This window comes from Rhizobium phaseoli, assembly GCF_001664385.1.
GTDB classification, from domain to species: domain Bacteria; phylum Pseudomonadota; class Alphaproteobacteria; order Rhizobiales; family Rhizobiaceae; genus Rhizobium; species Rhizobium phaseoli.
Genome location: NZ_CP013532.1, coordinates 857430 through 914361, shown reverse-complemented (window position 1 = coordinate 914361; position 56932 = coordinate 857430). Strand labels below are relative to the sequence as shown.

The following is a 56932-nucleotide window of genomic DNA, read 5'->3' as shown; positions in this document are numbered from 1 at the left end:
CCGTTCGGCGTCTGAAGCGAATAGAGTTGGATGATGTCGGAATTTTTCGCCGGCCAGCGAGTCGTGATCGGAAATGCGGACAAATCTGCCATCGGAGTCTCCAAGTTCGGCGCCGAACCATAAGAGACCGGGCTCGACAAAGGCAAGCCAGGATATCGTTCCATATTATTGAACGAACTGTCCGCTTCTGTTTATCTTTCCATGACGACGAAAAAAAGCGACATAGGAGGCACCAGAGATCACAGAGTGCCGGGGCACCAGATCTCCAGAACCATTCAACCGGAGACACCGTCCATGTCGAATAACGTCCTCATCCTGATAGCCCGCATTCTGCTTTCCTTCATGTTCATCTTCGCCGGCTTCGGCAAGCTGACCGATCCGGCCTCGACCGCCGGCATGATCGCCGGCGCCGGCCTGCCGGCTGCCACCGCGCTCACCTATCTCGCCGGCCTGTTCGAACTGGTTGCCGGTGTTGCCGTGCTCGTCGGTTTCCAGGTCCGCATCGTCGGCTGGCTGCTCGCCGTCTTCTGTGTCTTCACCGGCTTCGTCTTCCACTTCTCGCCGATCAACGTTCCGGATTTCCCGGCTGCCGCCAACGCCTGGCTCAGTGGCCTGAACTTCGTCAACTTCCTGAAGAACATCACGCTCGCCGGCGCCTATGTCATGCTCGCCACCAATGGCGCAGGCGCCTACTCGCTCGACGCCCGCCGTGGCGCCTACGCTGCCGCCTGATAGAACAGACATCCTCCCAGACATGAAAAACCCGCCGTCATCCGACGGCGGGTTTTTGCTTGTGGCCTGATGGCCGAAATCAGAGAGCCGCGCGCACCGCCTCGATAATCGCCTGCACGACGGGTTCATCGGCATGGCTTTCCTTGCGGGCGCGCACAAGGCAGGCCTGCGAATGCAGGATGACGCCGTCCTGGAGCACCTTTAGATGGTTGGCGCGCAGCGTCGAGCCGGTGGAGGTGATATCGACGATGATATCGGCCGAGCCGGAGGCGGGCGCCCCCTCGGTGGCGCCGAGGCTCTCGACGATGCGGTAGAGCTGGATGCCGTGCTGGCTCGAAAAGAACTGCTGGGTCAGGCGCCAATATTTGGTGGCGATGGCAAGACGCCGGGAATGGCGGGCGCGGAAATCGGCGGCGACGTCACCGAGATCGGCCATGGTCTCTACATCCAGCCAGATCTCCGGCACGGCGACGACGACATCGGCATGGCCGAAGCCGAGGCGGGCGCAGAATTCGACACGCTTGTCGACCTCGGCAAAACCTTCCCGCATCAGATCCTCGCCGGTGACGCCGAAATCGACAGTGCCGTTGCCGAGTTCGCGGGAAATCTCGGAAGCCGAAAGGAAGGCCACCTCGACATCGTCCCAGCCTTCGACGCGGCCGCGATAGGAGCGGTCGTTGCCGACGGCCGTTATCGGCATGCCGGCGCGCTCGAAGATCGCCGAAGCGTCGTCCTTCATCCGGCCCTTGGAGGGAAGCGCGATTGTGATGGTCATGCGGCTGCCCTTTCGGTTTCGATGCGGTCGAGCCAGAAGGAGAAGCCGACGGCCGGAATGCGGTCGGTTGCGCCGAGGAAAGTCAGGAGCCTATCGAAGCGGCCGCCGCCGGCCAGAACCGCGCTCGAGCCTTCCGCCGTCACCTCGAAGACGAGACCGGTGTAATAATCGAGCGGCCGTCCGAAGGCGGCGCGATAATCCAGGCAGGAGAGATCGACGCCGGCATCGGCAAGGGCGCCGACGCGACCGTTGAAACGGGACAGTGCATTGCCGAGCTTCAAGCCGGCGGCATCGGCAAAACCGGCGAGCGCCGCCGACGCGTTGACGAGCGGCACGTGCAGCGACAGGAACTCTTCCAGCACATGGAAGGCCGCGTCGTCGAGACGCGTCTCGGACAGGACGAGCTTTTCCTTGAGCCGCCGGGCAATCTCCGGCGGCGAACGGCTGGCATTGGTCGAATAGCCCGTTGCCTGCATTTCCTGCTCGATATGGGCGATCAGCGCCTGTTCGTCGCCGGCAGCGATAAGCCTGGCGATATCGTCATCCAGCCCGGTGACGAATTGCGGGCTGACGAGACCGGCCAGCAGCGCCTCCAGTTGTGTCATGTTGCCGAAGGCATGGATCAGCCGCTTCTGCCAGCCGAGCGGCAGGCCGAGCGCCTGAACGACCGCCTCGAACACCGCCTGGTCGCCCAGCGTCACCGACAGGCGCCGGCCCGGCAGCAGGCGGGCGAGAATGCCGGTGGCATCGCCGATGGCGCGGGCATCGGCGCTCGGTATGTTGATATCGCCGAGATCCTCGATGCCAGCCTGGTAGAATTCATTGGCGCCGTCACGGCGCTGGCGGAAGACCTCGCCGAGATAGGCGTAACGCTTCGGCGTGCCGGTCGCCGTCTCGATGTGGCGCAGACAGACGGGGATGGTGAACTCAGGACGCAGGCAAAGGCTGGCGCCGGTTTCGCTCTCGGTCATGAAGATGCGCCGGCGCAGATCCTCGCCGGCGATGTCGAGGAACGGCTCGGCCGGCTGAATGACGGGCGTATCGATGCGCTCGGCCTTGCGGGCGTCGAATTCGGAGAGCAGCTCGGCGGAAAATTCGGGGAGGTTGATCAGGGGCATGGTGTAGCTCCCAGGAAAAGTCCCCTCCCCAACCCCTCCCCACAAGGGGGAGGGACTAACCCGCGGCGATCGTCGAACCAAATCGAGAGGACCTCCGATGAAGCAAATGTTGAGTTGGGCACAGCGGCGCCTGTTAAAGCCCCTCCCCAGTGTGGGGAGGGGTTGGGGAGGGGTTTACTGCGCATCACTCGCCCTCTTCCGATCCTCCGCCTGCACCGCAAGGATCTCCCTCACCTTGGCGACGAGGTCGGCTTCCGGCACCGTCTCCTGTGCCACGCGCGCTTCGCGCCAGCTGGCATTGTCCTCGATCTCGCCGGAGAGCCGCTTGCCCTCGATCAGATCCTTGATCTGCACGACGCCGGTTGCGCGTTCGTCGCCGCCCTGGATGATCGCGACGGGGCAGCCGCGGCGGTCGGCATATTTCAGCTGGTTGCCGAACTTCTTCCAGTTGCCCTGGAACATCTCGGCGCGGATGCCGGCGGCGCGCAGCGCCTGCGTCATCTTCTGATAACGGCCCATCGCCTCGACATCGCCGTCCATGACGGTCACCAGCACCGGCTCGGTCACTTCGCTGGCGCCGAGCTTGCCGAGATTCTTCAGCGCCGTCATCAATCGGGAGACGCCGATCGAAAAGCCCGTCGCCGGAACCGGCTGGCCCATGAAACGCGAGACGAGACCATCATAACGACCACCGCCGCCGACCGAACCGAAGACGACCTTTTCGCCCTTCTCGTTGGTGACGTCGAAGCTCAATTCGGCCTCATAAACCGGGCCGGTATAATATTCGAGGCCGCGCACGACGGAGGGATCGATCTTGATGCGATCGGACTGGTAGCCGGCGCTCGCAACAAGCGCGCCGATGAAGTTCAGTTCCTCGACGCCTTCGCCGCCCTTCGACGTTCCGGCAACCAGTTCGGCGAGCTGGCCAGCACTTTCGGCATAATCCGCGATGCCGACGAAGAACAGCACCTTGTCGATCTGCGCCTGGTCGAGGCCGGCGCCCTTGGTGAAGTCGCCGGACTCATCCTTGCGGCCGGGACCGAGCAGCAGGGCCACGCCTTCCGGGCCGAACTTGTCGAGCTTGTCGATGGCGCGCAGCACGTTGAGCCGCTGACCGGCCTTGTCGTCGCCGCCGAGGCCGATAGCCTCCAGCACACCGTCCAGGACCTTGCGGTTGTTGACGCGGATGACATAGTCGCCGCGCTTGATGCCGAGGGCTTCAAGCGTATCGGCCATCATCATGCACATCTCAGCGTCGGCCTGGACGCCCGGCGCGCCGACCGTATCGGCATCGAACTGCATGAACTGGCGGAAACGGCCGGGGCCCGGCTTCTCGTTGCGAAAGACGTAGCCGGCGCGATAGGTGCGGTAAGGCAGCTGGATCTCGTTGAAATTCTCGGCGACATGGCGGGCGAGCGGCGCCGTCAGGTCGTAACGCAGCGACATCCACTGCTCGTCGTCATCCTGCAGCGAGAAGACGCCCTCGTTCGGCCGGTCGCTGTCGGGCAGGAACTTGCCGAGCGCATCGGTATATTCGAACAGCGGCGTTTCCACAGGATCGAAACCATAATGCTCATAGACTTCGCGGATCTTTGCCGTCATCTCGTTGACGGCGCGGATATCGCCGGCCGCCCGGTCGACGAAGCCGCGCGGCAGGCGGGCCTTGAGCTTTTGCGGTTTCTTCTGCTTGTCGTTCATTTCCGGGAATTCCGCTGACTGTGACAGTGGCGGTTTCCTAACCGATCGGGCGGGGAGCGGCAAGGGCGAAGGGTCTTGATGTCGCTGCCAGAATCGATTGAACGGGGTATCCATCCGAAACGCGGGATATGCATCATGATCGCTGAAGCGCTTCTCTATGCCGCGTCATGGCCGCTGACCGGCAAGGCGCATCGAAAGTTCATCCGTTATTCCGTCAATCTCTGGTCACGGGCCGGGCGCTGCGCCCGGGATTGGGCCGAACATGAGACGATGAGTGGGAACGCGATCCGCGCGGCAGCGGCCGGTCTCAGGCAGAAGCGCACCGCCGTCGTGCTCGGCTCCGGTCTGCTGCGCGACGTGCCGATCGAGGCACTGGCTCACGAGTTCGACACCGTCGTGCTGGTCGATCTCGTCCATCTCGCCTCGGTGCGCCTATGGCTTGCGGCCAAGGGTTATCGCAATATCAGGCTGATCGAGCGCGATCTCTCCGGCTATGACGATCTTGCCGCCGGCAGAGCGCCGGAACCGCTCGGCTTCCTGCGCACCGTGCCCTATCTCGATTTCGTGGTTTCGGCCAATCTCCTGTCGCAAATCGGCCGCGGCGTGAAACGGCGCTACGACGCCGAGGCCGGACGCATGCCTGAAGATACGGTGGAAAGGCTGATTGCCGCGCACTTGGCCGGGCTTTCGGGGCTCTCCTGCCGCCATTGCCTGGTGACCGATATCGCCTATGCCGTCATCGACCGCAACGGCAAGACGCATGAGGAGGCCGACCTGCTGCACGGCGTTTCACCGCCGCCGGCAAAAGCCAGCTGGACATGGCCGGTCGCGCCGCTCGGCGAGGAAAGCCGGGATTACCGGATCGAACATAAGGTCATGGCCGCCTGGTGAGACACCAGACCGCGACTGACGGCTTGGATTGCCGCCGGCCTTCCCCTATATGAAACGACATGCGCACGCTCGCCCTCATCACGATGGTTCTCGGCTGGTTGGTCTACAGCGCCATGTCCGCTTGGGCAGGCTGTCCGACCTGCGTGTCGATGAATGCGCCCGTTGCTGGCGAAGCCGGCGCCATGCACCATCAGATGGCCGGTATGCATAGGCCTGATGCGGCGGGCAAGGCCGATCCCTTGAAAGACCCCTGCTCTACCGGCAACGCCGCGCATATGCCGCTTTGCAGCGCCTGTCTGCTGCTGCCGCCGGCCATCATGGTCGTCGACAGCGCAAAGCCTGGTTTCGCCTATCCCATCCCGGCGCTCGCCCGGGCCCTGGACGACGATCGGCCCGCTCCGCAGGCTCCCCCTCCCCGACTGTCCTGACGTCACGCTTCATTCACGCAGAAACGAGCGGCCTTAGCCGGCCGCAAACCTATTGTCAGACAGAGGAAGGAACTCTCATGTCTTTGAAAATTATCGCCCTCACCGCAATGTTGGCAGTCGTTGCCGTCCCCACTCTTGCCGAAGACATGCCCATGGACATGAGCAAACCGATGGCCGGCCATGACGCCTCCAGCAAGGCGTTCAAGAAGGCGAACGACAAGATGCACAAGGATATGATGATCAAATATAGCGGCGACGCCGATAAGGATTTCGTTCGCGGCATGATCCCACACCATCAGGGCGCGATCGACATGGCCAAGATCGAGCTTCAATATGGCAAGGATCCCGATCTGCGAAAGCTCGCAGAAGCCATCATCAAGGCACAGGAAAGCGAAATCGCCGAAATGGACACTTGGCTGAAGGCTCATGGGAAGTGAGCGGCCGTTCTTGACAGCCAATAGACTCGGCCACTCCTCTTTCGTCATGCTCGGGCTTGCCCCGAGCATCTGCAACGAGCCCAGCAGATCCTCGGCACAAGGCCGAGGATGACGCCGAGTAAAGAGCGAGGCTTGCAAAAACTGTGAACGCCGGAATATCCGGCGTTCCGCAAGAGTTTTACAATGATCTCAGCCTTTCGGCTCGAAGTCCGCCGGCCGGCGACCGGCGCCCTGCCGCGACAGCATCCAGCCCGGATATTCGGGAGCAAGCGCGCTTACCTCGTCGAGCCTCGTCATATCGTCCTCGTCGAGCTTCAGCTTGACGGCGGCGAGGTTCTGGTCGAGCTGGTCGACACGCTTGGCGCCGATGATGACCGATGTGACGAAAGGCTTGGCGAGGATATAGGCGAGCGCGACGGTGGCGACGCTGGCGCCGCGCTTTTCGGCGATCTCGCGCATGACGGCGACGCAGGCCCAGGCCCTGTCCCTGTCGACCGGCGGAAAATCGAAGCTGGCGCGACGGCCTTCGCCATTGCCGGGCGCACCGGGGCCATATTTGCCGGACAAGAGCCCGCCGGCGAGCGGCGACCAGACCATCAGCCCGAGCTTTTCCTCCTGCATCATCGGCACGATGTCACGTTCGAGATCGCGGCCGGCGATGGAATAATAGGCCTGCACCGTCTCGAAGCGGGCAAAGCCGCGGCGTTCGGAAAGGCCGAGCGCCTTGGCAATGCGCCAGGCCTGCCAGTTGGAGACGCCGATATAGCGCACGAGGCCACGGGAAACGAGATCGTCGAAGGCGCGCAGCGTCTCCTCGATCGGCGTCACCGTATCGGTCGCGTGGATCTGGTAGAGGTCGATATGATCCGTCTGCAGCCGCTTCAGGCTCGCCTCTACGGAATCCATGATATGGCCGCGCGAGGCGCCGCGGTCGTTCGGCTTGTCGCCCATGACGCCGTAAACCTTGGTGGCGATGACGACATCCTTGCGGGGAACGTCGAGGTTCTTCAGCGCCTGGCCGAGCAGCCTTTCGGATTCGCCGGAGGAATAGACGTCAGCCGTATCGATGAAATTGACGCCCGCCGCCAGCGAGCGCTCGACGATCCGGTCGGCCGCATTCTGGTCGACATCGGCGATGGCGCCCCACATGCTGCCTTGCTGGGCTTCGCCGAAGGTCATCGTGCCCAGGCAGATTTCCGAGACGAAAAGTCCCGTATTTCCAAGTTGATTGTAACGCATGGTCGAAAAAATCCTTTGTGTCTGCCGCAAGGGGGCTTGCGAACTTCAGAACTTCATTTTTGATTATTGGCCTGCGCGCGACAGGCACAGCCGTGGCTGGCTGCAGGGTGAGGCCAATTCGATGTAGGGCGACGGCGGCGCTTTTCAACGTCGGGACTTGGCGCCCCGCGGGCCCGGCGCCCTTGTCTCGACACAGGCGGCCGATAGATTGCCGGCCATAATTCAAGAGGTGCGCATGTGACGACGCGAGCACTGACAACGATCGGCTTCGATGCCGACGATACGCTTTGGCAGAACGAACAATATTACCGGCTGACCGAAGCGCATTTTACCAAGCTCCTTGCCGATTTCGCCGAAGGACCGAAGATTTCCGAGCGGCTGCTGGAAGCCGAGAAACGCAACCTTCGCCATTACGGCTTCGGCATCAAGGGTTTCACGCTGTCGATGATCGAGACGGCGATCGAGATCACCGAGGGCAAGGTTCCCTCGAGCGTCATCGCCAAAATCCTCGACACCGGCCGTGATCTGCTGTCCCACCCGGTCGAGACCATGCCGCATGCGCGCGACACGCTGGAGGCGCTTGCCGGCAAATATCTGCTCGTGATGATCACCAAGGGCGATCTGTTCGACCAGGAGCGCAAGCTTGCCCAATCCGGGCTCGGTGATTTCTTCGATGCCGTCGAGATCGTTTCCGACAAGACCGCCATCACCTATCGCCGCATCTTCGCCAAGGTCGGCGACGGACCGGAGCGGGCGATGATGGTCGGCAATTCACTGAAATCGGATATCGTGCCTGCAATCGCGGCCGGCAGCTACGGCGTCTTCGTGCCACACGAACTCACCTGGGTGCTGGAACATGTCGACGAGCCGACGGAAGCGCCGCGTTTCCGCAAGATCGGCCATCTCGGCGAATTGCGCGAGCTGATCGACCGGCTGGCATAGGCCGATAGATGCCGTCCGATCGGTCTTTGTTTTACGCGTGTCTTTAACGCAAAACCGCCGCACACTTTTGCGAGACATGCTCTATTGTGGCTTGGGCGGCGCCTTTGGAAACAGCGACGGCTGCTCCGGCTCGGCCGGCTGCTGCGGTTGCGGCGGAGCGGCCGCCAGCGGCTCGATCAGGATGCTGAAGGGCGCGCCGAGGCCGCGGCGCGGCGAGACCTTGGAATAATAGGGGCGCAGCAGCCAGGTGGTGTTTTCCTTCGCCGTCGTCTGAAAATTCATGCCGTCCTCGTCGGTGCCGAAGAAAGCCTCGTCGTCGGGCTTCGACAGGTCGAAGATCGCCAGGAAGGCGAACTTGCTCTTGGTGGCAAAGCTGATCTTGATGTGCTGGCCGGCGCGCACCGGCAGCGTGTAGACATGGCTGTTGCCGAATTTCGTCCAGCCCTTGAGCTGCATGGTGACGGCGGGGAATTGCAGCTTCTCCAGCTTCTCGCCGGGATCGAGCTGCGGCGTCTGCGCCATCGCTGAGATCGGCAGCAAGAACAGGACAAGGGCAGCAATCGATATTTTCACGGACAGACCTTTCATGGTCGAACCAGGACGGCGCGCATTGCCTCCACCTCGGGGCGGCAGAAGCAGCCCTCCAGATGATCGTTGACGAGACCCATCGCCTGCATGAAAGCATAAACTGTGGTGGGGCCGACAAAGGTCCAGCCGCGCTTCTTCAGATCTTTCGAAATGACCACCGAGGTGGGCGTCGTCGGATTGGCGACGATATGGTCACGGTCGACCACGGCCGGCCGCTCGTTGTGGCCGGGCTCGTAACCCCAGAAATAATGGGCAAGCGAGCCGAATTCGTCCCGCAGCGCGATGGCGCGCCTGGCATTGTTGATGGTTGAGACGATCTTGCCGCGATGGCGGATGATCCCGGCATCGCCAAGGCAGCGATCGACATCCGCCTCGCCGAAGAGAGCGACCTTGTCGAAGTCGAAGCCGGCAAAGGCGGCACGGAAATTCTCCCGCTTGCGCAGGATGGTCAGCCAGGAAAGGCCGGACTGGAAGCCTTCGAGGCAGATCTTCTCGAAGAGGCGAATGTCGTTGATGACAGGACGGCCCCATTCCTCGTCATGATATTTAAGATAATCGGGCAGATTGGCGTGCCAGTGGCACCGGCTCCTGCCGTCTTCGCCGATGATGATGCCAGTCGCGCTCATGATCCTTCATTCCGCCGGGGCGGTTTCGTTTTCCGGTCGTGATTCCGGCTTTACCATTTGCAAACCGTCTTTCCAAACCGAACGGTAACCCTGACGAAAAGTTTATCCGCCCGGCCGGCTTCTCAGGAATCGATCTTTACCATTCGCTGGCGGATCAGGTGGCAGCGTCTTTGCGGGCGGAACATCTCCGCCCGGGCGGACCTGTCCCGCCAAACCATTTTCGGCCATTTGTAGAGAGTCCGTCCGATGATGAAACAGCTTGTTCTTGCCGCAGCCCTCTTCGGCGCCTTCTCCACGAGCACCCTTGCCGACGACCGCTATGCCACCCGCCCGCCTGTCGTGCTCAGCCCCGATCTGACGGCGCCGTGGATCAACCAGCTCGGCGGCGGCACGGTTCGTCCCGTCGTCTATCAACGGCCGGTCGTTCAGCCGCAGCAGCGCGGGCTTTTCCAGCGCCGCATCATTCGCCAGGCGCCGCAGCCGGCACCGCAGACCGTCTCGGCTATCAATCCCGGCATCCCTTCGATCCGCCATCCGATCGAGCCGCAATTCCTGCCGCAGATGGTCGACTACGACACCCAGGAAAAGCCCGGCACGATCGTCATCGATACCAACAACCGCTTTCTCTACCTGGTGATGGACGGCGGCAAGGCGCGCCGTTACGGCGTCGGCGTCGGCAAGCCCGGCTTCGAATGGGCCGGCGCCCACAAGATTACCCGCAAGCAGGAATGGCCGGACTGGACGCCGCCTTCGGAGATGATCAGCCGCGAAGCCGCCAAGGGTCATTACCTGCCGGCGCGCATGGATGGCGGCCCCGAAAACCCTCTCGGCGCCCGCGCCATGTATCTCGGCTCGACGCTCTACCGCATCCACGGCACCAATGCGCCCTGGTCGATCGGCAGCGCCGTTTCCTCCGGCTGCATCCGGCTGCGCAACGAAGACGTCGTCGACCTCTATGACCGCGTCAGCGTCGGAACCCGCGTCATCGTCATGTAATGGCACACACGAGATCTTGGAAGCCGCAAGAACAGGCGGCTTCCTTTGCCGAAATTGCTTAATCCAGCCGGGCCGATCTTGAATCGGGCAGAAGTTCATGTAGCTTCGGGCGAATTTGCTTGAGGGGAATCAATCATGATCAAATTGATGCCAGGTCTGGCCGCGGCCGGACTTGTTCTGTCCTTGATGTCTGCATCCGCCTTCGCAGCGCCGGCCGGCTCCGACAATACGCAGCGCCCGGCCCAGATCGTGCGCGTGGCGCAGATGCCGAAATATGTGAAGCCGCAGTTCAAGCGCAAGAAAGTCCATCTGATGACGACGGAAGCGGCCGGCACCGTCATCATCGATACCAACAACAAATATCTCTACCTCGTCGAGGGCAACAACCGGGCCACCCGCTACGGCATCGGCGTCGGCCGCGACGGCTTCGGCTGGTCGGGCATCGTCAAGATCGGCCGCAAGGCCGAATGGCCGGCATGGACGCCGCCCGCTGAAATGCGCCGCCGCGAAGCCGCCAAGGGTCACATCATCCCTGCCTACCAGGAAGGCGGCGAGGACAATCCGCTCGGTGCGCGGGCCATGTATCTCTATCAGGGCGGCCGCGACACCATCTTCCGCATCCACGGCACAAATCAGCCCTGGACGATCGGCCTGAACATGTCCTCCGGCTGCATCCGCATGATGAACGAGGACGTGACGCATCTTTACGATCGCGCGCCCGTCGGCACCAAGGTGATCGTCATCGGCCCCGGCAACAAGCAGGGCAAGGTCGCCTTCGAGGACAGGGGCATCGACGTGCTGCGCACCATGTTCGGCGGCTGAGCAACACCTCTCAAAAAACGAAGGCGCTTTTTAGAGGCGCCTTTTATTTCTCTTGGACTTTGCGGCGGAAAGCTGGCAGACGTGCCTAGGAGTCGACATATTTGCAATATCGGGGCTATTCAATGACATATGCGCTGCGTTCTTCCGCCTCCCTGCTTGCGGGCATCGCGTTTTTCACATTCTGTTCGGCAGCCTCCGCCTCGGCGGAAGACCTGCAATTCTCCATCTACGGCGGCTATCAGACGGCACCGCACAGCGGCGTCGATCTTTCCGACGGCACGCACTTCACCGCCGGCTGGGAAGGCAAATCCTTTGGCGCGCCGCCCTACTACGGCGGCCGTGTCACCTGGTGGCTCGAAAATTTCAACAAGCCGAACTGGGGTATCTCGCTGGATTACACCCATGACAAGGTCTATGCCGACGACGACACGCTCGCGAAGACCGGCTGGTCGCATTTCGAATTCACCGACGGTCTGAACCTGCTGACGGTGAACGGGCTCTATCGATTCCAGGATCCGAGCCGCCGCTGGACGCCTTATCTCGGCGCCGGCATCGGCGTGAACATTCCGCATGTCGAGGTGATTCGCCCCGAGGGTAAGACCTGGGCCTACGAATTCGGCGGCGTGACGCTGCAGGCCCAGGCCGGCGTCGATTTCAAGGTGACCGACCGCTGGTCGACCTTCGTCGAATATAAGGGCACCTATTCGCGCGTCGACGTTCCGATCGACAGCGGCGTGGACCTGAAGACCAACATCTTCACCAACGCCGTCAATGTCGGCGTCTCGTTCCACTGGTAATGAATTGAATTTCAGCTGCGGCGTTAGAGCGGTTCAGCTTTTCATGAAAGCAGGACCGCTCTAACCTTTTGTTTGGCGCAATTTCGGACGGAAAACCGCTTCACACTTTTCCTGAAATTGCTCTACTTCGTGCCGCAACTGACCTTGCCCTCGACAGCATAAGGCTTGCTGCCACCCTCGATCGTCAGGGAATAGGTGCCGCTGAAATTTGCCGACGGCTTGCCGCGCACGCCGGCGACCACCACCAGATCCAGTGTTGCGCCGCCCGTATCGTCACCGCCTTCGTCAAAGACTTCCAACAGCAGTTCGCCATCGCGCGCCCAGTGGTTGCTCAGATGCTGCGATTCGAACACGCGTTTCGAAAAGGCCGGCGCTTGCGCGGGATCCTTGACAATAAGGGCGCCGCGGAAATGGTTGAGCCTGTGGCCGGCGTCGCTTGCAAAACCGCTTTCGAGGGTAAAGCGCGCCTGCGCGTCATCGGCGGAACAGAATAAGCGGCTGTCGGCATGGGCCGCGCCGGCCGTGAGCAGTCCCGCAAGTAAAATCATTCCCCGCCACATCGCCCAATCTCCCCAGGAGCGGCCCGAATGGGCCTGCTGCATTCCCTTCAGCCTAAGGGCAAACCTGTTAATTTTTCCGGCATAGCGCCGCCATAGGCCCAATCGAGCAGCTCGACCGTATGCAGGATCGGGATAGCGGTGCCGGTGGCGATCTGGGTGATGCAGCCGATATTGCCGGTGGCGATGATGTCGGCCTTGGTCGCTTCGATATTCCTGACCTTGCGTGCCTTCAGCGCCGCCGAGATCTCCGGCTGCATGATGTTGTAGGTGCCGGCCGAGCCGCAGCAGAGATGGCCTTCGGCCGGATCGCGCACCGTAAAGCCTGCCGCTTTCAGCAGTGACTTCGGCGCCAGAGTGATGCGCTGGCCGTGCTGCATCGAACAGGCGGAATGATAGGCGACCGTAATGCCCCTTGGCATATGCGCCGGCAGCTCGAGGGTCGCCAGATATTCGGTGATGTCCTTTGCCAGCGCCGAGACGCTGGCCGCCTTGGCCGCATAGGCGGGGTCGAGGCGCAGCATGTGGCCGTAATCCTTGATCGTCGTGCCGCAGCCCGAAGCGGTGATGATGATCGCATCGAGCCCCTGCGTCTCGATCTCGCGTGTCCAGACATCGACATTGGCTCGGGCGCTTTGAAGCGCCTGATCGGCGCGGCCCATGTGATGGACGAGCGAGCCGCAGCAGACCTCGCCTTCCGGCGCCACGACCTCGATACCGAGCCGCGTCAACAGCCGGATCGCCGCGGCGTTGATGCCGGGATCAAGCACCGGCTGGGCGCAGCCTGACAGGATCGCCACCCGGCCGCGCCGCTCCGCCTCGGGCCGGTAGGTGCCGGGTTTTGAAAGATCCGAGGCAGCCGGCAGGCGCCGCGGCGCAAGCGCCAGCATGGCGGCAAAGGGTTTGAGTGCCGCCCCGCGCATCAGGCCGGCGAAAGGCCGGCCAAGGCGGGCGAGATGAAGCGCCAGGCGAAACCGGCCGGGATAGGGCAGCACCGCGGCCAGGAGATCGCGCGTCAGCCTGTTCATGAAGGGACGCTTGTAGGTCTTTTCGATATGGGCGCGGGCGTGATCGACCAGATGCATATAGTCGACGCCGGAGGGACAGGTGGTGACGCAGGCAAGGCAGGAGAGACAGCGGTCAATATGGGTGACGACCTCGGCATCGGCGGGCCGGCCGTTTTCCAGCATGTCCTTGATCAGGTATATGCGCCCGCGCGGGCTGTCGAGTTCGTTGCCGAGCGTCACATAGGTGGGACAGGTGGCGGTGCAGAAGCCGCAATGGACGCATTTGCGCAGGATTTTTTCCGATTCGGCGACATCGGGGTCCGCGAGCTGGGCGGGGGTGAAGTTGGTTTGCATTTACGCGGCCTCCCGTGCAAGAGGCACCCTCGAGCAATCCATCGAGCGTGGGCAGTCGGCAACGAGCATCTTCACCACCCCATTTTCCCCGGATTCAATATCCCCGCCGGATCGAACTTCTCCTTCACCCGCCGCGACAACATCGCCACCGCCTCGGGCTCCGGATGAAAGGCGGCGGTCGCCGCCCTTGCCGCAACGGAGGCGCGGATCAGCGTCGCGTGACCACCGCCGAGCCCTTTAACGAAGCGGCGGATCAGTTCGGCCTCCGGCTCCGCTTCCATGCGCATCCAGACGAGGCCGCCTTGCCAATCATAAAAGGCATCGACGCCGGCTTCGAGACGGAGCGTTGCGACGAGCTGATGGCCGGTGCCGGGGGCGACCGAGACGCGCCAGACCGGCCGACCCGTGCCGTCGGCATAAGGCAGCACATCGCGGATTTCCCGCCAAAGCCTCTGGCTTTCCCTCTCATCCAGCTGCGTGACCGTGGCGAAGGCGGACATTGCCGCCGCAAGCTTTTCGACACGCACCTCGACAGAGCCAGCCAAGCCCTCGATGCGCAGAACCGTCGCCTCGCCCTCCGGCAATTTGCCGGCGAGGAATTTCCACGTCACCGTCAAAGGCAGATGGGCCGCACCCGAGACTTCGACCGGCAGCGCCATCGCCGTCGCCATGGCGCTGGCCGCTTCGGCATCGTTGAGGCCTGAGAGAACCACCGTCCGTTCCGTCTTCGGGCGCGGAGGCACGCGAAAGGTGACTTCAGTCAGAAAACCCAGCGTGCCGTGCGATCCGGCGATCAGCTTGACGAGATCGAGGCCGGTGACATTCTTCATCACCCGGCCGCCGGCCTTGATGATCTCGCCGCTGCCGTTGACGAAGCGCACCCCGAGCAAACTGTCGCGGGCAGCGCCCGCGATGAGGCGGCGCGGGCCAGAGACATTGGCGGCAAAGACGCCGCCGATGGTCGGCTCGCCCGACCTTGCCATAATGGGGCGATGATCCATCGGCTCGAAGGCAAGCATCTGGCTATTTTCGGACAGCGCCGCCTCGACCTCGGCAAGCGGCGTACCCGAACGGGCTGTCATGACCATCTCGCCGGGATTGTAGGCGACGATGCCGGAAAGCCTGGTCGATCGCAGCCGGTCTTCGGCTGCAACGGCATTGCCGAAACCCGAACGCGTATCGCCGCCGCAGATCGCGAGTGGCCGGTTCATCTGCGCATGGGTGCGGACGATCGCCGCCGCCTGTTCCTCGCTCGTCGGCATCAGATCGATCATGCGGCGGGGCGTCCTTCGAGCGGAAAGACCTTCGACGGGTTGAGCAGCCAGCCCGGATCGAAGGCAGCACGCACCGCCATCTGCTGGGCGAGATCGGCCTCCGAATACTGATGCCGCATCAGGTCACGCTTTTCGATGCCCACGCCATGCTCGCCGGTGAGGCAGCCGCCGGCGTCGACGCACAGCTTCAGGATATCGTTGCCGGCGGCTTCGGCACGGGCGGCATCGTCGGGATCGTTGGCGTTGAAGAGGATCAGCGGATGCATGTTGCCATCGCCGGCATGGAAGACGTTGGCGACGCGTAGCCCATAGTGATCGACGATCTCGGCGGTCTTCTTCAGCACGTGCGACAGCTGGCTGAGCGGCACGGTGCCGTCCATGCAGATATAATCGGCGATGCGGCCGGTGGCGCCGAAGGCGGACTTGCGGCCCTTCCAGATCAGCGCCGCTTCGGTGGCGGACTGGCATTCGCGCACGGTCTTCACGCCGCGCCTGCGGGCGATGTCGACCACGTCCTTCAGCATGGCGTCCATTTCCGCCTCCGATCCCTCGACCTCGACGATCAGCAGCGCGCCGACATCGAGGGGGTAGCCGGCATGGGCGAAAGCCTCGCAGATCTCGATCGCCGGCTTGTCCATGAATTCGATCGCAACGGGGATGATGCCGGCGGCAATGACATCGGCGACGCAGGCGCCGGCCTCTTCCGAGCTCTCGAAGCCGAAGAGCACCGGGCGCGCGCCTTCGGGCTTGGCGATCAGCCGCACCGTCGCCTCGGTGACGATGCCGAGCTGGCCTTCATGGCCGCAGACGAGGCCAAGCAGGTCATAGCCGCCCGCATCCAGCGCCTTGCCGCCGAGCTCGATTACCGTGCCGTCGACCAGCACCATCCGTACGCCGAGCAGATTGTTGGTTGTCACACCGTATTTCAGACAGTGGGCGCCGCCGGAATTCATGCCGATATTGCCGCCGATGGTGCAGGCAAGCTGCGAACTCGGGTCGGGCGCATAGAAAAACCCGTCCGCCGACACCGACTCGGAGATATTGAGATTGGTCACGCCGGCCTGCACCACGGCGACGCGGTTGGGCAGATCGATCTCGAGGATCCGGTTCATCTTCGACAGGCCGAGCACGACGGCATCCTCCTGCGGAATGGCGCCGCCGGACAGCGATGTGCCGGCGCCGCGCGGCACGACGGGAACGCCATAGCGATGGCAATAACGCATGACGGCAGAAACCTCGGCCGTGGTGCGCGGCAGGGCAACGGCGAGCGGCAGGCGGCGATAGGAAACGAAGGCGTCGGTCTCGAAGGGGACCAGCTCGCGCGCCTCATGCACCAGGCATTCCGGCGGCAGCAGATCGGTAAGATCGGCGACGATCTGAGAGCGCCGGGCCAGGACATCGGTGCGGGGTGCAAGAAACGGAATGGCGTCGGACATGGCCTTCTCCCTGGCCTCCCGGAAGATGACGACGGGAGATGGCGGCTGGAACGGGTGTCGGATCCTTCCTGCCGCCGCAAGCCCGGCTTAGCACTTTCCCAATAGTGGCGCAAATGCTAAGCACTTATGCCGAAAGGGGAAAAAGTAACAAGAGCTTATGACCAATCTGGGTGATCTCGAAATCTTTGCCAAGGTCGTCTCGACGGGAAGCATGTCGCTCGCCGGGCGCATGCTCGGCTTTTCCCCTGCGGTCGTTTCCAAACGGATCAAGCGGCTGGAGGATCGGCTCGGTACCCGGCTTTTACAGCGCACGACGCGGCAGATTTCGCTGACGGAGGCCGGCCAGGGTTTCTACGACCGCGTTCTCGGCATTCTCGCCGGTCTGGAGGAGGCCGAATTTTACATTTCCGGCCGCTCGGCGCAAATGCACGGGACGCTCAAGGTTTCGGCGCCGACCTCCTTCGGCCGCATGCATATCGCGCCGCACCTGAAAGCGTTCATGCAGGCCCATCCGGACCTTGCGATCAACCTGGTGCTGACCGACGAATTCAGCGACATCATCGGCGGCGGCTTCGATCTGGCAATCCGCATCGCCGAACTGACCGATTCCAGCCTCGTCGCCCGGCGGCTGGCGCCGGTGCGCCGGCTGCTCTGTGCTTCGCCGGATTATCTGGCGGCGCATGGTGAGCCGAGGGATATCGACGATCTGAAACACCATCGCTGCCTGCCGGCGCATAATGGCGACGCATGGCGGCTGACCGGGCCGGAAGGGGCGCTCAGCCTGCGGCCGGAAGGCATGCTGATCACGAACTCCAGCGAAGTGATCCGCGAGGCTGTCATATCAGGCCTCGGAATCGCGCTGCGCTCCACCTGGGATATCGGCGAAGAGCTCAAGGCCGGCCGCCTTGTGCAGGTGCTGCCGGCCTATGAGGGCTCGCACAATGTCACGCTGTCGGCCGTTTATCCCAGCCGGCAGTTCCTGCCCGCTAAGGTGCGGCTGTTCATCGACTATCTCACCGAGCTTTACGGCCCGGTTCCCTATTGGGAACGTTAACTGCGCGAAGGCGGCCTCCGCGCGAAGGCGAGGCATAGTTGCCACATTTACAAAAATCCTGTTGGAACAATTGGCGCCGCCATTGCTTAGGGGGCATGACGGGCTCATATTGTACACCTGTGCAACATGACGCATTCGAGACAGGACGTGACGGTTTTTCGAGCCAGCCCCAGCTCGACTTCCCCTATGAACAGCGATCACACCGCGTTTCGGCCGTCCTCGCGACTTTTGGATTGCGTAAGCTTTCCATGATACATGTAACGTATATGAGTGATTCCTAACAACCACTGTAAAGGTGACCCGACAATTGACTCTTCTCGCCCGATTGGCATCCGATGTGCAACTGATGTTCCGGCGGCCGCCGCGACAGCAATATGGTGCAATCTGCTATCGGGTGAAAAAGAAGAGCGGTGAGGTCGAGGTGCTCCTGATGACGAGCCGCGACACCGGCCGCTGGGTCATTCCCAAGGGCTGGCCGATGACCGGAAAATGCGCGCATGAGGTCGCCGCGCAGGAAGCCTTGGAAGAAGCCGGTGTCCGCGGCGTCGCCGAAACGGAGACGCTCGGCGCCTACACCTATCCGAAGGTGCTGCGCGACGGAGTGCAGGTGGTTTGCAAGGTGCAGGTCTATGCGCTCGAAGTCACCGAGATGGCGAAGAACTTCAAGGAAAAGGGCGAGCGCCGCATCGAATGGGTCTCGCTCGACGAAGCAGCCGGGCGTGTGCGCGAGCCGGAGCTGCGCGGCCTTCTCCTCGCCTTCAAGCGAAAGATGAGCGACAGGCTTTCGCCCAAAGGGGCAAAGCAACAGGCTCCAGCGGCAAAGCAAATCGCGGCGGAATGAATCCTGCCATCTTGCGCTGCTAGAAAGGCAGCGTAAAAGCAGATTCATACTTGGAAAAAAGAATGCCGCCCCGTCCCGCCGTCCTCACCAAACGCACGCTCGACAAGGACCTCGCCAAGATTACCCATGCCGAGGATGTGGCAAAGCACGTCTTGCGGCGGCTGGTGGCGCCTGGGCTCGGGCTGATCTTCGTCGGCCTGACGATGATCTTTGCCGGTGTCTACGTGTTCGACCGCCCGGGAGCGGTGCTTGCGGTGGCGGCCGCCGCCCTTGCCGGCTACATGGCGATGAATATCGGCGCCAACGACGTGACCAACAACGTCGGTGCGGCCGTCGGTGCACGCGCCATGACGATGGGCCAGGCGCTCGTCATCGCCGCGATTTTCGAGGTCCTCGGCGCCACGATCGGCGGCGGCGAGGTCGTCAAGACGATTTCCTCCAACATCGTCGACGCCGTCCAGGTGCCGCAGGCGATGCTCGGCTGGATCATGATGGCGGCGCTGATGGCAGCGGCCCTCTGGATCAATCTCGCCACCTGGATGAACGCGCCGGTTTCCACCACCCATGCGATCGTCGGCGCAGTGATCGGCGCCGGTATTTCAGCCGTCGGCACGGAGCCGGTGAATTGGCGGGTGATGCTGGAGATCACCTCGAGCTGGATCACCTCGCCGCTGATCGGAGGGCTGATCGCGGCCGGCCTGCTCTACCTCATCAAGACCCTCATCATCTATCGCGACGACAAGGTCGCGGCGGCCCGGCGCTGGGTGCCGGTGCTGGTCGCGGTGATGGCCGGCGGCTTCATGGCCTATATGGTGCTGCAGCTGTCACCCGTCGGCCGGTTTCCGTCTTTGACCATCATCCTTATCGGCATCGGCCTCGGGCTGGTCACGTGGCTTGCCGCCCGGCCGCTCGTTTTCGCCCAGGCGCGGGATCTCGAAAACCGCAACAGCTCGCTGCGGGTGCTGTTTCGGCTGCCGCTGATCGGCTCGGCGGCGCTGCTGTCCTTCGCACATGGCGCAAACGATGTTTCGAACGCGGTCGGGCCGCTTTCGGCGATCGTCCATTCGGTCGGCATCGGCTTCGGCAGCGACGGCAGCGTCGGGCATCCGCCGCTCTGGGTGATGCTGATCGGCGCCCTCGGCATCTCCGTCGGCCTGCTGCTGTTCGGGCCGCGGCTGATCCGCCTGGTCGGCGAGGAGATTACCAAGCTCAATCCGATGCGGGCCTATTGCGTCGCATTGTCGACCGCTTTCACCGTGATCGTCGCCTCCTGGCTCGGCCTGCCGGTCAGCACCACGCATATCGCCGTCGGCGCCGTCTTCGGCGTCGGCTTCTTCCGCGAATGGTATACGCGCCGTTCGAAGCGCCGCATCGCCTATATCAGGCGCAAGGCGGAGAGCTTCGATATCGACGAGCCGGAGGAGCCGAACATCCACGAGAGACGCCGGCGTTATCTCGTGCGCCGCTCGCATTTCATGACGATCGTCGCCGCCTGGATCGTCACCGTGCCGGTCTCCGCAACGCTTGCGGCCGCAATTTATTGGGCTATGTTCGCGCTCTTCGTCTAGAACAGGATGTCGTCCGAAAACCGCTCACGCTTTTCGGCATCATGCTCTGAACCCCGTGAGTTTTTCAATGCGCGCCAATTTCCGCATGCAACGGCTTTTCGTCGACGCGCCGCTTTCTGCCGGCGCCGCCATCGAGGCGAATGCCGAACAGTTCAACTATCTCGCCAATGTGCTGAGGATGGAGGCCGATGCCGAGATTCTGCTTTTCAACGGCCGCGACGGCGAGTGGAAAGCCAGCCTCAGCTTCCCCACGCGCAAACGCATCCTGCTGACGGCCATCGAACAGATGCGGCCGCAGCCCGCTCCCTGCGACCTGCATTATCTCTTTGCGCCGCTCAAGGTCGGCCGCATGGATTACCTGGTGCAGAAGGCGGTGGAAATGGGCGCCGGGCTGCTGCAGCCGGTTATGACCCAGCACGTGCAGGGCAAGATCACCAATCTCGACAAGCTGCGCGCCAATGTCGTCGAGGCGGCCGAGCAATGCGGCGTTCTCGGCATACCTGACGTCGCCGAGCCGGTGAAGCTTTCCGACCTGCTCGACCGCTGGCCGAAGGAGCGTCGCATCATCTATTGCGACGAGGGCGACGCCGGGCAGAACCCGCTGCCGGTGCTGTCGGCGATCCGGGAAAAACATCTCGCGCTGCTCGTCGGGCCGGAAGGCGGCTTTTCGGAAGAGGAACGGGCGCGGCTTCGAAGCCTCGATTTCGTCACCGCCATTCCGCTCGGACCGCGCATCCTGCGGGCCGATACGGCGGCCGTTGCGGCGCTCGCCGTGGTGCAGGCGGCGATCGGCGACTGGAGCTGACGGCGAAAACGGGTGGACATGGAAATTGCTGCTATTTTTTTGATGCGTCGTTGAAACAATTTCACTTGCAACAGACGTGACTTGGGTCCTAATCAGCCTTCCAGCTGCCCTGCCCCCTGGGCACTTTTTTCGAATACAGGTACCCGCATGGCCCGCGACACTACCGACCAGACACCGCTCTCTTCGGTTCAGGATCTGACCGATTACATCGCCGCGGGCAACAAGCCGCGGGAGCGCTTCCGGATCGGCACCGAACACGAGAAATTCGCCTTCTTCCGCGCCGACAACAGCCCGGTCCCCTATTTCGGCGATGCCAGCATTTCGGCCCTGCTTACAGGCCTCCAGGAAAAGAGCGGCTGGGAGCCGATCATGGACGGCGGCAACATCATTGGCCTCGCCGAGCGGAGCGGCATGGGGGCGATCTCGATCGAGCCCGGCGGCCAGTTCGAACTCTCCGGCGCGCCGCTGGAGACGCTCCACGAAACCTGCAGGGAATCGAACCAGCACCTGGCGACGCTGCGCGAAATCGCCGAGCCGATGGGCATCCGCTTCCTCGGCATCGGCGGCAGTCCGAAATGGACCTATGCGCAAACGCCGCAAATGCCGAAATCGCGCTACGAGATCATGACCCGCTACATGCCGAAGGTCGGCAGCAAGGGTCTCGACATGATGTACCGCACCTGCACGATCCAGGTGAATCTCGATTTCTCCTCGGAAGCCGACATGCGCCAGAAGATGCGCGTTTCGATGAAGCTGCAATCCTTGGCGACCGCGCTCTTTGCATCCTCGCCCTTCACCGAGGGCAAGCCGAACGGGTTGCTCTCCTGGCGCGGCGATATCTGGCGCGATGTCGACAATAAGCGCTCGGGCCTGCTCGATTTCACCTTCCGCGACGATTTCGGCTTCCGCGACTATGCCGAATGGGCGCTCGACGTGCCGATGTATTTCATTGTCCGCGACGGCCGCTATCATGATTGCACCCATGTCACCTTCCGCCAGTTCATGAACGGGGCGCTGAAGGGCGAGGTCGCCGACCCGGCACCGACAATGGGCGACTGGACGAACCATCTATCGACGCTCTTCCCCGACGTCAGGCTGAAGCGTTTCCTCGAAATGCGCGGCGCCGACGGCGGCCCGTGGCGGCGCATCTGCGCGTTGCCGGCCTTCTGGGTCGGCCTGCTCTACGATGATGCGGCTCTTCAGGCTGCCGACGAACTGACCAAGGATTGGAGCTTTGGCGAGGTCGCTGCCCTGCGCGACGCCGTGCCCGCCGAAGGGCTGAAGGCTCAGTTTCGCGGGCATGCACTGCTCGACGTGGCGCGCGAGGTGGTCGGCATATCGAGGACCGGCCTCAAGGCGCGCGGCAAGCTCAACCGCGAAGGCCAGGACGAAAGCATCTTCCTGGCGCCGCTCGACGAGGTGCTCGCCAAAAAGGCGACGCTCGCCGAGGATCTGCTGTCGCTCTATCGCGGCCGCTGGAACGGCTCCGTCGAGCCGGTCTTCGAGGACTATCAGTACTGAGCCTTCCCAGGTTTTTATCGGGTTCGGAAAAACGCCCCACAGGTTTGCCGGAACGGCTTTAAGTTCTTATAGCAAAAAGCCGTTTGCACAGTACCTTTTCCGGATATAGTGGCATCACACGCGTCACGACTCGGGGAAAGGGACCTCCATGCTGCCACTCTTCGACATGATGATGCAGGCGCAGAACGGCGCCGCGATGGAAGCGGTTGCGCGGCAGTTCAACCTGGCGCAGGAACAGGCGGCCAAGGCGATGGCGGCGCTGATGCCGGCCTTTTCCGCCGGCCTGAAGCGCAGCACCAGCAATCCTTATGATTTCGTCGGGCTGATGCAGGCCGTCGCCTCCGGCAATTATGCGCGCTATTTCGAGGATATGAGCCGGGCTTTCACGCCGGAGGGCATTTCCGACGGCAACAACATCCTCGCCCAACTCTTCGGCTCGAAAGAGGTTTCGCGGGCGGTCGCCGCCCAGGCAGCGCAGATGACCGGCATCGGCCAGGATATCTACAAGCAGATGCTGCCGGTGCTGGCCGACACGCTGATGGGCGGCCTGTTCAAGCAGTCGACCGGCCAGATGGCCTCGCCGGTCAACCCCTTTGTCAACACGGCCATGGGCGAGACCATTCAGAAATGGCTCGAGAGCACCGGCTTTGCGCCGAAACCGAAGGCGGCCCCGGAACCGAGCATCTTCGACAATCCCTTCACACAGGCGATGCAGCTGATGTTCTCGATGCCGAAACAGGAACCGGCGCCTCAGCCGAACCCGTTCCTCGACAATCCCTTTGCCAAGGCTTTCCAGGAGATGATGGCCGGGCTCGGCCAGCCGGCCGCGGCCAAACAACCAGCAGCCAAACAACCGGCGGCCAAGACGCCGGAGGCGCCGAAGGAAGAGGCGAAAGCCGCTGCCGAGAGCTATACCGACATGCTGAACGCCATGTTCGACAGCGGGCTCGAAGTGCAGAAGAGCTACCAGCGAAACCTGGAAGCGATTTTCGAAACCTACCGGCCGAAGCCCTCTGAAACCAAGGCATAAAAAAACCCGGAGATGGCTTGGGAAAAGCCGATCACCGGGTCAAGCGGCAGGGCTATTGGCTATCACCCTGCGGGGAAACTCGACGCTCCTACTCCTCGTGAGGGCGGAAGAGCTGCAGGCGCCAGCGATTGCGCGCCGAGCGCGTCAAATGTTCCGACGGATCCTCGAAAAAGGTCGAGGCCAGGAACGCGGAGGTCAGATCGGCCCTGGTGAGGCCGATATCCCTCAGCTGACTGTCGTTCAGATCATGCAGCCCGTTGACCTCCATTCGATTGCGAAACCCGCGAAAGAGGGAGACCAGCGGAGCGAGGCCTGCCACCAGACGCTGGAAAAGCGTCGGGGTCAGCTTGCTGCAGTCGAGTTCTAGTGTTCGGTCTGTCGTGTGCATCGAACTCTCCTTTCTCGGGCACGCAACAACCCAGCCCCTCCCGCGAGGTCGTGCGAGAGGGGATAAGGCTGAATTTGCTTGGACAGGCAGGGTGTCTGTCCTTCACTTTGCTTGATTTGCATCCCGAAGATGCCAAAGACCTATTGATCAGTCCAACGAATGTTTCTAATGATTATCATCAGCTATCTTTATGGGTGATACCATGTCCGCGCCTCTTGATCTCGACCAGTTGCAGACTTTCATCGCCATCGTCGATTCCGGCAGCTTCACCAAGGCGGCCGACAAGGTCTACAAGACTCAATCGGCCGTCTCCATGCAGATGCGCCGCCTCGAAGAGCGTATCGGCAAGCAGCTCTTCATCAAGGACGGCCGCGGCAACCGGCTGACGGTCGAGGGCGAGAAACTGCTCAACTATGCCCGGCGCATCATCCGCCTCAACAATGAGGCGATCGCCGCCTTCGATGACAACAGGCTGGAGGGGATGCTGCGCATCGGCACGCCGGACGATTATGCCGATCGCTACATGCCGGAGATCATCGGCCGCTTTGCCAAGACGCACCCGAACGTCGAGCTCTATATCGTCTGCGAGCCGTCGATGGACCTTGCCGAGCGCATGCACAAGGGCGAGCTCGATATCGCCCTCGTCACCCACAATCCGCGCGAGCGCATGTCCGACGTGGTGAGAACCGAACCGCTCTGCTGGGTCGGCTCTGCCAACCATCCGATCCGCGACGACGCGCCGGTGCCGCTCGCCGTCGGCCGCCGTGACTGCCAATGGCGCCAACTCGCCTGCTCGGCGCTCGATGCTGTCGGGCGCGAGCACCAGATCCTGTTCACCAGTTGGTCCTGCACCGTCGTCGCCGCGGCCGTGCTTGCCGGCATGGCAGTCTCGGTGATGCCGGAATCGGCCTTGCGGACGGGCATGAAGGTGCTGAGCCAGGCAGACGGCTTTCCGGCGCTGCCGCCGGTGCAGATCGGCATCATGAAGCGGCCGGGCGTTTCGATCTCGCTGATGAACGCGATCACCGCGCATATCACGGCCTGCCTCGACAACATCACGCCTGCCGTCATCGACGACGGCCTGGATGCGGACGTCAAATCCGCGCAGGCGCGGCTTTATCCGCGGCTGAAGGCCGCCAATATGGTGCCGAGCTGGTAGAGGCTCTCAGGCGGCGCGCGGCGCGGCCTCGGTGAAAAGGGAGGCGCGGATGACGCGCTTCCATTCGGTGAGCATGTGCCGCGCAAGGCCCTCCTCGCTGACGGCGGCAAGCCGGATGACGGCGCCGATCAGGTGGCTGAAAAGGTAAGTGCGCGCGAACAGTTCCTCGTCGCAAAGGTCGGGAGCCAGCCTGCGCACGGCGTCGTGAAAGATGCCGGCGACACGGATGCTATGCTCTATATTCAACCGAAGCAGATCCTGATCGGTCTCCGTCCCCATCCAGACGCCGAGATAGACGGGATCGTCATGGTAGGAATCGTAGTACCAATCGATGATATCGCAGACGAGGTCGAGCGCCTGGTCGAGCGACTGGACATCGGAAAACATCGCCGCCGTCTTCGCCTGGATCGCCGAAGCGTGCTGATCGAACAGAGCTTTGACGATCGCCGCTTTCTCCGGGAAATACTGATAGACCGAGCCGATCGGCACTTTGGCGGCAATCGCGAGCTCGGTCATCCGCATGGCGCTGACGCCCTTCTTGGCGATAATCTTGGCAGCGGCGGCGAGGATAAGATCCAGCCTCTGGATGCTGCGCTCCTGCTTCGGCTTCCTGCGCAAGCCGATGCGGTCCATACTTTCCGCGCCCATGTCGTTCCCATTCTTATTGTTGCGCGCGGAAGCTTCTGCCACCAGCGCGTCCAGCGGATATGACATGCAGGTCTTCATCAGGCGTAAACGGAAAGACTCGCAATTTAACGACCTTCAAACGCTCATGAGAATCGGAAGTTCAGCCGATCCCAGCAGTTGCAGCCGGATAGAAAATAGTTGAAATAGTTGCGAAATTCTGTTTTGCGGGAAAAGGCCGATGTCGCGACTTTTCGTTGCGAGGAAATGGTCACCCAGAGGTTTTTAGACCTTCACACGCAGTGTCGCCTTAACCTCTTGCTGCTGCGCGTCCTCCGCGATCTGGTCAGGCGATCCCGAGCGCAGTGCCTTCGTTGAGAGCAATTCAAGGCTGGCGTCGAGAGCCCGGCGTTCTCCGCCAAGCCCGCAGATCATCCCCCTCACCACGCCCGAACGACCAGACGGCCCGTTCGTGCCTCAGCCCATCACCATCCACGCGGCGAGCCAGAGCCACATGCCGGCCAGCGTGAGGTAACCGGCGGCGAAGAGCGGGCTGCGGTAGCGCAAATCATTGCTGCTGACATGGACGGCGGCATGGGCGTAACGCAAGGCGACGAAGAGCCAGGCGAGGCCGACGGCGACGATATTGTCGGCCTCGGTCACATAAAGAAGTATACAGCAGGCGTAGAATAGCACGGGCAGTTCGAACTGATTGGCGAGGCAGTTCTTGACGGCAAGGCTCTCGGCCGGTTCGTCGCGATTTTCGCGGTAATCGGATTTCGCGATCTTGCCGGCGCGGACCATTTTTGCCCGGCGTGCGCCGAGAAGCGCATAAAGACCATAGACCAAGGCCACGTGGGCCAGGAGTGGCCAGAAGATTTCATAGCCCGTCATGATCGTCATTTTCCTTTCCCCTTTTGCATGTTGGCGGCAGCATTAGCGGAAAGGATAAGCGGATGCCAGCGGCGCGCCGCTGACATCCGCAAACCCGATATTGGCTTCACACCTGGGCGCTGCCGCCATCGACGAAGAGTTCGGCACCGGTGACGAAGCTGGAATCATCCGAGGCGAGGAAGAGTGCGGCAGCGGCAACTTCCTCGGCACGGCCAACCCTGCCCATTGGCACCTGCGCCGCCAGCGCATCGAGCAAGCCCTGCTGTTGGGCCGGGTCCTTACCCGCCAATTCAACCAGTCCGGTCGTTTCCGTCGGACCAGGACTGAGCGTGTTGATCCGAATGCCGCGATCCTTCAAGTCGAGAATCCAGTTGCGCGCAAAGCTGCGCAAGGCGGCTTTCGATGCAGCGTAAACGCTGAAGGCGGGCGTGCCGGTCGAGCCTGCCGTCGATCCCGTCAAGATGATCGATGATCCTCGCGCAAGCAGTGGCAAGGCCTTCTGAACCGTAAAGAGAACCCCCTTCACGTTTCGATCGAACGTGTCGTCATACTGCTCTTCGGTGATTTCGCCGAGGGGCAACATGGAGCCGCCACCTGCGTTGACGAAGAGCACGTCAATTCTTCCGGCCTCTGCCTTCACCTTCTCGTAGACGCGATCGAGGTCGGCAAGATTGGCTGAATCCGCCTGAATACCTACTACCCTACCGCCGATCTCAGCGAGTGCTGCGTCGAGAACATCCTTGCGACGGCCCGTGATAAAAACGCGCGCGCCCTCAGCTGCGAAGCGCTTGGCGGCGGCAAGGCCAATGCCTGATGTGGCGCCCGTGATAACCGCAATCTTCGCATTCAGTCTTTGTGTCATTGTCGTCTCCTTTGGCTCGACTGAAGCTGAGATATGGACGGGGGCATCGTTTCGGAATAGAAAGAATTGAAAGCCATTGTTTCAGGAATGAAATGACGAAATTTCCAGATTTCGAGGGACTGGCGATGTTCGCCAAGGTCGCCGAAGAGCGCTCTTTCGTGCGGGCTGCGCAGACGCTCGGCGTGTCGGTGCCGACGGTTTCGCGAGCCGTAAGCCGTCTTGAGCAGAGGCTGGGCGCAAGGCTCTTCAACCGCACCTCTCGGCAGCTCGCTTTGACCGATTTCGGCCTGCGACTGGTCGACAGCGCCGCGCGGATCTATGCTGAGGCAGAGATGGCAGAGGACGCCGCCCGGGAGCTTGCGACCCGGCCGAAGGGGCTCATCAGGCTTGCCGCGCCGATGGACTTCGGAACACGTTGGCTGGCCCCGATCCTGCCTGACTTTTTCGAGCTCTTTCCGGAGATTTCCATCGACCTGCACATGAGCGATGCCGTCGTCGATATCGTGGGAGACGGCTTCGACGCGGCCCTCAGAATCGCGGTCTTGCCGGATTCCTCATTGATCGCGCGCAGGCTGACGCCGGTGGACCGCTTCATTCTGGCTGCACCCGCATACCTCGATCGCTACGGCGTGCCGGAACATCCCCGCGAACTGGCGGCTCACCATTGCCTCGGATACGCCTACAGGGCGCGACAGGATGTCTGGCGCCTTCGCAACGGTGAAGGCAAGGAGGAGGTCGTCGTGCCAAGCGGCTCTCTCAGGGCCACCAATTCTGAAGTTTTGGTGCCAATGGCGCTACGGGGCCTCGGGATCATCGAATTGCCCGAATTTCTCGCACATGACTATCTCGTCGACGGCCAGCTGACGCCAATCCTTCCCGACTGGACGCTGCCGACCGGCGCACTGTATTTCGTCACACCTTCGGCGCGGAGCCGGCCAGCGAAGGTCGAGGTCCTTTCCGATTTCATGATGGCGAGACTGTCAAATCCGGTTTGGCGGAGGAGGAGCTGATAGCTGCTTCAATCTCGGCCTGGCGACAGCCAACGGGCGACGGCAAGCCTGACAAGGACGATAAACGAGATGGCGAGGCTTGCGAATTTCAGCCTTGTCATCCATGGCAGAAGCTGCGCTGCGAGGCTTGCGGATGGACTGTCGCCAAAGGCGACCAGGCTCGAGATGTTCTCGCCATAGTCGGCGACGCCGTAGACGAAGGGCAGCAGATAGATCGCCTTGCCGACAAGCGGGGGAAGCGATCGTCCGAACCAGGCGCTGAGGGGACTGAGCCTGAGGAAGGCGAGAAACAGCAGCGCCGTCAGCAATGCTGGAAAGATCAGCTCCGGCCCGAAATACATCGCGCTGAGCAGCTTTGCTGCCGTCTCGTTCCCGTCGAGCAGCTTCTGCATGTGGAAGACGGCGGATTCGTCGTAACCGGCGAAATAGGTGTCGAGCACCGCCTGGCCGGTTTCATGCTTGAAGGGAACGACGAAGCCAAAGGTCGTCCAGGCGAGCACGGCAAGGCAGAGAGCGGCGAGCAGCGTGATGATCCAGAGCGGAATTGCGCTGCCCGCCTTCATGGTCAGAGACCGGCGCCCGGATAGTTCGGGCTCTCGCGGGTGATCGTCACGTCATGGGCGTGGCTTTCGCGAAGACCGGCGCCGGAGATGCGCACGAAAGTGGCGCGTCCCTGGAAATCCTTGATATCCTTGCCGCCGACATAACCCATGGCCGCCTTGAGGCCGCCGGCGAGCTGGTGGACCACGGCCGAGACCGGCCCCTTATACGGCACCTGGCCCTCGATGCCTTCCGGCACCAGTTTCAGCGTGTCGCGCACCTCCGCCTGGAAATAGCGATCGGCCGAGCCACGGGCCATGGCGCCGACGGAGCCCATGCCGCGATAGGCCTTGAAGGAACGGCCCTGATAGAGATAGACCTCGCCCGGGCTCTCATCGGTGCCGGCCAGCAGCGAGCCGATCATGACGGCGGAAGCGCCGGCGGCGATTGCCTTGGCAAGGTCGCCGGAGAACTTGATGCCGCCATCGGCGATCACGGGCACATCCTGATCCTGTGCGGCCTGGACGGCCGACATGATGGCGGCGAGCTGCGGAACGCCGACACCAGCGACGATGCGCGTCGTGCAGATCGAACCCGGGCCGATACCGACCTTGACCGCGTCGGCGCCCGCGTCGATCAGCGCCCTGGTGCCGTCATAGGTGGCGACGTTGCCGGCCATGATGCGCACCGAATTGGAGAGCTTCTTAACCCGGGTGACGGCATCGAGCACGCGCTGCGAATGGCCATGGGCGGTATCGACGACCAGAAGGTCGACGCCGGCCTCGATCAGCCGTTCGGCGCGCTCGAAGCCGTCATCGCCGACGCTGATGGCGGCGGCGGCGCGAAGCCTGCCCTGCGCATCCTTGGAGGCGTTCGGGTTCAGCTGCGACTTCTCGATATCCTTGACGGTGATCAGGCCGACGCAGCGGCCTTCGGTATCGACGACCAGCAGCTTCTCGATGCGATGCGAGTGAAGCAGGCGCTTGGCCTCCTGCTGATCGACGTTCTCCTTGACGGTGACCAGATTGTCCTTGGTCATCAGCTCGTGGATCTTCTGCTCCGGATCGGAGGCGAAGCGGACGTCGCGGTTGGTGAGGATGCCAACGAGGCGGCCGGACTTCTCGACGACCGGGATGCCGGAAATGCCATGCGACTTCATCAGGCCGAGCGCCTCGGCAAGCTTTGCCTCCGGCCCGATGGTGACGGGATTGACGACCATGCCGCTTTCGAACTTCTTCACCTGGCGGACTTCTTCGGCCTGCTCGGTTGGCGTCAGGTTGCGGTGGATGACGCCGAGGCCGCCGGCCTGGGCCATGGCGATCGCCAGACGGCTTTCGGTGACGGTATCCATGGCCGAGGAGAGGATCGGGATGTTGAGCTCGAAATCGCGGGCGATGCGGGTCGCGATGTTCGTCTGGCCGGGCATGACCTCGGAGTGGCCGGGCTGCAGCAGCACGTCGTCGAAGGTGAGCGCGTCCGCGCCGGTTGCCGTTTCTATGATGCGGGCCATGGCCAAATTCCTTCAGTTAAGAAAAATGCAACCCGTCCCGGAAACGAATCGTCCGCCCCGGCGGTGTGCATGAGTTGCTTGGAAGTTGGCGAGGGCTGGTAACACGTCTATGACAGGAAGGAAATAGTAAAAAGCCCGGCATGTGCGCCGGGCTCGTCATGGGTGCCATGCACGGAGAGCAATTCCGGAAAAGCACGGACCACTCCGGATTAAATGTCGAACTGATAGGTCTTCGGCACGAAGCGATAGCCACCATCCTGCCGCTCGACGAAACCGACCGCCGGGAACGGCATGTGATAGCCGAGGAAGGCGATCTTGTCGGTGGCGATCATGTCGAAAACCTTGCGGCGCGTGGCGGCTGCCTGCGCCTTGTCCATGTCGAAACGCACCTCCCAGTCCGGACGCAAGAGCGACAGGATATAGTGGTTGGCCGTATCGCCGGTCAGCACCATGCGTTTGCCCTCGGATTCGGCGTGGAATACCATATGCCCCGGCGAATGGCCGGCCGCCAGCATCGCGGTGACGCCGGGCGCGACGGCGGCGCCATCTTTGATGAAGGTGGCCTTTTCGGCAAGCGGCGCCACATTGGCGAGCACCGCCTTGTGCCCGGCCTCGGCCGGCGTGCCCTCACGCGCGGTGTTCGACCAGAAATCATATTCGGCCGCACCGATGACATAGCGGGCATTGCGGAAGGCGGGCGCGCCGTCTTCCATCAGCCCGCCGATGTGATCGCCGTGCAGATGGGTCAGAGCCACCAAAGTCACGTCCTCAGGCGAATATCCCGCCACCTTCAGGCCCTCGGCGAGCTTTCCGAGCCCGCGGGCGCGGCCGGCCGCGCCAAAGCCGGTGTCGACGAGAATGAGATCGGAGCCGGTGTCGATGAGAACAGGCGCATAGCCGTTCAGGAGCTTGTCGGCGGGGAGGAAGTTTGCCGTCAGCAACGCCCGGACGGTTTCGGGATCCTGATTGGTGCCGTAGGTCTCATAAGGTTTTTCGGAGATATTGATCCCGTCCCTGACGACGGTGAACCTATAGGAACCGAGCTTGAACTGATTGATTTCGGGTAAAGGCATTATATCCATACGTCTGCTTGCTCCAGTGACGGCCGCTTCGGCCTTCTCTCTCAAAATTGCCGGCGCCGCCAGCAGGCCGAGGCTTGCGGCAAAAAGCGTGCGCCGTGTCATTCGCGTCGAAATTGCCATATATCCATCCCCCATGACGCGTGCTTTGTCGCTGCGCGACCGATGACACCCCGCCGGATTTCTTGCCACGGCGGCGTAAACATATGTCAATCTTGATAGCGGAGCTTGTCGGACAAGCCGTCTCACGCAGACGTGAAGCAAACATCGCATCGAAGCGGATTTGAGCATTGGCAGCTCCCTGAACTGGGACTAAACAGCACGGGCCTTCCAGCTTCCATCCGCGCCCATCAAGGCTCCCGCCTATGAACCGCATCGTCCCCCTGATTCTTGCCGTCGCTCTCTTCATGGAACAGATGGATTCCACCGTGATCTCGACGGCGCTGCCGGCGATCGCCGCAGACCTCCATGTCGGGCCGATCACCCTGAAACTGGCGCTGACCTCCTACATGGTGGCGCTTGCGGTATTCATTCCGGTCAGCGGCTGGATGGCCGACAGATTCGGCGCCAAGAAGATCTTTCGGCTCGCCATATCAGTCTTCGTCATCGGCTCGATCTTCTGCGCCATCTCCTCCAGCCTTGTCGAATTCGTCTTTGCCCGATTCCTGCAGGGCATGGGCGGTGCGATGATGACGCCGGTCGGCCGTCTCGTGCTGGTGCGCACGACCAAGCGCAGCGATCTGGTCTCGGCCATGGCGCTGCTCACCATCCCGGCCCTGGTCGGCCCGCTCACCGGCCCGCCGCTCGGCGGCTTCATCACCACCTATTTCAGCTGGCACTGGATCTTCCTGATCAACGTGCCGGTCGGCATCATCGGCATCTGGCTGGCGACGATCTTCCTGCCGGAGGTCGAGGCGACAGCCCCGCCGAAGCTCGATTTCACCGGTTTCGTGCTGACCTCGCTATCGGCCGCGGGCGTCGTCTTCGGCCTGTCTGTTGTCAGCCTGCCGGCCCTGCCGCCGATCATCGGCGTCGCCGCCACCGGCATCGGCCTCGTCTGCGGCTTCCTCTATATCGGCCATGCAAAGCGCCACCCGGCGCCGATCCTCAACCTCGGCCTGTTCAGGAACCCGACATTCCGCGCCTCGACCGTGGGCGGCACGCTGTTTCGCATCTGCGTCGGCGCCATGCCGTTCCTGACGCCGCTGATGCTGCAGCTCGGCTTCGGGCTGACGCCGTTCCAATCCGGCCTCATCACCTTTGCCGGCGCGATCGGCGCGATCACCACCAAATTCATGGCAAAGCGCGTTTTCGCAGCCATCGGCTTCCGCACGACGCTGCTCGGCGCCGCCATGGTAACGACCGCCGTCACCGTCATCACCGGCCTGTTCACGCCGGCAACGCCGCATCTCGTCATCATCGGCGTGCTGCTCATCGGCGGCTTCTCCCGCTCCTTCATGTTCACCGGCGTCAATGCGCTTGCCTTTGCCGATATCGACGATGCGCAGGCGAGCCAGGCGACCTCGATGAGCTCGGTGATGCAGCAGATCAGCCTGGCGCTCGGCGTCGCGGTCGCGGCCGCCATCCTGGAAAGCGCGATCTATTTCAGCGGCGAGGCGCTTGATGTGGCCGATTTCCACCTTGCCTTCTATATCATCGCCGGATTGACCGTGATTGCGACCATTCCCTTCATCAGGATGGACCGCAACGCCGGCGCGCTGGTTTCCGGTCACCGCTCAAGACGGCTGGCGGGACCGATCGAGGCCGAGCAGCAGGCCGCGAAATAAGCTTCTATTCAGGGCTCTCGCAGACGGCGGAGAGCTTGTTGCCGTCGAGATCGCGGACATAGGCGGCATAAAAATGGGCATGGTAGGAGCGCAGGCCCGGCCCGCCTTCATCGGCGGCGCCTTCCGCAATCGCCGCCGCATGGAAGGCATCGACGGCCGCCCGCGTTTCGGCCGTGAACGCGACCATGGCGCCATTGCCCGCCGTCGCCCGGCGGCGATTGAAGGGCGTCACCACCCAGAAGCGGCAGCGCGTATCGCTGTCGGCGGAATAGCCGATCTCCTCCTGCGAATAATGCTGGCGGCGATAGCCGAGCAAAGGCAGAACGGCATCATAAAAATGCCCTGCGCGATCGAGGTCGTTGGTTCCGAGCGTGACGTAAAGAAGCATGGGACCGTCATCATCGGCCGGGATCGGCCCGAGATCAAGCTTCCTCTGCGTGGCCTTCCGCCTTGCGGCCCTTGAAGCCCTTGGCCAGCAAAAACATCTCGACCGATTCGGCGCGCGACGAGTTCGGCTTGACGTGAACGACCTGGCGGAAATTCTGCTTCAGCATGGCGAGCAGATCACGCTCGGTGCCGCCCTGGAAGGTCTTGGTGAGGAAATGTCCGCCCTCCCCCAGCACCTCGATGGCGAAGTGGGCCGCGACTTCGCACAGATGCATGGTGCGCAGGTGGTCGGTGCGGTGATGGCCGGTGGTTGGTGCTGCCATATCGGAGATGACGAGATCGGGCGTGCCGCCGACGGCCTCCATCAGCTTTTCCGGCGCACTCGGATCAAGGAAATCAAGCTGCAGGATCTTGACGCCGGGAAGTTGGGCCATCTCCAGAAAATCGATCGCGGCCACACGGATATCCTCGTCGGTCGAACCGGTAACCTTGGCTGCGATCTGCGACCAGCTGCCGGGAGCCGCACCCAGATCGATAATCCGCCTTGCGCCGCGCAGGATGTGGTATTTCTCGTCGATCTCGAGCAGCTTGAAGGCGGCGCGGGCGCGATAGCCTTCGAGCTGGGCGCGCTGCACATAGGGATCGTTGATGTGGCGCTGCAGCCACTGGCGGGAGGACGCCTTCATCTTCTTGTTCTTGACGCGCTGGCCGAGCTTGCGGCCGGTGCGATTTCCGGCGATCGGTGCCTTGGTCATGCCCTTCCCCTATTTCGCGCGCTGGCCGCGGCGGTTGCGATTGCGCCGCCACACGCCGTCATCGGCCATCATGTCGGTGAGCAGGCCTTCCCTCAAGCCGCGATCGGCAACACGCATGCGCGGGCTCGGCCAACGGCGGCGGATCGCCTCGAGAATGGCGCAGCCGGCGAGCACCAGATCGGCCCGGTCCGGCCCGATACAGGGATTGGCGGCGCGGCTGTTGAAATCCCAGGAGAGCAGTTTTGCCTGCATGGCGGAGACCTCGTCGTCGGACAGCCAGATGCCATCGACCTTGCGCCGGTCGTAGCGCGGCAGGTCGAGATGGACGCCGGCCAGCGTCGTCACCGTGCCCGACGTGCCGATCAGGTGGAAATCGCCGGTCTGGGCAATTTCGATCTCGGGGCAATCGAAACGCCCAAGCATGCCTTCGACCTCGCGCACCATGCCTTCGAATAGCTCCGGCGTGACATCGCGCCCCCCGTGACGCTCCGACAGCGTCACGACGCCGACCGGCAGGGACGTCCAGTGGGTGATGTGATTGGCAAGCCGGCTGAAGCGATTGTCCCCGATGCGGATGACGGCGATTTCCGACGAACCGCCGCCGATATCGAAGAGCACGACGGAACGTGTCTCGCGGCCGACGAGCGAAGAGCAGCCGGAGACGGCAAGCCGCGCCTCGGTTTCCCGATCTATGATTTCAAGCTCGAGGCCGGTTTCGGCAACGACGCGACCCAAAAATTCCTCGCCATTGACCGCCTGGCGGCAGGCTTCGGTGGCGATCAGCCGCATGCGGCGGATCTCCCGGTTGCGGAGCTTGGAAGCGCAGACCCTCAGCGCCTCGATCGCCCTTTCCATCGCCTCGTCGGATAGACGGCCGCTTGCCGCCAGGCCTTCGCCGAGCCGGACGATGCGGGAAAAAGCGTCTACGACGCGGAACTGGCCCGGACGGGTCGGCTGGGCAATGAGCAGGCGGCAATTGTTGGTGCCGAGATCGAGAGCGGCATAGAGCTCTTCGGGCCAGGCATGCTCGGGCGCCTGGCGATCGCCCTGGTGCGCGTTGCCCTCCGGGCGGCCCTTGCGGCCGGCACCGTTCTGAACGTCGCGCGGAACGGCAGCACGCGCCGTCTCTTCAATCCGGTTTTCCTGCAGCTGGATATGGGAAGGCTTTGCCGATGTCAGCGGCCGGCCCTGCAGACCGCGCTTGCCGCGGTGCTTGCGGCGGTTGCGCCGGCTCGACGGCGAATCGCCATCAGACCGCACAGCATTGGCTGCGACGCCCGTCTGTTCCATCGGCTGGGGTCGAAGCGCGCCCTCCTGCGAAACGCCATGGCCACCGCGACGGCGCCGCTTTCGCTTGCGGGCCGGATGTCCGGCGGTATCTTCGATTGGGCGCGCTGGCTGCCCGGCATTGCCGGAGAGCTCATGCGAAGCGGGATGAGCGGCGCTGCGGGTTTGCCCGCCGCGCTTGCCCTTGCGACGCCTGGACTTCTTGCCGTCCTTGCGCCCTGCCGCCGACGCCCCGTCAAATTGCGGCTTTACGCCGCCTTCGGGGTCTTCCACGTTGTTTTTCCACCGCGCCGCGCAACTCCCTGAGGTATGCAGCAGGCGCTCATTCGATTTTTGCGTTGCCGCAAGAATATCAGCGCCCGCCAAAATCACCAAATTCTTTTTTGGGAGAGGGATTTGCGGAATAATTTCAGCCCTGGCCGAGAAGGCCGATTTTTTTCAAAACGGGTATTTGCAATCGTCGGGCTTTTGTTTATAAGCGCCGCACACCAGCTGAACCGCCCGCCGGTTCGCCCTTGCTGGGGAATAGTTCAATGGTAGAACAGCGGACTCTGACTCCGTCGATCTTGGTTCGAATCCAGGTTCCCCAGCCAATTCTCCTAAAAAGCCCTTAATTCCTTGATTTTCCAGTCGTGCCGGATATCGTTTTGGCATCATTGGCGACCGGATGCCCAGAACTGTAGCCCACAGGTGATGCCCACGCGAAATAACGCGACGGACGAGCCCTGGGGAAGACAGGGCATTCGTCATGGCCGTACGCCACGAGGTCGAGAATCTGATCCGCCGCGGAAACATCTTCTATTGGCGGGCGCGCGTACCGGCCGTCTTCATCCACTGCCGCCCCGGCACTCGCCTTTCACTCAGCCTTCATTGTTCCGACCATAAAAAGGCTCAGATGATCGGCCGGAAGCTCAATACGCGGCTGGCCGAACTGAAGATGAATTCGAAGGACGTGATGACCACCAAGAAGCAGCTCCAGATTCTGTTCGAGCACGTACGGGATGAAGAAATCGAGAGGCTCGATGACGTCAGCACGATGGCCAAACGCAACGGTCGCGGTGGCGATGTCGTCGAGATGGAGCTCGATCTCGAGGTTGGATGGGCTTGCCAACTCCTGGCAAAGTTCGGGACCCGGTCGGAGCTCATCCTCGAAGGCGATTGCTCTGGTCTCACCTACCTCCTGAAGAACGGAGTGCCCGCCTCGCATGTCGATGCCATCCGGGCGAACTATCGTGGCGAGCTGAGCACGGCTCGCAGCCCTGGATTTGAAGACGGCATCAGACGACTTATCTACCACTTCGAGATTGAGGACACGGCGCTCAATCGCGAACGCGCCATGTCGAAAATGTTCGAAGCACGCGCGGCGGCCCTACTGGATATCGACGAACGCCACGACCTCGTCGACCGCAGCTTAAGCGAATTCACAGGTGGCGGCAGAGCGAGCAAATCTGTGGTCGAGGAGAAGACCGTCGAGCTTGAACCTGCTGCCGCTTCCTCGCTGAGGCTGGCCAAAGAGAGCAAGCCGGCGCCGACTAAGACTGACATCCCGGAAGCACCGGAAATCGCTTACCTCGAGCTTTCGCCACGTACGGCACCGCCAAACGAGAAGGGGGCACTCGGCATTCAAAGGCCCAGCCAGAGAATGGTTGCTGTCGCGGATTTCGAGCAAGAGTGCGAGAAACTCATCGCGAACATGGGCGAAGAATGGACCGCAGAAACGGGGCGAGACGCCATGGCGCTGGTGCGGATGTTCAAATCGGTTCTTGTAGAACATGGCGTGGAGCATTCCGGGCAGGTCGAGCAGTACCACATCGGCCTGCTGCGTCAGCACTTCAACGACATCCCGACAGACTGGGGCCGAAGCAGCCGGATGAGGATCATGTCGGCACCGGAACTGCGCGCCAAAGGCCATGAGCTGTGCAAAGCAGCCGAGGCCTCGGGTGCCGATGCGAAGGTTGGCCTTGCTGCCGGAACGATCCGAAAGCACTTCGGAAACCTACAGCACTTCCTGAAGCATCTGAAAGGCCATGGGTTCGAAATCGAAAACTGGACCTTTGAAGGCCTGCGCCCACGAAAGCCCAAAGCAGGCGACATCCGTCACCAACAATACAAACCGAAGCCCGAAGACATCGCTCCGATTTTCGCAAGTCCGATCTATACGGGGTCGCAGGATCATCTACGCGGAAAACGGAGGAAACCGGGCAAGCACGTCTTCCACGATTCGCTTTACTATCTGCCGATCCTGTTCACTTACCTGGGCCCCCGACGCAAAGAGTTCGCGGGGCTCGCGGTCGACGACATTGCAAAAGACGAGGACGGATATGTCATCCTCCTTCGCACGAATGGCATCAGGCGATTGAAGACCGCGCAATCAAAACGACTGCTACCCATGCCCGACGAATTGGTCCGATTGGGCTTCCTCGACTATTATCAGGCGATCAAAGGACTAGGATACGAAGCTCTCTTCCCAGACCTGTTCTCGGATAAGACAGAGAACGATCCGGGAGATCGTTTTTACGACACTTTCACCCCTGTCATGCGGGGCGCACTTGGCGAAAAAATGTGGGAGCGATCCATTCATGCCCTTCGCCACGGCATGGCAGACACCCTGAAGCAGGCCGGCGTCTCGTCTGAAGTGATCGATGACATCTCGGGGCGATTGAGCGAAGGCAGTGAAACGAACACGCGATACACAAATCCGGCCGGCCTTCCATTGATGCGCAGCGCGCTCAAGCACTATCCCATCATTACGTCGACCATCGAACCGAAGCCGCTGCGACTTCTTCCGTGGATCGAGAACAAGCAGCCGCCGCCATGGGCGCGAGAAGGCAAGAAGTGAAGCCCGGGGCGGAAATGATTTCCGCCCGGGCATGCTGCGTGACTAGGCCGCTTCCCAGACCTGATTGAGAATTCGTGCCGCCAATGCCGCCTTGTCCTGCGGAAGGAACCGGCCGTAGTGCTTTGCCACCATGTCCGCCGTATCCTGGATCGCATAGCTCGCCTGTTCGTATGAGCCGGTCTGCTTCAGGATGTGGGTCGCCAGCACATCACGAACGTTGTGAGGCCCATGGGGCAACAAACCTTTAATCGCCCCACGGCCGGTGTATGGATTGTAGATGCCATAGCGCTGGATGGTGAGCCGCCATGCCTCATAGAAGCTGGTGATGTCGTAGGCTGCGTCGGTACTCGTTATCTTGACCGTCTTCACGAAAAACGTCCCGGGATCGGCAGCACTTTTAAGAAGGACCGAACGATGCCGCTCGACGTAGTCATCGATGTGGCGGTAGAGGTCGAGCAGATCGGGCAGCACCAGCCTAAATGGTTTGTCTCCGAAGAACGACGAATGGGCGTTCTTGAAAGCCACTGCCGGGATCAACACCTCCCAGCCACCGTCTCGGTCACTCCAGCGGATTTCTCCGCGCTTGAGCTTTTCGAGCACCCGTTCCGGACGCGGCATCTGTCCCCGTGGGCATAGCATCAACTGCCGCAGATTTTTCTGGCGAAGCCCGAGATGCAGCCCTAGCCTCAGCATGAGGAACGAGCGAACCGCCTCGGCAGCCGGACGCGGATAGCGCTCCTCGTCAGGCATCAGGCGGATGATCTCTTCGGTAATCTTCCGGTATTCACCGACCGGGCTGTCGGCTTCAAGCACGGGCATGATCGGCTCGAAGGGATCACGATGCACCCGGGCGATGCGCTGGATCTCTTTGACACGGTGGGATGCGTGTTTGTGAAAATCCTCGCAGGCGCCATGCCAGTCCTCCCGGGCATAATCGATCTCGTTCTGCGAGACGAGACCGGCAATAGGCTGGGCACGCGCCAAGAGTTCAGGATGTTGCCGAAGCCATCCGGTGCTTTCCTTGGTGATTGCCAGGGCGATCCGCAGCATGTCGACTTCCCACGCCGTATAGAAGCCCCGGCGGCTTTCGCGCCATTGCAAATACCAGTCCCAGACGCCAGGAAAGACTAGCAGCCCGAAGGTCAGTTGACGCAGCGGCACCCCATATCCCTTGATCTCTCCCGCCTTTGACGCCGCAAGTGCGCCGAACATCAGGCCGAGATGCTCGATCTTCTGGGAAGCAGTTTCCTCGCCCCAGACACCATTTCGCTGAAATCCAATCGAGGTCAGTGCAGATGTCTTGAAGCGAACCAGATCGGCCATCTCCATGGCAAGTGTCGGCGGCGCATCGATGACGCCGGACAACAGGTCGGGATCCTCAATCCAAGTCTCCTCATAGTTCGCCGGTACCGCGATCTTTCCATCACGCGGCGCGCGCCCACCATACGATACGCCGGGAAAGCGGATGGCGTAGCGCTGCTTGGCCGCGGCAGCCTGAAACTTGCGATAGTCCGTCGATCCGCTGATGATCACACGGCGGACCCAATCGAGGATCTCCTCGCGCTTGGCGAATGGAAGCGAGTTGAAGTCATCGGGTAGATGCCATGCGATCCTACGTCGCTCCGCAGGATCGATACCCGAGAGATTAAACCCGGACGCCGATCGTGACTGGTGCGGCAGCTTCGCTTTGAAATAGCCTTCCGGGAGGCGGTAACGGCGCTCGATACGACCAAGCACGTCGAAGCTATCAGTGCTCCGCGGCACGCGCCGACCTTCGATCCAACTGAGCAGCGTATTCTTGTCCATGGGCTCGTCAGGTCGCACCACCGATCGATAGAGAACCCAGTAGGTCTCACCGTGGCGACGCATGTGAAGCTGAAGTGCTTCGGCGAATCCCGCGGGGTCATCCCACTCGAGAAACAAGGGTTCCGGAAACTCGACCTTCAGGCCAGGCTTGTGCACCACGGGGGCAACTTGGGGACGCGCAATTTTCGGAGGCGCCGACTTGATTATCGGCTTCGGTTTCTCGGTGCTGGCTTTCCTTGACCTCGGTGCGTCTCCGAGCTTCGGGAGGCCCTCTTGCGCTGATCCAGCGGTTTGTCCGCCGTCCCTGTTCCAACGAACGATGGCGTCAAACCCGGGGTCGATCAAACGGTGATGCGGTGCAAGCGAACGAGGATCGATACCGGTGGTGCGGGCAACGACATCCCATTCGGTACGGCCTGCCGTCCGGGGCGGCCCGCACCGTCGCTCGATAAGCCGCCGCATGTAGGCCTTGAGGGCTTCGGCTTCGTCGCGGGAAAAGGTGGTCGAGAGGCGCAGCTCGCAATAGGCGTCGATCTTACGCTGGAAGGCTTTGATTGCAGTTAGCTTGGTCATTTCACTTCATGCTGTTCGTTACTCGGACCCTCCGCGGGAGGGGCCGGCCGAGCTACGCGAAGCGAATTAAGGAAGGATTGGAGCCGTCGGCATCTCCGGAAATCCGATTCAGAATCAAACGGCGTTTTACGAAGTAATGGGGGGAGAAGTCGTAATTCCATCGAACGCCGTTAGGCGTTGGATCGGCCTCGTCGGGCAAGCAGAACCGATGCCAAAAGACCAAATGGACGTGGGCGCGCTCAAGCCTCCTCGTCGAGGCCGTCGGGATAGATCAGGTGGATTTTCCTGCGAAACGGCAAGCCACCCGTACGGTACTTGGCGACCAAGTCATCGAATACTGCGTCGGATTCGCGCTCATCGAACCCTTGGTCAGCCAGCATCGAGACGATCTTGCCTTGGAATTTCTCCAACTCCATCTGCTGATCCTTTTCGATCGCCCGCCGGATTAGCCAGAACAGCGCCACCCGGGCCACGTCATCTCTGTCAGGCCGCTTCGCCCTTCTGTTGGCGTCGCGAAATGCCTTCTGTCGTTGCCTTGCTGCCTTCAGATTCATGCTGCTCCTCCCCGCTGCCTAACGTCTTCAATGGTCAGGGGATCGGTCCACCGGCGCAAGCCTTGTTTGGCTGAATCAGAAATATCGACCTTTGAATCGGCGGCGCAGAACCATGAATCAAATGACCGCAATTTGTTTCGAGTTGCAGGCACGTTATCTCACGTCAAGACGACCTGTTCGGCCGCGAACGGCGTTGGTGAATCGTCGTATTCGAGTTCCGAATCAATAATCCGGTGTTCGGAATCAAATGAGCGCAACTTGTTTCAGGTTGCTGGAGGCTTGATGTGAGTTGCCGACAATGTGCCACATCTCATCTCATCTCAAATCACGTCACATCATCACGATGGTGCCCCAGGATCCAGCCCTCCCATTTATGGACGGCATCGATTGCCGGAATGCCTTCACCCCGCTGGCCGTCAACGACATCGAGCATGCCCAGCAGTCCGATGACGGCATCGAAACGATCCTCGCCTGCTTTGTCAGAGCCGAAGCCATCGTCGATAAACGGCTGAAGCAAACCGGTATCGAGGTTCGGCCGCGCTGCAAGCCAAGGCAATATACTCTGTCCCATCCGTAGCCGGTCTGCCTGCGCCGCTTGCTCCAGCCATTTCGGGGCATGCCGATTTGACGGTACACGTCGCCAGGATAGGTCTCAGTGATGATGATCGGCTTGCTGCCCGCGAGTTCGGCCAAGTTTCCATCGAACGGCCATAGCCCGATCTCATTCAGTCTCGGCACGATGATTTCCCGCCATCCCGAGATCGCGCCTTTGCCGACCTGATTGCCGCCAAGCGTCCAGAACAACATGCAGGCCGCCTGGCGATCGGCGGTCGCCCGTTCGCAGATACGCAGGAGCGACGACGCGTCAGATATCCCAAGGGCATCCAACAGATGGCGCGCCGTGCCACCAGGGCGGGCGGGATAGAATGGGCGCTGCAGCGAGATATGGTCGCGATGATCAGCGACATTGTACCAGTCCGACCAGAAACCGGAGCCGAACGATATCAGTGCCTCCCGGAAAGAACCGACGCCGGCTGCGCGCGCATAGGCTTCCGGCAGGCCGATTGGGAAGTCGAAGCCGATCAGAAGCGCGCCAGGATTGACGGCGCGATGCTGCAGCCGGTCGAGAAGGCGCGACGTGTCGCCGACGAGTTCCGGAGACTGAAAATGCCATTGTCCGCCACGCTTGATGGCCACAGCCATCCAGCGCTTTTTCTGCTCCATGCTCCAATCGCAATGGGCGACAACCGCGACGCTCATCCTGCACTCCACTTCTCTTCATCGGCCGCATGACTATCAGCTTCAGGGCGGCGGATCACCGTCTCTCAGAATTTGCAGCACCGCGTTCTCATCCATTGCCTGGGCATCGAACAGCGCCTTGGCGAGGGCATGGAAGGTCGGCCTGCGCCTCCTGAGGATCGCCGCCGCGCGGTCGAGTGCCGCCTCCAGCCTGGCATGAACGCGAGCGGCCAGTTCGGCGTCACGGTCGAGAATCGTGCCCGGATCGCGATGGGGACGATAAAGCAGCGGATGCTCGGTCCCGAAGCCAAGCGTTCGCTCCATGTCGAAGGCAATCCGTGTAGCCCGCGCCAGATCGCTGTCGTCGCCACCACCCGAGCTGCTGGATACGCGCTTGAGCACCAGATTCTCGGCGGCGCGCCCGGCCATCAGCACGGTGAGCACGTTTTCGAACCAGGTGCGGGTGTTGGTTCCGAATGTATGGAAGCCGATCAGATTGTAGGCACCCTCCCCAGTGTCGATATTGAGGCCGCGGACCGGGCCGAGATCGAGGGCATGATGGGCAACCGCATGCCCGGCCTCGTGGAACGCGAAGCGCCAGCGCAGATCGTAGGGCACCGGCGGACGGTTACCGCGAATGCCCCCTTCGATATCCTTGTAGTTGATCGAGCGCTTGCCGCGGCGCGCCTTCAATCGCGCCTCCCGGACGATGCGTTCGATATCGGCGCCTGTCAGCCCCATGGCGCGCGTGGCGAGACGCCTCAGGATCGGGTCGGCAGGATTGTCCTGCTGCGCGGCTGCCGGCGTTTCCGTCGTGTCGGTGTTCTGTGGCGCTTTCATCGGCTTGCTCCCTTCCGTTCGTCTTCTGCTTCTTCCTTCAGGTGATCAGCGACGATCTTTCTCAGCGAGAATCCATCATCGGCTTCTGCTTGGGCGTCCGGTACCGGTTCCCGGATCAGCGACATCACATCGTCGCCGAGATGATGGGCCAGGATTTCCGCGAGCGTCGGCACATCGGGCTTCGGGATTTCGATATGGGTCTCCAGCCGTCCGGATCGCTTGATCGCCTCGTCGATATCGTCTGGGCGGTTGGTGGCGCCGACGATGATCAATCCTTCGGATTTCACGGCGCCGTCGAGCAGTTCCAGCGCCTTGTTGACGATGGCATTCCAGTAGTCTCAATACTCCCGCTCGGCCGGCTGCCGCTTGCCGATGCCGTCGATCTCGTCGATGAACAGGACCGCCGGCGCCATGGCGCGGGCCTCGACAAATGTCTTGTTCATCTTGTCGATCACGTCATTCAGGTGACCGCCCTGCAGCCAGGTCGAGACCGAGGTGACGACCAGCGGGACCTGCAGACTGTTGCAGAGCGCCCGAGCAAAGGTGGTCTTGCCGGTCCCGGGCGGGCCAGACAGCAACAGCTTGGTGCTCATCTCCGACCAGGTGAGGATGCTGGCGCGGTAATCATCGAGGTCAGCCTTGAGATCGAGCGCCCAGTCCTTGGCCCTGCCGTATCCGGAGAGCGTCTCGACCGTCATCGCTGACCTCCCACCGATCTCTCCTGTCGTCAGCAATGGCTCAGGCTGGATGACGTCCGCGCCTGATGGTTTATCCTTTTTCCAGCGATTATTGCTGTCGCTGTCGGAAGCCTTCGGTTTCTCGTCCGATCCTGACGCCTTCTCGTTGGATTTCGTGGAGGGCTCCGATCCAGCCCCCTTGCCATCACCGTCCTCTTTCTCGGAGTCGCCGCGATTGCGTTCGATCAGCGTGGCAAGGACATGCAGCACGTCGCGAACATGCCGTCCCGGCCGGAACGCAAGGACCAGATCCTCGAGCGACAGCCAACGCGCATGCGAATCCGACGGCAGGCCTAGCTTTTCGATTGCCCTGTCCGGATAAAGTGTCTCGACCAGATCAGCGACGAACCTCCGATCGAGTTTACCCGTTGCGAGCGACAGGTCGGCGGAGATGCGCAGAAGCGTGGGAATGTCCGATCGCTTCTCGGCAATGGCAAGGATCGGGAAGTCGCGGGACAACGCGCTGATCATGCGTCGACGCAAGGCGTTGCCGGTGACGCGATGCACGCCTGCGCCAGAGAATGTCATAAGACAACTGCGCGGCTCACCTTCAAGGACATCGAAGTGATCGTCATTGAACATCAGATCTGACTCGATCATTGCAAACGGACCGCCCGGCACCAGCCGGGACTTTTCGAGGAGCCGCAGCACTTCCCGCTCGAAGCCGTCAAGCGGCGCATGGAGCGTGACGACCGGCGTCACACGGGTCAGGGTGTGAACGATTTCCCGAAGCGACCGTCCGCTACTGCGCACCGCGCGCGCCAACACCAGCGCTGCCACGACATGACTGACCAGTGGGGAGGCGGCTGCCAGATCGACAAGCCGAACCGAGTAGGCACGCCGATCAATGTCGTTACCCAGGGACGCGTCCTGCGCGGTCTCGCTACGGCGCTTCAGGGGGGAGACCACCAGCGGCGACGGAAGCGTCTCGCCATCAGCCTCCGTCGCCAGGGCGAGATCGCCACCTTTGCCGGGTGTGAGGTTGGTCTTCTTGTTCGGCGCGACGAGCCTCGTGCCAAAATGCCGCCGGAACCAGAGACCATCACGAACCAGATCGCCGGTCAGCCCAGCCGTGTCGAAGGCTGGTGTGTAGCGGCAAAGCACATGACCATCGACATCAACGATCCTGGCTTCGAGCAGACCGTTTCGCAGGGCGACCCGGCGTGCCTCGCGGCGAGCGAGATGCCGCAGACGATGGACGAGCAGACGAGCGAGTTTATCCATCGACGCGCCCTCCGCTCTCCGCGGCAATAATTGCCGTTTCAAGGATCGCCACCGGATCGCGCGGCCGTGTCCGGATGCGCCGTCGTCCATCAAGGTGACCCGGTTTCGCCGAGGCTGCCTGCACGCGCTCGCCGACAGAGCGATAAACCGCCTGTGTCTTCGTCGACATCGCAGCCGGAGCCGACCGGGTCAACTCGTCTGAGAGCAGACCGAGATGCCGATTGCGGTTTCTAAGCCAGTCGAGCACGAGGCGGCAGGCAGCGTCGTCATGATCGGCAAGCACACTCAACTTGGCCGTCAGAGGCGCGGGCACCAATGGACCTTGCCGGACGCAGGCGAGCGCGAGGCCGATCAGAACGGCGGGATGGTCGCGGCTGCCATCGGCGTGACCGACGCCAGAGGCTTGAGAGCCGGGGATATTCGCCAGCCTGCTGTGAATGCAAAGCGGAGCGATGGTATCGGCCGTGACTGCTTCGCAACGGAAACTGGTCACAGGCGGGCTGTGGGTATCGATGGACATGACTGTCTCCTCACCGAAGCACTTGGGCATCCGGCGTTGTCGGAATGGATAGGACTGGGGAAGCAGGCCGCGCGCTCACGGCGCGGCTCGTTCAGCGCCGTTGGGCTATCAGTCGATCAGTGCTGGCGCAGACGGCGGGCGAAGCCGACCCGGATGCGGACCGCTTCCGGTTCATCATCCTGATCCTCGTCGAAGCAGCCGAGATCGCAATGACCATCATCTTCGTCCGGCCCGGCCATCGCCTGCTCTTCCGCATAACTGAGCGCCGGACCGTTCAACGCAATCAGCGGCTTGCCCGAGATAGCCGAAGCAGGCGTCGGATCCGCCATGAGCGCGTGGAGAACACCAAGCGCCTTGCGCGCTTCCGCTTCAAGAAGCTGCTGCACACGGCGACCGAAGCGCGACCGCAATTCGGCCATGCAGGCAGCGACACCGTCGATTTCCAGCAAGTCGTCGATCTCGGACAAAGCCCAGATGCCGTTGGCGTGGTCGCTCGGGCGGCTGGCGCCATCGACGATGGCGACCTCGACCGTGTCGACCATCAGGCGCTTGTGGTGCTTGTAGAGCCAGTCCGGCAACACCATCGCCGAGGCCATCATCTTCATCTTCAATTCTTCGAGGCGGCTGGTGTCGCCGTACGAGGCAAGCGAACGCTTCACGTCGAGAATGTAGGCCGTGTGCCGGGCGCGGTTCACGACGATCAGGTCCGGCGTGTAGCTGCCCTTGGCCGGCGCCTCGCAGTCGAGTTTGATGCCGTCGAGGCAAGACCAATCGTTGCCGGAGACGGCTTCGAGCGCTGCCTTGACCAGCGGCAATTTCAGGGACTGGGTCAGCACCGTAATGTTTGGGTTGGCCTTCGCCAGACGCTCAGTCGCCTGTTCCAGCAGCTTGCCTTCCCGGAAGGATACTGCGCGGACCAGCGAAGCGATGTGAACGTAGTGCCCGAGGATCTCGTCGTCGATCGGTTCGCCGTCGGCAATCGCTGTAATGGCGCGATCGATCAGCAGATCGAGATCGGCCTCGACCTCGGCGAAGCGCACGATGTGCGGGTGGCGGCGCAACGCGGCCGGTTCGCTGATGCTGTTGGCACCATGGCCAACCCGGGCGCCTGGACCGAACGGGCGTTGGGAGAACATGGAGGCGGCGGCGGTCGAACGGAGAACTTCCCCGGTGGGGAGTGTCGATGTAAACGTGGTCATAGCCCGATTCCTTTTCGTGAAGGCTGAGGGTCAGGCCCTTGTCGATGTTACCAGCATCGGCTTGGGCCGTTGTGTGTCCGGGTCTTCCGAACAGCCCTAACCTGGCAGGACCGGGAGCCGGGCTCAAGGACCCGGAACACAAATTTAGAACAAAGCCGGCACAAAGTTAACAGTGGGCTCACAAAGCCCATGACCGATGACGCCGTCGGGAGATCAAATTCGGCGGGAAACGCGTTCGCGTCGCCGTGCCGAGGCAAAAAGAAAAGGGCCGACATACGGCCCTTTCGCGTTTGGTGGGAAGGCAGGGGTTCCGATCTTGCGCCGAGCGCATCAAGCGGCGGCGTTCGGTGGCGTTGCGGATTTCGTACCGATCCTCGACTCGGACTTGATCCGGTCGATAATCTCCGGACGCGTCAGGCGCTTTCCAGGCTTGGCAAGTGCTTCAGCGACGGAAGGAATGTCGGCGTCCGATGTGCGCTTGGACTTAGGCGTCTCGATCGTGGCTGTCGCTCCAAAAGCCGCAGCGATTGACGTCAGGCTCTCTTTCATCAAGCGGGTATCGGCAACTACCAAATCGGGGCTGCCGCTGGCATCCGCAGGAACCGGCTCGTCCGCATCAACCGCGACAGCAACGCTCGCGCTCGGAGCTTCGCTGGTTTCGACACCTGGCCAGGCCGGGGCACTTGATTTGGAGGTGGCCCATTCCAGGATCGGCACGACTTCCGCTTCCAACCAGGCCCGAAGCTCGCCTTTGTCCGGCCATGTCGTTTCGCTGCCCATCTTGTAGAGCAGCTTGCTGACTGCGGCCCAACCAGTCTTGCCTGGAAGGGCGGCAGTCGAGATCACGTACGCCGCGTTCGGAAAGGGCTCAACGAACTGCGCCAGACTTTCCAGCTCCTTATGAGCGAGGCGCGCTGTCAGATGTGTCTTTTCAGCGAGGGCCTTCTTGACGATGTTCTTCTTCGGCAACGCCTCACAGACATGGGCGCGGATCTCCTCGATGTGTCCGACGAAGGATTTGATGCCATCCCGGACCTTGATCGCAATGATCGCTTTGAGACCGTCAAGGCCGCCGACATCGTAGGGATCGACCTGCGGCCGTGCCTCTGCCTCGCTTTTCGAACCGGCCAAAATCGCTGCGATGTCCTGGACCCTGAGCTTGCCGTTCTGGGCGGCGAAGCCAATAGCCTGCTCGATCTGCTCGGGCTCCGCAGCACTCAGCTTTCCAAGAACCGTTGGGCCGACGGCCAGCTCCACCAGGATGTCCTTGTAGCGAGCCAGATTGCGAAACACTGCGCGCTGGGTTCGAACGTGGCGCGCGGTATAACCGCAGCGCTCGACCGCCCACTTTTCCAAGGTTCCTTCCGGGAGCAGCCCGGCTGCGCGTTCAAGATGCTCGCCGAGTTTGAAGGTCTCTTCGGTCGAACGGCGCGAAACGCTGATGAGGAACCTGGCCGTCTCTTCGAGCTGGCTCTTGGTCTCCTCGGCGAGAGGGTAGGTTTCGTAGAACGTGGCGGCGGTGGATGTGAGAGTGAATGCGTCGGTAGTGTTGTCCATGGGTGTCTCCATGTAAGAGGAATGATCGTAAAAGTATATCTGCTTCTACCCCTCTATTATTTCAGATCATCCAGAAAACAGAAAGCAATTTTAAGTTTTGCAATAAATTGTATCCAAGTATATATGCAGCCAGCAGGCAAAACATAACTTACATTACTTTATATTTCTGCCCAAAGTGTCATCAATAAAAAAATTTTAACTTCAGCAAACGCAAGTAACAATTACAATTAATACGTGCGTAAATTTCCCTCAAATAGGGGCCGAAACGGCGGAAGCATCCTGTCCTTTTCAAGTCAGTCTACCTCCTGGTAACAAGGTACCGCAGCCTGATTTGCAGAGTGAGAGCACGTTCATCCAATGGCGAAGGCCATACTCACCACCAAGGTCGACCCGACCTACGACGATCTACCAGAACAGCGGTACCATTTTCCGCGGACCTATTTACGTCAGGTCGAGGCCGCTCGGGGCGACTGGATCGTCTATTATGAACCGAGGCGTGCTAGCGGCGACTTGATGAAGACCGGCGGCAGACAGGCGTATTTCGCAACGGCGCGCATTGCCGACATCATCGAAGATCCATCGAAACCGGACCACTTCTACGCGCTGGTCGAGGATTTCCTGCCTTTCGATCACGCCGTCCCATTCAAAGAAGCGGATCATTATTATGAGAGCGGCCTGCGCAAGGAGGATGGCTCGACGAACAAGGGGGCGTTCGGCCGCGCCGTCCGGAACATCCCCGACGCCGAGTATGGCCTTATCCTCGCCGCGGGCTTCGCGCATGTCCTCGGGAAACGAGACCGAGAACGGCCGACGCCGGATCCGGCCGAAGAAGCGAGCGTCGGGGTTGGCGAAAACCCGCAGATGCCCTACGAGGCCGACAGCATCGATCGCCGTATCGTCACCCAGGTGCTTCAACGGCCCTTTCGGGACCGCGCTTTCTCTGCTGCCATCAAGGCGGCCTACCACGACACCTGCGCAGTTACCGGCCTCAAGTTAATCAACGGCGGTGGACGTTCGGAAGTTCAAGCGGCTCATATTCGTCCGGTGGCAGACCGAGGACCGGACAGCATCCGCAATGGCCTGGCGCTATCCGGTACCGTGCACTGGATGTTTGATCGCGGCCTGATTTCGGTGGATGACGATTACAGCCTGCTGATCGCAAGTGGCAGCGTACCGGACACTATCACCCGGCTCATAAATCCGGAGCGTCGCCTGCTCGTGCCGACACGTGCGGACGATCGCCCGCATTCGCAGTTCCTCCGGTATCATCGCGAGCAGGTGTTCAAGGGCTGAAGCTGCGGAAATCATTTCCGCTCAAAGGCTTACGCCGACGTCACTCATCGGGTGGCGCATAGAGTAAATCGATCATTTCATCCGTGTAGTCGCCACTGTTGTCGTTGAATTTCACACGGATGTCTTCGTTTTCGAGGACAATTACTTTCTTTTCGCCGCCCTGCGCAATCACTTCAACCGTATACGGGGCGCCGCAACAGCCACAGATAACTCGGCTTTGCATTGTAACCACCGAGTCGTGGTCCTCTTGCTCGGCCATATCGTACTGAACATCATCAATCTCTGCTGGGATCTCAAAGCCCTCGCAACTGGGGTTTGGGCATATAAACTTGATATCCAGCATCCTAGTGACCTTGTTGTGACTCAGCGTTCCGCGCCGCGCCACAACCTTTTGTATTTACAAACAAAGTTACACAAGTCAGAAATCGAGACCTGGTAAATGAAGTGTCACGAGATTCTGGCCTCCCCCTCGGCAACCAGAGCTCTGGGCTGCTGGACATTAGCAACGAATGCTCTGGGCAATGCTGCTGCGATTAAACTAGAAGGGCAGACTGAGCTGATAATGACCGAATGAGCATTGAGAACGTGAGTGTACAGGAACTGAAAACTGCCCTTTGGGAAGCGGCAAACACGCTGCGCGGATCCGCTGTCGACCGAACCGATTGGAAGGGCTACATCCTTCCGTTGTTGTTTTTTAAGCGAATTTCTGACGTCTGGGACGAGGAAACGTCGGAAGCCAAAGAAATCTACGGCGACGTTGATCCTGTTCAGTTCCCGGAAGCTCACCGTTTCGCGCTTCCGGAGGGCAGTCACTGGAATGATGTACGGAGCCTGGCGTCAAACGTTGGCGCGGGTCTGCAGAGGGCTATGCAAGAGATCGAGCGAGTCAATCCAGATACTCTTTTTCGTGTTTTTGGCTCCGCCGACTGGGGCAACAAAGAAAAGTTCAGTGACGAGCTACTAAAGGACCTGATCGAAGGGTTTTCAGAGATTCAGCTCGGCAACCAGGCGGTCAGCACTGACGTTCTCGGCGATGCTTATGAATACCTCGTAGGAAAATTCGCTGACGTCACGCGCCGTAACAAGGCCGGAGAGTTCTATACGCCGAGAAGCGTTGTGCGGATGATGGTCGAGATCCTCGATCCTAAGGAAGGTGAGAGCATTTACGATCCCGCCTGTGGAACGGGTGGTATGCTGCTGGGCGCCATAGAGCACGTGATCCGAAAAGGCGGCGATGCCCGCAGATTTTACGGGAAGGTCTACGGACAAGAAAAGAACCTCACTACCTCCGCGATCGCGCGGATGAACCTCGTCCTCCACGGAATTGAGGATTTTCAGGTGGCGCGAGAGGACACTCTGCGAAATCCGGCCTTTACCGATTCCAGCACGGGCGGCCTCGCCACGTTTGACTGCGTCATTGCAAACCCTCCGTTCTCACTCAAGGAATGGGGCCGCGATCTTTGGGAGGCCGATCCGTGGGGTCGTGCGACGTACGGGATTCCGCCCGAGAACTACGGCGACTATGCATTTGTCCAGCATATGCTTGCTTCGATGGCGCCTACAGGAAACAGCCGTATGGCGGTCGTCCTTCCCCAGGGGGCCCTATTTCGCAAATCAGCGGAGGGCTCAATCCGGCAGACTCTCCTTGAGAACGATATGGTTGAGGCCGTTATTGGTCTCGCCCCGAATCTATTCTACGGCACGCAGCTTGCCGGATCCGTAGTGATCCTGCGCCGCAAGAAGCCAGTCGAGCGAAAAAACAAGGTCATGATCATCGATGCCTCGAGCCTATTCCGCAAAGGCCGGGCGCAAAACTTCCTCGACCAGGATCACAGCGATCAAATTGTCGCTTGGTACCGTGCCTTCGAGGATGTCCAGGATCGCGCCAAGGTCGCCACGCTGGACGAGATCAAGAAGGAAGGTTGGACGCTGAACATCTCGCGCTATGTCCTGCCGCCCATCGGTCAGGACATTCCGCCGCTCCCCGAGGCCATCGAGGCATTCAAAACGGCGCTGGCCGATACGCGCGCCGCCGAAGACCACCTGCGCAAGGTTCTGACTGAAGGAGGGTGGCTGCAATGAGCGGACTGACCCAACGCGACCTCGAAAGCTACCTCTGGGGTGCAGCCACCCTGCTGCGCGGTCTCATCGATGCCAGCGACTACAAGCAGTACATCTTCCCGCTGCTGTTCTTCAAACGCCTGTCCGATGTCTGGGACGGCGACTATCAGGATGCGCTCGATGAAACGGGGGACGAGGGCTATGCCACCGCCACCGCAAACGACCGCTTTGTGATCCCCAAAGGCGCGCATTGGAACGATGTGCGTGCGACGCCGCGCGACGTGGGCCGGGCGCTGCTGTCGGCCTTCCTTGCGATCGAGGCCGCGAACCCCGAGCGCCTGCAAGGCGTCTTCGGCAACGCCAACTGGACCGACAAGGCCCAGATACCCGACAGCACGCTGAAGAACCTTGTCGAGCACTTCTCGAAGCACGACCTGACCCTTGCGGCAGTCCCCGAGGATGAGCTTGGCAACGGCTACGAATACCTGATCAAGAAATTCGCCGATGACAGCGGCCATACCGCGCAGGAGTTCTACACCAACCGTACCCTCGTCCACCTGATGGCGCAGATGCTGGAGCCCCAGCCGGGCGAGAGCATCTATGACCCGACCTGCGGCACCGGCGGCATGCTGATCTCGTGCCTGGCCGAGGTGAAGCGGCGCGGTGGTGACATCCGCACTACCGGCCTTTACGGGCAGGAGTTGATCACCATCACAGCCGCCATCGCGCGGATGAACCTGGTCATCCATGGGGTGGACGATTTCCACATCGCCAGCGGCAACACGCTCGCCGCGCCCGCCTTCGTGCAAGACGACCGGCTGCGCAGCTTCGACGTGGTCCTCGCCAACCCGCCCTATTCCATCAAGAAATGGAACCGTGGCGCGTGGGAGCAGGATGCCTGGGGCCGCAACTTCCTTGGCACCCCGCCCCAGGGGCGGGCGGATTACGCCTTTTTCCAGCACATCCTGTCGTCGATGGACCAAGAGACCGGGCGCTGCGCGATACTGTTTCCGCATGGCGTGCTGTTCCGCAACGAAGAGGCCGAGATGCGGCGCAGGCTGGTGGAATCCGACCGGGTCGAATGCGTGCTGGGGCTGGGACCGGGGCTGTTCTACAACTCGCCGATGGAGGCTTGCGTGGTGATCTGCCGGTCGCAGAAGCCCGAGGCCCGCAAGGGGCGAATCCTGTTCATCGACGCGGTGGCCGAAATTGTGCGCGAACGGGCACAAAGCTTCTTGCGGCCGGATCATCAGGCACGAATCCTGTCGGCCTATCAGGCCTTTGGCGATGAGCCGGGCTTTGCCACGGTGGCGAGCGTAGCCGATGTGCTGGCGGCCGACGGCAACCTGTCGATTGCCCGCTATGTGAAGCGGCCCAAGGCGGCGGTGGCGGGCGGGGGCGCCACGCTGGCGGCGACCTGGGCGGCGTTTGATGAGGAAGGGCGCGGTTTCTGGTCGGGCATGGACGCGCTGGTGGACATGCTCGATGGCCTGACGCCTGCGGAGTATACCGATGCTTGAGCAGCCGATTTCCAAGTCAGAGTGGACCGAGGTTGCTCTGGGAGATGTTGTTGAAAACATCAACGAATACTTTGACAGAGATAACGACGAACCGTCGCGGTACATCGCTGGCGAACACGTTGATGAGGGAAAGCTAACGATTTCTCGTTGGGGGATGACAGACGACGACTTTTTTCCTCCAACATTTAAACGAAGATTCCGAGCGGGCGATGTACTTTTCCATTCTCGAAACATTAAGAAAGTTGCCTCGCCAGATTTTGACGGGGTAACGGGAGAGAAGCTATTCGTGCTGCGCGTCAAACCGGCCTCGCTACTCATGCAGGACCTGTTGCCTTATCTGCTTAGTGGTGCAGATTTCTTTGAGTACGCTGAGCAAAACTGGTCTGGATCGGTCAATAAGTTCTTTAACTGGAGACCGTTGGCTAACTATCGGTTTTACTTGCCGCCCTTGCAGGAGCAGGCAAGACTGGTGGAGCTTTTCGCAGCTCAGCGAAGCGCTGAGGAAACTCTGTTGTGTTCTCTCCAGAAGCTTGGCGATCTGAGGATTTCGTACATTGGGGATCTGTTGGGCAGCTACAGATCAGCCTCGGACCGGGTCTTGGTCGAAAATCTGCTGATAGATGGTCCGACTAATGGCCGCTCGCCCGCGCCCAGCGATAGCGAAACAGGGTTCAAGACTGTCAGCATCAGTGCGATCCGGGATGGCATTTTTGACCCGGAAGGCTGCATCAAGTTCGTAGAAATGACGGCGGCCGAGGCGCGTCCGTTTATCGTGCAATCTGACGACATTTTTGCCGTTCGCGGAAACGGAAACCGCGATATCTGCGGTCGGGTCGGGATCAGTCGGCAAACCTACCCCGAACTGGTTTACCCGGACTTGCTGATCCGGATGCGGTTCGATCCATCGCGGCTGCTGACTGATTTCGTCGTTGCGCAATGGAACCACCCCGCCGCCCATGGTCGACTGATTTCTCGCGCGAAATCGTCGAACGGAATCTGGAAAGTCAACGGGCAAGACATCCGCGCTCATACGCTAGTGGTTCCCCCGATGCGCGCGCAGCGAGAAGCTGTGCAGTTTCTTCGTGCGCTCGATATGCAAGCCGCCGCGATCAATGCCCGATTTGCGACGTTGCGAGACATGAAGCGCGAACTGTTCAAAGCGATTTCCGGAGGTGCTGAGTGACATTCACCGAAGCCAACGCCGTCGAAGCCCATCTGAGCGACCTTCTCGCGGGCGCGGCCTCGGCCTGTCCGGCGCAACCCTCCATCGGCCTCGCCCGCACGGACGGCAGAGTCGCAGGCCTCGGCTGGTATCACGTCGCGCCCGCGGAGCCCTATTTCTTTGGCTTTCAACATCGCTCGATAGTCGGTCGGGGAAGGCAATTGCAATGACGACGCGCCCGTCTGTTCCTATGGACATCCAGCGAAAACTTATGGTCGAATGCGGACATCGTTGCTGTGTCTGCGGCGAACACGTGTCATTAGAGAAGGCTCACATTGTTCCTTGGTCCGCCACCAAGGATCATTCGTTTGAGAACCTGCTGGTTCTTTGCAGCCTGTGCCATACTCGATCTCATGACGAAAACTGGGATCAAAAGACGCTTAAGGACTACAAAGCACTCCCTTGGGTCGCCAGATACAAGGGTGTTCCCAGCGAATTTGGGCCCAAGCAACTCGTCACTCTAAAGCTGGACACGACCAAGGAAGATTTCGAGAGGGACAAGGAACGCGTGCTGGTCGCGATCGCTGCGGTCATCGATGCATGTCCAAAGGACATACTTACAGTGTCGGTGAAGCAAGGTAGCATTATCTTGACAGTTGCGATCCCAGCGGATGGCGCGGACCGCTTGCTGAACTCTGAAGGAACTCAGTCAGAATTGCAGGCGCTTCTCGATCCAATCCAGCTAATCGGGATCGACCCCGGAGCAGAAAGCTCCTCTTATCCGGACGAACGCGCTCGCCGGATCGCTAGCTTTAATGAAAACAACACAGTCGAAGCCCATTTACGCGATATCCTCGCGGGCCCGTCGAGCCACCGACCACGGGATTTCAGCCCTGGCCTTGCTAGGGCCGGCAATCGGATTGCAGGCCTCGGGTGGCATTACGTCGCCCCCGCCGACCTCCCGCGGCAGCCACATGAAGTGCTGGTCGAATCCGATCTGCGTGATGCCCTGGTCCGCCTGAACCCCGACATCGCCGCCAACCCCGGCCGGGCCGACGATGTGCTCTACCGCCTGCGCGCCATCGTCATGAGCGCGAGGTCCGATGGGCTGGTGAAGGCGAACGAAGAATTTGCCGCCTGGCTGCTCGGCGAACGCTCGATGCCATTTGGCGCGAATGGTGAACACGTCACCATCCGCCTGATCGATTTCGAGGATATCGAACAGAACAGCTTCGTTGTCACCCAACAATTCACCATCCGCGCCGGCAAGACCGAAAAGCGCGCCGATCTGGTGATGTTGGTCAACGGCTTGCCGCTGGTATTGATCGAGGCCAAGACGCCGGTGCGGTCCAGCCAAAGCTGGCTCGACGCCGCGCTTCAGGTGCATGACGACTACGAAAAGAACGTGCCGGAGTTGTTCGTGCCCAACGTCTTTTCCGTGGCGACCGAGGGCAAGGAGTTCCGCTATGGCTCGGTCCGGATGCCGGTCGACATGTGGGGCCCATGGCGCGATGGCGACGGTCCGCAGACGATGGGTGCGGTGGAAAAGGCCGCTGCGTCGATGCTGCGCCCGGCGATGGTGCTGGACATGCTCGATAGCTTCACCGCCTTTGCCACGCAGAAGGGCAAGCACCGCATCAAGATCATCGCCCGCTATCAGCAGGTGGACGGAGTCAACAAGATCGTTGCGCGTGTCGTGGCGGGCCAGCCGCGCAAGGGGCTGATCTGGCATTTCCAGGGGTCGGGCAAGTCGCTGCTGATGCTGTTCGCCGCGCGCAAGCTGCGGCTGCACCCGGTGCTGAGAAACCCAACGGTGCTGATCGTGGTCGACCGCATAGACCTAGACAGCCAGATTTCCGGCACCTTCTATGCCGCCGACATGCCCAACATGGTGCGCACGGAAAGCCGCAAGGAATTGGCCGATCTGCTGGGCAAGGACGCACGGAAGGTGGTGATTACCACTATCCACAAATTCGCCGAGGCCGACGGC

General features: G+C 61.4%; 53 protein-coding genes, 1 tRNA gene and 1 pseudogene (2 of these 55 only partly in view). 25 read left to right on the top strand and 30 right to left on the bottom strand.

What is annotated here, in order from left to right; all coding sequences use genetic code 11:
• Nucleotides 1-92, bottom strand: partial view of a glutathione S-transferase family protein gene (locus tag AMC88_RS04405; RefSeq protein ID WP_037143620.1) — the 5' portion only. 619 nt of this gene lie to the left of the window's left edge; 92 of the gene's 711 nt are visible here — the first part of the coding sequence; its start codon is at nt 90-92; its stop codon lies beyond the left edge, outside the window.
• A 202-nt stretch (nt 93-294) separates the two neighbouring features.
• Between AMC88_RS04405 and AMC88_RS04400 the strand changes: the two genes are divergently transcribed.
• A complete protein-coding gene (locus AMC88_RS04400; protein WP_012482820.1) occupies nt 295-732 on the top strand; it encodes a DoxX family protein in 438 nt (145 codons plus the stop codon).
• Nucleotides 733-811: 79 nt separating this feature from the next.
• Here the strand turns inward: AMC88_RS04400 and hisG are convergent, their stop codons facing one another.
• The 3 genes from hisG to hisS all read right to left on the bottom strand — a co-directional run bounded on the left by hisG (nt 812) and on the right by hisS (nt 4323).
• A complete protein-coding gene (gene hisG / locus AMC88_RS04395; protein WP_004675323.1) occupies nt 812-1507 on the bottom strand; it encodes an ATP phosphoribosyltransferase in 696 nt (231 codons plus the stop codon).
• A complete protein-coding gene (locus AMC88_RS04390; protein WP_012482819.1) occupies nt 1504-2625 on the bottom strand; it encodes an ATP phosphoribosyltransferase regulatory subunit in 1122 nt (373 codons plus the stop codon). The genes hisG and AMC88_RS04390 overlap by 4 nt, the downstream gene beginning before the upstream one ends.
• 174 nt (nt 2626-2799) lie before the next feature.
• Nucleotides 2800-4323 (bottom strand): histidine--tRNA ligase, encoded by a 1524-nt coding sequence (gene hisS, locus AMC88_RS04385; RefSeq protein ID WP_041683554.1) that lies wholly within the window; start codon nt 4321-4323, stop codon nt 2800-2802.
• Between the two features lie 135 nt (nt 4324-4458).
• Here hisS and AMC88_RS04380 point away from each other — a divergent pair, with 135 nt between their 5' ends.
• The 3 genes from AMC88_RS04380 (at nt 4459) to copM (ending at nt 6079) form a co-directional block, all read left to right on the top strand.
• Nucleotides 4459-5214: a hypothetical protein gene (locus AMC88_RS04380; RefSeq protein ID WP_012482817.1), complete on the top strand. Its 756-nt coding sequence runs from the start codon at nt 4459-4461 to the stop codon at nt 5212-5214.
• Nucleotides 5215-5273: 59 nt separating this feature from the next.
• On the top strand, nt 5274-5642 hold the full coding sequence (locus AMC88_RS04375; protein ID WP_012482816.1) for a hypothetical protein: 369 nt from the start codon (nt 5274-5276) through the stop codon (nt 5640-5642).
• Between the two features lie 77 nt (nt 5643-5719).
• On the top strand, nt 5720-6079 hold the full coding sequence (gene copM / locus AMC88_RS04370; protein ID WP_012482815.1) for a CopM family metallochaperone: 360 nt from the start codon (nt 5720-5722) through the stop codon (nt 6077-6079).
• Between the two features lie 189 nt (nt 6080-6268).
• On the opposite strand, the gene AMC88_RS04365 is transcribed toward copM, so the two are convergent.
• Entirely contained in the window at nt 6269-7318 is a 1050-nt protein-coding gene (locus tag AMC88_RS04365) for an aldo/keto reductase (protein WP_012482814.1), read from the bottom strand.
• 237 nt (nt 7319-7555) lie between these two features.
• Here AMC88_RS04365 and AMC88_RS04360 point away from each other — a divergent pair, with 237 nt between their 5' ends.
• The gene (locus AMC88_RS04360) at nt 7556-8260 is read left to right on the top strand and encodes an HAD family hydrolase (protein WP_010009585.1); all 705 of its coding nucleotides are present in this window, start codon (nt 7556-7558) and stop codon (nt 8258-8260) included.
• 81 nt (nt 8261-8341) lie between these two features.
• Here the strand turns inward: AMC88_RS04360 and AMC88_RS04355 are convergent, their stop codons facing one another.
• Complete coding sequence (locus AMC88_RS04355) at nt 8342-8848, bottom strand: hypothetical protein (RefSeq protein WP_012482813.1); 507 nt, start codon at nt 8846-8848, stop codon at nt 8342-8344.
• Nucleotides 8845-9474, bottom strand: a complete 630-nt coding sequence (locus tag AMC88_RS04350; protein WP_012482812.1) for a DNA-3-methyladenine glycosylase I — start codon at nt 9472-9474, stop codon at nt 8845-8847. Before AMC88_RS04350 ends, AMC88_RS04355 begins: the two co-directional genes overlap by 4 nt.
• A 246-nt stretch (nt 9475-9720) precedes the next feature.
• On the opposite strand from AMC88_RS04350, the gene AMC88_RS04345 reads away from it, so the two are divergent.
• From AMC88_RS04345 to AMC88_RS04335, 3 genes are all read left to right on the top strand, one after another.
• Nucleotides 9721-10470, top strand: coding sequence for a L,D-transpeptidase (locus tag AMC88_RS04345; protein ID WP_012482811.1), 750 nt, complete (start codon nt 9721-9723; stop codon nt 10468-10470).
• Nucleotides 10471-10605: 135 nt separating this feature from the next.
• Nucleotides 10606-11292: a L,D-transpeptidase gene (locus tag AMC88_RS04340; RefSeq protein WP_010022519.1), complete on the top strand. Its 687-nt coding sequence runs from the start codon at nt 10606-10608 to the stop codon at nt 11290-11292.
• A gap of 122 nt (nt 11293-11414) precedes the next feature.
• The gene (locus tag AMC88_RS04335) at nt 11415-12089 is read left to right on the top strand and encodes an outer membrane protein (protein WP_012482809.1); all 675 of its coding nucleotides are present in this window, start codon (nt 11415-11417) and stop codon (nt 12087-12089) included.
• 122 nt (nt 12090-12211) lie between these two features.
• On the opposite strand, the gene AMC88_RS04330 is transcribed toward AMC88_RS04335, so the two are convergent.
• From AMC88_RS04330 to AMC88_RS04315, 4 genes are all read right to left on the bottom strand, one after another.
• Nucleotides 12212-12649 (bottom strand): hypothetical protein, encoded by a 438-nt coding sequence (locus AMC88_RS04330; protein ID WP_064821394.1) that lies wholly within the window; start codon nt 12647-12649, stop codon nt 12212-12214.
• A gap of 47 nt (nt 12650-12696) precedes the next feature.
• On the bottom strand, nt 12697-14007 hold the full coding sequence (gene glcF / locus AMC88_RS04325; protein WP_064821393.1) for a glycolate oxidase subunit GlcF: 1311 nt from the start codon (nt 14005-14007) through the stop codon (nt 12697-12699).
• A 71-nt stretch (nt 14008-14078) separates the two neighbouring features.
• On the bottom strand, nt 14079-15281 hold the full coding sequence (gene glcE / locus AMC88_RS04320; protein ID WP_064821392.1) for a glycolate oxidase subunit GlcE: 1203 nt from the start codon (nt 15279-15281) through the stop codon (nt 14079-14081).
• A complete protein-coding gene (locus AMC88_RS04315) occupies nt 15278-16717 on the bottom strand; it encodes an FAD-linked oxidase C-terminal domain-containing protein (protein ID WP_064824861.1) in 1440 nt (479 codons plus the stop codon). The genes glcE and AMC88_RS04315 overlap by 4 nt, the downstream gene beginning before the upstream one ends.
• 157 nt (nt 16718-16874) lie before the next feature.
• Here AMC88_RS04315 and AMC88_RS04310 point away from each other — a divergent pair, with 157 nt between their 5' ends.
• The 6 genes from AMC88_RS04310 (at nt 16875) to AMC88_RS04285 (ending at nt 23536) form a co-directional block, all read left to right on the top strand.
• Entirely contained in the window at nt 16875-17771 is an 897-nt protein-coding gene (locus tag AMC88_RS04310; RefSeq protein WP_064824860.1) for a LysR family transcriptional regulator, read from the top strand.
• Nucleotides 17772-18078: 307 nt separating this feature from the next.
• On the top strand, nt 18079-18612 hold the full coding sequence (locus AMC88_RS04305; RefSeq protein WP_064824859.1) for an NUDIX hydrolase: 534 nt from the start codon (nt 18079-18081) through the stop codon (nt 18610-18612).
• A gap of 62 nt (nt 18613-18674) precedes the next feature.
• Nucleotides 18675-20180: an inorganic phosphate transporter gene (locus AMC88_RS04300; protein ID WP_064824858.1), complete on the top strand. Its 1506-nt coding sequence runs from the start codon at nt 18675-18677 to the stop codon at nt 20178-20180.
• A 67-nt stretch (nt 20181-20247) separates the two neighbouring features.
• Entirely contained in the window at nt 20248-20985 is a 738-nt protein-coding gene (locus AMC88_RS04295; RefSeq protein WP_064824857.1) for a 16S rRNA (uracil(1498)-N(3))-methyltransferase, read from the top strand.
• 147 nt (nt 20986-21132) lie between these two features.
• Nucleotides 21133-22506, top strand: coding sequence for a glutamate--cysteine ligase (locus AMC88_RS04290; protein ID WP_064824856.1), 1374 nt, complete (start codon nt 21133-21135; stop codon nt 22504-22506).
• A gap of 148 nt (nt 22507-22654) precedes the next feature.
• Nucleotides 22655-23536, top strand: coding sequence for a DUF937 domain-containing protein (locus AMC88_RS04285; RefSeq protein WP_064829891.1), 882 nt, complete (start codon nt 22655-22657; stop codon nt 23534-23536).
• Nucleotides 23537-23624: 88 nt separating this feature from the next.
• Here AMC88_RS04285 and AMC88_RS04280 read toward each other — a convergent pair whose 3' ends face one another.
• Nucleotides 23625-23924 (bottom strand): YjiS-like domain-containing protein, encoded by a 300-nt coding sequence (locus tag AMC88_RS04280; protein WP_064824854.1) that lies wholly within the window; start codon nt 23922-23924, stop codon nt 23625-23627.
• A gap of 202 nt (nt 23925-24126) precedes the next feature.
• Between AMC88_RS04280 and AMC88_RS04275 the strand changes: the two genes are divergently transcribed.
• Nucleotides 24127-25083, top strand: a complete 957-nt coding sequence (locus AMC88_RS04275) for a LysR substrate-binding domain-containing protein (protein ID WP_012482798.1) — start codon at nt 24127-24129, stop codon at nt 25081-25083.
• A gap of 6 nt (nt 25084-25089) precedes the next feature.
• Here the strand turns inward: AMC88_RS04275 and AMC88_RS04270 are convergent, their stop codons facing one another.
• The 3 genes from AMC88_RS04270 to AMC88_RS04260 form a co-directional block, all read right to left on the bottom strand.
• Nucleotides 25090-25731: a TetR family transcriptional regulator gene (locus tag AMC88_RS04270; protein WP_064830074.1), complete on the bottom strand. Its 642-nt coding sequence runs from the start codon at nt 25729-25731 to the stop codon at nt 25090-25092.
• Nucleotides 25732-26184: 453 nt separating this feature from the next.
• Nucleotides 26185-26601 carry an MAPEG family protein gene (locus tag AMC88_RS04265; protein ID WP_012482796.1) on the bottom strand — a complete coding sequence of 139 codons (417 nt, stop codon included), beginning with the start codon at nt 26599-26601 and terminating at the stop codon, nt 26185-26187.
• A gap of 106 nt (nt 26602-26707) precedes the next feature.
• Entirely contained in the window at nt 26708-27463 is a 756-nt protein-coding gene (locus tag AMC88_RS04260) for an SDR family oxidoreductase (protein ID WP_012482795.1), read from the bottom strand.
• A gap of 92 nt (nt 27464-27555) precedes the next feature.
• On the opposite strand from AMC88_RS04260, the gene AMC88_RS04255 reads away from it, so the two are divergent.
• Nucleotides 27556-28473 (top strand): LysR family transcriptional regulator, encoded by a 918-nt coding sequence (locus tag AMC88_RS04255; protein ID WP_041683553.1) that lies wholly within the window; start codon nt 27556-27558, stop codon nt 28471-28473.
• Between the two features lie 8 nt (nt 28474-28481).
• Here the strand turns inward: AMC88_RS04255 and AMC88_RS04250 are convergent, their stop codons facing one another.
• From AMC88_RS04250 to AMC88_RS04240, 3 genes are all read right to left on the bottom strand, one after another.
• The gene (locus AMC88_RS04250; protein ID WP_012482793.1) at nt 28482-29036 is read right to left on the bottom strand and encodes a hypothetical protein; all 555 of its coding nucleotides are present in this window, start codon (nt 29034-29036) and stop codon (nt 28482-28484) included.
• A 2-nt stretch (nt 29037-29038) separates the two neighbouring features.
• Nucleotides 29039-30523: an IMP dehydrogenase gene (gene guaB / locus AMC88_RS04245; RefSeq protein WP_012482792.1), complete on the bottom strand. Its 1485-nt coding sequence runs from the start codon at nt 30521-30523 to the stop codon at nt 29039-29041.
• Nucleotides 30524-30732: 209 nt separating this feature from the next.
• Nucleotides 30733-31725 (bottom strand): MBL fold metallo-hydrolase, encoded by a 993-nt coding sequence (locus tag AMC88_RS04240; RefSeq protein ID WP_012482791.1) that lies wholly within the window; start codon nt 31723-31725, stop codon nt 30733-30735.
• Between the two features lie 242 nt (nt 31726-31967).
• On the opposite strand from AMC88_RS04240, the gene AMC88_RS04235 reads away from it, so the two are divergent.
• Nucleotides 31968-33389: a DHA2 family efflux MFS transporter permease subunit gene (locus AMC88_RS04235; RefSeq protein ID WP_012482790.1), complete on the top strand. Its 1422-nt coding sequence runs from the start codon at nt 31968-31970 to the stop codon at nt 33387-33389.
• Nucleotides 33390-33393: 4 nt separating this feature from the next.
• Here the strand turns inward: AMC88_RS04235 and AMC88_RS04230 are convergent, their stop codons facing one another.
• Genes AMC88_RS04230 through AMC88_RS04220 form a run of 3 tightly spaced genes read right to left on the bottom strand, consistent with a single transcriptional unit; the run spans nt 33394 to nt 36091 of the window.
• The gene (locus AMC88_RS04230) at nt 33394-33777 is read right to left on the bottom strand and encodes a VOC family protein (RefSeq protein WP_016734702.1); all 384 of its coding nucleotides are present in this window, start codon (nt 33775-33777) and stop codon (nt 33394-33396) included.
• 34 nt (nt 33778-33811) lie between these two features.
• Nucleotides 33812-34531 carry an RlmE family RNA methyltransferase gene (locus AMC88_RS04225; RefSeq protein WP_012482788.1) on the bottom strand — a complete coding sequence of 240 codons (720 nt, stop codon included), beginning with the start codon at nt 34529-34531 and terminating at the stop codon, nt 33812-33814.
• A 9-nt stretch (nt 34532-34540) separates the two neighbouring features.
• A complete protein-coding gene (locus AMC88_RS04220; RefSeq protein WP_064824853.1) occupies nt 34541-36091 on the bottom strand; it encodes a Ppx/GppA phosphatase family protein in 1551 nt (516 codons plus the stop codon).
• A 246-nt stretch (nt 36092-36337) separates the two neighbouring features.
• On the opposite strand from AMC88_RS04220, the gene AMC88_RS04215 reads away from it, so the two are divergent.
• Together AMC88_RS04215 and AMC88_RS04210 are read left to right on the top strand one after the other, a co-directional pair.
• Nucleotides 36338-36411, top strand: a tRNA-Gln gene (locus AMC88_RS04215).
• A gap of 155 nt (nt 36412-36566) precedes the next feature.
• Nucleotides 36567-38657: a site-specific integrase gene (locus AMC88_RS04210; protein WP_064829890.1), complete on the top strand. Its 2091-nt coding sequence runs from the start codon at nt 36567-36569 to the stop codon at nt 38655-38657.
• Nucleotides 38658-38699: 42 nt separating this feature from the next.
• Here the strand turns inward: AMC88_RS04210 and AMC88_RS04205 are convergent, their stop codons facing one another.
• The 8 genes and pseudogenes from AMC88_RS04205 to AMC88_RS04165 all read right to left on the bottom strand — a co-directional run bounded on the left by AMC88_RS04205 (nt 38700) and on the right by AMC88_RS04165 (nt 48906).
• Nucleotides 38700-41036 carry a hypothetical protein gene (locus AMC88_RS04205; protein ID WP_064829889.1) on the bottom strand — a complete coding sequence of 779 codons (2337 nt, stop codon included), beginning with the start codon at nt 41034-41036 and terminating at the stop codon, nt 38700-38702.
• Between the two features lie 239 nt (nt 41037-41275).
• A complete protein-coding gene (locus AMC88_RS04200) occupies nt 41276-41590 on the bottom strand; it encodes a hypothetical protein (RefSeq protein WP_064829888.1) in 315 nt (104 codons plus the stop codon).
• 330 nt (nt 41591-41920) lie between these two features.
• Complete coding sequence (locus AMC88_RS04195; protein ID WP_208613670.1) at nt 41921-42850, bottom strand: DUF429 domain-containing protein; 930 nt, start codon at nt 42848-42850, stop codon at nt 41921-41923.
• Between the two features lie 42 nt (nt 42851-42892).
• The gene (locus AMC88_RS04190; RefSeq protein WP_064829887.1) at nt 42893-43669 is read right to left on the bottom strand and encodes an ATP-dependent metallopeptidase FtsH/Yme1/Tma family protein; all 777 of its coding nucleotides are present in this window, start codon (nt 43667-43669) and stop codon (nt 42893-42895) included.
• A pseudogene (locus AMC88_RS34645) lies at nt 43666-45630 on the bottom strand (AAA family ATPase). Before AMC88_RS34645 ends, AMC88_RS04190 begins: the two are co-directional and overlap by 4 nt.
• A complete protein-coding gene (locus tag AMC88_RS04175; protein WP_064829884.1) occupies nt 45623-46150 on the bottom strand; it encodes a hypothetical protein in 528 nt (175 codons plus the stop codon). The pseudogene AMC88_RS34645 and the gene AMC88_RS04175 overlap by 8 nt, the downstream one beginning before the upstream one ends.
• Before the next feature lie 116 nt (nt 46151-46266).
• Nucleotides 46267-47349: a hypothetical protein gene (locus AMC88_RS04170; RefSeq protein ID WP_064829883.1), complete on the bottom strand. Its 1083-nt coding sequence runs from the start codon at nt 47347-47349 to the stop codon at nt 46267-46269.
• A 330-nt stretch (nt 47350-47679) separates the two neighbouring features.
• Nucleotides 47680-48906, bottom strand: a complete 1227-nt coding sequence (locus AMC88_RS04165) for a hypothetical protein (RefSeq protein WP_064829882.1) — start codon at nt 48904-48906, stop codon at nt 47680-47682.
• Nucleotides 48907-49263: 357 nt separating this feature from the next.
• On the opposite strand from AMC88_RS04165, the gene AMC88_RS04160 reads away from it, so the two are divergent.
• A complete protein-coding gene (locus AMC88_RS04160; protein ID WP_064829881.1) occupies nt 49264-50199 on the top strand; it encodes an HNH endonuclease in 936 nt (311 codons plus the stop codon).
• 40 nt (nt 50200-50239) lie between these two features.
• Here the strand turns inward: AMC88_RS04160 and AMC88_RS04155 are convergent, their stop codons facing one another.
• Nucleotides 50240-50542: a hypothetical protein gene (locus tag AMC88_RS04155; RefSeq protein ID WP_064829880.1), complete on the bottom strand. Its 303-nt coding sequence runs from the start codon at nt 50540-50542 to the stop codon at nt 50240-50242.
• Between the two features lie 227 nt (nt 50543-50769).
• Here AMC88_RS04155 and AMC88_RS04150 point away from each other — a divergent pair, with 227 nt between their 5' ends.
• The 5 genes from AMC88_RS04150 to AMC88_RS04130 all read left to right on the top strand — a co-directional run.
• Complete coding sequence (locus AMC88_RS04150; RefSeq protein WP_064829879.1) at nt 50770-52281, top strand: type I restriction-modification system subunit M; 1512 nt, start codon at nt 50770-50772, stop codon at nt 52279-52281.
• Nucleotides 52278-53780 (top strand): type I restriction-modification system subunit M, encoded by a 1503-nt coding sequence (locus tag AMC88_RS04145; protein WP_064829878.1) that lies wholly within the window; start codon nt 52278-52280, stop codon nt 53778-53780. Before AMC88_RS04150 ends, AMC88_RS04145 begins: the two co-directional genes overlap by 4 nt.
• Complete coding sequence (locus tag AMC88_RS04140) at nt 53773-54963, top strand: restriction endonuclease subunit S (protein ID WP_064829877.1); 1191 nt, start codon at nt 53773-53775, stop codon at nt 54961-54963. The genes AMC88_RS04145 and AMC88_RS04140 overlap by 8 nt, the downstream gene beginning before the upstream one ends.
• A complete protein-coding gene (locus tag AMC88_RS04135; protein WP_064829876.1) occupies nt 54960-55172 on the top strand; it encodes a hypothetical protein in 213 nt (70 codons plus the stop codon). The genes AMC88_RS04140 and AMC88_RS04135 overlap by 4 nt, the downstream gene beginning before the upstream one ends.
• Nucleotides 55173-55255: 83 nt before the next feature.
• Nucleotides 55256-56932, top strand: partial view of an HsdR family type I site-specific deoxyribonuclease gene (locus AMC88_RS04130; RefSeq protein ID WP_190311519.1) — the 5' portion only. It continues 1779 nt past the right edge of the window; 1677 of the gene's 3456 nt are visible here — the first part of the coding sequence; it begins with the start codon at nt 55256-55258; the stop codon falls past the right edge of the window.

Coding starts and splice junctions, on each gene's coding strand:
- AMC88_RS04295 (WP_064824857.1), top strand. CDS start 20,248: ATGCGCGCCAATTTCCGCATGCAACGGCTTTTCGTCGACGCGCCGCTT.
- AMC88_RS04345 (WP_012482811.1), top strand. CDS start 9,721: ATGATGAAACAGCTTGTTCTTGCCGCAGCCCTCTTCGGCGCCTTCTCC.
- AMC88_RS04390 (WP_012482819.1), bottom strand. CDS start 2,625: ATGCCCCTGATCAACCTCCCCGAATTTTCCGCCGAGCTGCTCTCCGAA.
- AMC88_RS04200 (WP_064829888.1), bottom strand. CDS start 41,590: ATGAATCTGAAGGCAGCAAGGCAACGACAGAAGGCATTTCGCGACGCC.
- AMC88_RS04140 (WP_064829877.1), top strand. CDS start 53,773: ATGCTTGAGCAGCCGATTTCCAAGTCAGAGTGGACCGAGGTTGCTCTG.
- AMC88_RS04235 (WP_012482790.1), top strand. CDS start 31,968: ATGAACCGCATCGTCCCCCTGATTCTTGCCGTCGCTCTCTTCATGGAA.
- AMC88_RS04355 (WP_012482813.1), bottom strand. CDS start 8,848: ATGAAAGGTCTGTCCGTGAAAATATCGATTGCTGCCCTTGTCCTGTTC.
- AMC88_RS04310 (WP_064824860.1), top strand. CDS start 16,875: ATGACCAATCTGGGTGATCTCGAAATCTTTGCCAAGGTCGTCTCGACG.
- AMC88_RS04225 (WP_012482788.1), bottom strand. CDS start 34,531: ATGACCAAGGCACCGATCGCCGGAAATCGCACCGGCCGCAAGCTCGGC.
- guaB (WP_012482792.1), bottom strand. CDS start 30,523: ATGGCCCGCATCATAGAAACGGCAACCGGCGCGGACGCGCTCACCTTC.
- AMC88_RS04250 (WP_012482793.1), bottom strand. CDS start 29,036: ATGAAGGCGGGCAGCGCAATTCCGCTCTGGATCATCACGCTGCTCGCC.
- glcF (WP_064821393.1), bottom strand. CDS start 14,007: ATGCAAACCAACTTCACCCCCGCCCAGCTCGCGGACCCCGATGTCGCC.
- AMC88_RS04285 (WP_064829891.1), top strand. CDS start 22,655: ATGCTGCCACTCTTCGACATGATGATGCAGGCGCAGAACGGCGCCGCG.
- AMC88_RS04290 (WP_064824856.1), top strand. CDS start 21,133: ATGGCCCGCGACACTACCGACCAGACACCGCTCTCTTCGGTTCAGGAT.
- AMC88_RS04275 (WP_012482798.1), top strand. CDS start 24,127: ATGTCCGCGCCTCTTGATCTCGACCAGTTGCAGACTTTCATCGCCATC.
- AMC88_RS04240 (WP_012482791.1), bottom strand. CDS start 31,725: ATGGCAATTTCGACGCGAATGACACGGCGCACGCTTTTTGCCGCAAGC.
- AMC88_RS04380 (WP_012482817.1), top strand. CDS start 4,459: ATGATCGCTGAAGCGCTTCTCTATGCCGCGTCATGGCCGCTGACCGGC.
- AMC88_RS04330 (WP_064821394.1), bottom strand. CDS start 12,649: ATGTGGCGGGGAATGATTTTACTTGCGGGACTGCTCACGGCCGGCGCG.
- AMC88_RS04260 (WP_012482795.1), bottom strand. CDS start 27,463: ATGACACAAAGACTGAATGCGAAGATTGCGGTTATCACGGGCGCCACA.
- glcE (WP_064821392.1), bottom strand. CDS start 15,281: ATGATCGATCTGATGCCGACGAGCGAGGAACAGGCGGCGGCGATCGTC.
- AMC88_RS04160 (WP_064829881.1), top strand. CDS start 49,264: ATGGCGAAGGCCATACTCACCACCAAGGTCGACCCGACCTACGACGAT.
- AMC88_RS04375 (WP_012482816.1), top strand. CDS start 5,274: ATGCGCACGCTCGCCCTCATCACGATGGTTCTCGGCTGGTTGGTCTAC.
- AMC88_RS04255 (WP_041683553.1), top strand. CDS start 27,556: ATGACGAAATTTCCAGATTTCGAGGGACTGGCGATGTTCGCCAAGGTC.
- AMC88_RS04400 (WP_012482820.1), top strand. CDS start 295: ATGTCGAATAACGTCCTCATCCTGATAGCCCGCATTCTGCTTTCCTTC.
- AMC88_RS04335 (WP_012482809.1), top strand. CDS start 11,415: ATGACATATGCGCTGCGTTCTTCCGCCTCCCTGCTTGCGGGCATCGCG.
- hisG (WP_004675323.1), bottom strand. CDS start 1,507: ATGACCATCACAATCGCGCTTCCCTCCAAGGGCCGGATGAAGGACGAC.
- copM (WP_012482815.1), top strand. CDS start 5,720: ATGTCTTTGAAAATTATCGCCCTCACCGCAATGTTGGCAGTCGTTGCC.
- AMC88_RS04365 (WP_012482814.1), bottom strand. CDS start 7,318: ATGCGTTACAATCAACTTGGAAATACGGGACTTTTCGTCTCGGAAATC.
- hisS (WP_041683554.1), bottom strand. CDS start 4,323: ATGAACGACAAGCAGAAGAAACCGCAAAAGCTCAAGGCCCGCCTGCCG.
- AMC88_RS04265 (WP_012482796.1), bottom strand. CDS start 26,601: ATGACGGGCTATGAAATCTTCTGGCCACTCCTGGCCCACGTGGCCTTG.
- AMC88_RS04315 (WP_064824861.1), bottom strand. CDS start 16,717: ATGTCCGACGCCATTCCGTTTCTTGCACCCCGCACCGATGTCCTGGCC.
- AMC88_RS04175 (WP_064829884.1), bottom strand. CDS start 46,150: ATGTCCATCGATACCCACAGCCCGCCTGTGACCAGTTTCCGTTGCGAA.
- AMC88_RS04150 (WP_064829879.1), top strand. CDS start 50,770: ATGAGCATTGAGAACGTGAGTGTACAGGAACTGAAAACTGCCCTTTGG.
- AMC88_RS04170 (WP_064829883.1), bottom strand. CDS start 47,349: ATGACCACGTTTACATCGACACTCCCCACCGGGGAAGTTCTCCGTTCG.
- AMC88_RS04210 (WP_064829890.1), top strand. CDS start 36,567: ATGGCCGTACGCCACGAGGTCGAGAATCTGATCCGCCGCGGAAACATC.
- AMC88_RS04270 (WP_064830074.1), bottom strand. CDS start 25,731: ATGGGCGCGGAAAGTATGGACCGCATCGGCTTGCGCAGGAAGCCGAAG.
- AMC88_RS04195 (WP_208613670.1), bottom strand. CDS start 42,850: ATGAGCGTCGCGGTTGTCGCCCATTGCGATTGGAGCATGGAGCAGAAA.
- AMC88_RS04350 (WP_012482812.1), bottom strand. CDS start 9,474: ATGAGCGCGACTGGCATCATCATCGGCGAAGACGGCAGGAGCCGGTGC.
- AMC88_RS04340 (WP_010022519.1), top strand. CDS start 10,606: ATGATCAAATTGATGCCAGGTCTGGCCGCGGCCGGACTTGTTCTGTCC.
- AMC88_RS04300 (WP_064824858.1), top strand. CDS start 18,675: ATGCCGCCCCGTCCCGCCGTCCTCACCAAACGCACGCTCGACAAGGAC.
- AMC88_RS04205 (WP_064829889.1), bottom strand. CDS start 41,036: ATGACCAAGCTAACTGCAATCAAAGCCTTCCAGCGTAAGATCGACGCC.
- AMC88_RS04280 (WP_064824854.1), bottom strand. CDS start 23,924: ATGCACACGACAGACCGAACACTAGAACTCGACTGCAGCAAGCTGACC.
- AMC88_RS04155 (WP_064829880.1), bottom strand. CDS start 50,542: ATGCTGGATATCAAGTTTATATGCCCAAACCCCAGTTGCGAGGGCTTT.
- AMC88_RS04230 (WP_016734702.1), bottom strand. CDS start 33,777: ATGCTTCTTTACGTCACGCTCGGAACCAACGACCTCGATCGCGCAGGG.
- AMC88_RS04165 (WP_064829882.1), bottom strand. CDS start 48,906: ATGGACAACACTACCGACGCATTCACTCTCACATCCACCGCCGCCACG.
- AMC88_RS04190 (WP_064829887.1), bottom strand. CDS start 43,669: ATGAAAGCGCCACAGAACACCGACACGACGGAAACGCCGGCAGCCGCG.
- AMC88_RS04145 (WP_064829878.1), top strand. CDS start 52,278: ATGAGCGGACTGACCCAACGCGACCTCGAAAGCTACCTCTGGGGTGCA.